Annotated in this window: 62 protein-coding genes (1 of these 62 running past the window's edge); 6 read left to right on the top strand and 56 right to left on the bottom strand. The window is 70.3% G+C overall.

What is annotated here, in order from left to right; all coding sequences use genetic code 11:
• From ACGF07_RS17910 to ACGF07_RS17900, 3 genes are all read right to left on the bottom strand, one after another.
• Nucleotides 1–392, bottom strand: partial view of an alpha/beta fold hydrolase gene (locus ACGF07_RS17910; RefSeq protein ID WP_392899716.1) — the start only. 895 nt of this gene lie to the left of the window's left edge; 392 of the gene's 1,287 nt are visible here — the first part of the coding sequence; it begins with the start codon at nucleotides 390–392; its stop codon lies off the left edge, out of view.
• Entirely contained in the window at nucleotides 389–1,588 is a 1,200-nt protein-coding gene (alr, locus tag ACGF07_RS17905) for an alanine racemase (protein ID WP_350735743.1), read from the bottom strand. Before alr ends, ACGF07_RS17910 begins: the two co-directional genes overlap by 4 nt.
• Nucleotides 1,589–1,741: 153 nt before the next feature.
• Nucleotides 1,742–3,217 carry an NAD(P)H-hydrate dehydratase gene (locus ACGF07_RS17900; RefSeq protein ID WP_392899713.1) on the bottom strand — a complete coding sequence of 492 codons (1,476 nt, stop codon included), beginning with the start codon at nucleotides 3,215–3,217 and terminating at the stop codon, nucleotides 1,742–1,744.
• A 171-nt stretch (nucleotides 3,218–3,388) separates the two neighbouring features.
• On the opposite strand from ACGF07_RS17900, the gene ACGF07_RS17895 reads away from it, so the two are divergent.
• On the top strand, nucleotides 3,389–3,946 hold the full coding sequence (locus tag ACGF07_RS17895; protein WP_392899711.1) for a Uma2 family endonuclease: 558 nt from the start codon (nucleotides 3,389–3,391) through the stop codon (nucleotides 3,944–3,946).
• Between the two features lie 39 nt (nucleotides 3,947–3,985).
• Here the strand turns inward: ACGF07_RS17895 and glmS are convergent, their stop codons facing one another.
• Nucleotides 3,986–5,842: a glutamine--fructose-6-phosphate transaminase (isomerizing) gene (glmS, locus tag ACGF07_RS17890; RefSeq protein WP_392899708.1), complete on the bottom strand. Its 1,857-nt coding sequence runs from the start codon at nucleotides 5,840–5,842 to the stop codon at nucleotides 3,986–3,988.
• A gap of 99 nt (nucleotides 5,843–5,941) precedes the next feature.
• On the opposite strand from glmS, the gene coaA reads away from it, so the two are divergent.
• Nucleotides 5,942–6,937 (top strand): type I pantothenate kinase, encoded by a 996-nt coding sequence (gene coaA / locus ACGF07_RS17885; RefSeq protein ID WP_350735731.1) that lies wholly within the window; start codon nucleotides 5,942–5,944, stop codon nucleotides 6,935–6,937.
• 105 nt (nucleotides 6,938–7,042) lie between these two features.
• Here the strand turns inward: coaA and glmM are convergent, their stop codons facing one another.
• The 49 genes from glmM to ACGF07_RS17640 all read right to left on the bottom strand — a co-directional run bounded on the left by glmM (nucleotide 7,043) and on the right by ACGF07_RS17640 (nucleotide 45,676).
• On the bottom strand, nucleotides 7,043–8,407 hold the full coding sequence (gene glmM / locus ACGF07_RS17880; protein ID WP_350735999.1) for a phosphoglucosamine mutase: 1,365 nt from the start codon (nucleotides 8,405–8,407) through the stop codon (nucleotides 7,043–7,045).
• 164 nt (nucleotides 8,408–8,571) lie between these two features.
• Nucleotides 8,572–9,093 (bottom strand): 30S ribosomal protein S9, encoded by a 522-nt coding sequence (gene rpsI / locus ACGF07_RS17875; RefSeq protein ID WP_392899910.1) that lies wholly within the window; start codon nucleotides 9,091–9,093, stop codon nucleotides 8,572–8,574.
• A gap of 33 nt (nucleotides 9,094–9,126) precedes the next feature.
• Nucleotides 9,127–9,570, bottom strand: a complete 444-nt coding sequence (gene rplM, locus ACGF07_RS17870) for a 50S ribosomal protein L13 (RefSeq protein WP_030055846.1) — start codon at nucleotides 9,568–9,570, stop codon at nucleotides 9,127–9,129.
• 246 nt (nucleotides 9,571–9,816) lie between these two features.
• Entirely contained in the window at nucleotides 9,817–11,475 is a 1,659-nt protein-coding gene (locus ACGF07_RS17865) for an ABC-F family ATP-binding cassette domain-containing protein (RefSeq protein ID WP_392899705.1), read from the bottom strand.
• 398 nt (nucleotides 11,476–11,873) lie between these two features.
• Nucleotides 11,874–12,791 carry a tRNA pseudouridine(38-40) synthase TruA gene (truA, locus tag ACGF07_RS17860; RefSeq protein WP_392899703.1) on the bottom strand — a complete coding sequence of 306 codons (918 nt, stop codon included), beginning with the start codon at nucleotides 12,789–12,791 and terminating at the stop codon, nucleotides 11,874–11,876.
• A gap of 91 nt (nucleotides 12,792–12,882) precedes the next feature.
• A complete protein-coding gene (gene rplQ / locus ACGF07_RS17855) occupies nucleotides 12,883–13,380 on the bottom strand; it encodes a 50S ribosomal protein L17 (protein ID WP_350735722.1) in 498 nt (165 codons plus the stop codon).
• Between the two features lie 127 nt (nucleotides 13,381–13,507).
• The gene (locus tag ACGF07_RS17850) at nucleotides 13,508–14,530 is read right to left on the bottom strand and encodes a DNA-directed RNA polymerase subunit alpha (protein ID WP_049649049.1); all 1,023 of its coding nucleotides are present in this window, start codon (nucleotides 14,528–14,530) and stop codon (nucleotides 13,508–13,510) included.
• 145 nt (nucleotides 14,531–14,675) lie between these two features.
• Complete coding sequence (gene rpsK / locus ACGF07_RS17845) at nucleotides 14,676–15,083, bottom strand: 30S ribosomal protein S11 (protein WP_014136257.1); 408 nt, start codon at nucleotides 15,081–15,083, stop codon at nucleotides 14,676–14,678.
• A gap of 72 nt (nucleotides 15,084–15,155) precedes the next feature.
• Nucleotides 15,156–15,536 carry a 30S ribosomal protein S13 gene (gene rpsM / locus ACGF07_RS17840; protein WP_097237495.1) on the bottom strand — a complete coding sequence of 127 codons (381 nt, stop codon included), beginning with the start codon at nucleotides 15,534–15,536 and terminating at the stop codon, nucleotides 15,156–15,158.
• A gap of 176 nt (nucleotides 15,537–15,712) precedes the next feature.
• Nucleotides 15,713–15,826 carry a 50S ribosomal protein L36 gene (gene rpmJ, locus ACGF07_RS17835; protein ID WP_003956441.1) on the bottom strand — a complete coding sequence of 38 codons (114 nt, stop codon included), beginning with the start codon at nucleotides 15,824–15,826 and terminating at the stop codon, nucleotides 15,713–15,715.
• A 32-nt stretch (nucleotides 15,827–15,858) separates the two neighbouring features.
• The gene (gene infA / locus ACGF07_RS17830; protein WP_003956442.1) at nucleotides 15,859–16,080 is read right to left on the bottom strand and encodes a translation initiation factor IF-1; all 222 of its coding nucleotides are present in this window, start codon (nucleotides 16,078–16,080) and stop codon (nucleotides 15,859–15,861) included.
• Between the two features lie 192 nt (nucleotides 16,081–16,272).
• Entirely contained in the window at nucleotides 16,273–16,698 is a 426-nt protein-coding gene (gene mscL, locus ACGF07_RS17825; RefSeq protein ID WP_350735717.1) for a large conductance mechanosensitive channel protein MscL, read from the bottom strand.
• Between the two features lie 131 nt (nucleotides 16,699–16,829).
• Nucleotides 16,830–17,669: a type I methionyl aminopeptidase gene (map, locus tag ACGF07_RS17820; RefSeq protein WP_350735714.1), complete on the bottom strand. Its 840-nt coding sequence runs from the start codon at nucleotides 17,667–17,669 to the stop codon at nucleotides 16,830–16,832.
• A gap of 114 nt (nucleotides 17,670–17,783) precedes the next feature.
• Nucleotides 17,784–18,437 (bottom strand): adenylate kinase, encoded by a 654-nt coding sequence (locus tag ACGF07_RS17815; RefSeq protein ID WP_392899698.1) that lies wholly within the window; start codon nucleotides 18,435–18,437, stop codon nucleotides 17,784–17,786.
• Entirely contained in the window at nucleotides 18,437–19,747 is a 1,311-nt protein-coding gene (secY, locus tag ACGF07_RS17810) for a preprotein translocase subunit SecY (RefSeq protein WP_350735708.1), read from the bottom strand. Before secY ends, ACGF07_RS17815 begins: the two co-directional genes overlap by 1 nt.
• A gap of 327 nt (nucleotides 19,748–20,074) precedes the next feature.
• A complete protein-coding gene (rplO, locus tag ACGF07_RS17805) occupies nucleotides 20,075–20,527 on the bottom strand; it encodes a 50S ribosomal protein L15 (RefSeq protein ID WP_392899695.1) in 453 nt (150 codons plus the stop codon).
• Between the two features lie 2 nt (nucleotides 20,528–20,529).
• Nucleotides 20,530–20,712: a 50S ribosomal protein L30 gene (rpmD, locus tag ACGF07_RS17800; protein ID WP_109451325.1), complete on the bottom strand. Its 183-nt coding sequence runs from the start codon at nucleotides 20,710–20,712 to the stop codon at nucleotides 20,530–20,532.
• Complete coding sequence (rpsE, locus tag ACGF07_RS17795; protein ID WP_207810342.1) at nucleotides 20,712–21,332, bottom strand: 30S ribosomal protein S5; 621 nt, start codon at nucleotides 21,330–21,332, stop codon at nucleotides 20,712–20,714. The genes rpmD and rpsE overlap by 1 nt, the downstream gene beginning before the upstream one ends.
• A gap of 48 nt (nucleotides 21,333–21,380) precedes the next feature.
• On the bottom strand, nucleotides 21,381–21,764 hold the full coding sequence (rplR, locus tag ACGF07_RS17790; RefSeq protein ID WP_031063032.1) for a 50S ribosomal protein L18: 384 nt from the start codon (nucleotides 21,762–21,764) through the stop codon (nucleotides 21,381–21,383).
• 3 nt (nucleotides 21,765–21,767) lie between these two features.
• Nucleotides 21,768–22,307, bottom strand: a complete 540-nt coding sequence (gene rplF, locus ACGF07_RS17785) for a 50S ribosomal protein L6 (protein WP_350743497.1) — start codon at nucleotides 22,305–22,307, stop codon at nucleotides 21,768–21,770.
• A gap of 22 nt (nucleotides 22,308–22,329) precedes the next feature.
• Nucleotides 22,330–22,737 carry a 30S ribosomal protein S8 gene (gene rpsH / locus ACGF07_RS17780; RefSeq protein ID WP_207810340.1) on the bottom strand — a complete coding sequence of 136 codons (408 nt, stop codon included), beginning with the start codon at nucleotides 22,735–22,737 and terminating at the stop codon, nucleotides 22,330–22,332.
• Between the two features lie 268 nt (nucleotides 22,738–23,005).
• Nucleotides 23,006–23,191: a type Z 30S ribosomal protein S14 gene (locus ACGF07_RS17775; RefSeq protein ID WP_030055830.1), complete on the bottom strand. Its 186-nt coding sequence runs from the start codon at nucleotides 23,189–23,191 to the stop codon at nucleotides 23,006–23,008.
• A gap of 4 nt (nucleotides 23,192–23,195) precedes the next feature.
• Nucleotides 23,196–23,765, bottom strand: coding sequence for a 50S ribosomal protein L5 (rplE, locus tag ACGF07_RS17770; RefSeq protein ID WP_030280779.1), 570 nt, complete (start codon nucleotides 23,763–23,765; stop codon nucleotides 23,196–23,198).
• The gene (gene rplX, locus ACGF07_RS17765) at nucleotides 23,765–24,076 is read right to left on the bottom strand and encodes a 50S ribosomal protein L24 (protein ID WP_350743501.1); all 312 of its coding nucleotides are present in this window, start codon (nucleotides 24,074–24,076) and stop codon (nucleotides 23,765–23,767) included. The genes rplE and rplX overlap by 1 nt, the downstream gene beginning before the upstream one ends.
• A gap of 15 nt (nucleotides 24,077–24,091) precedes the next feature.
• A complete protein-coding gene (gene rplN, locus ACGF07_RS17760; RefSeq protein WP_030232481.1) occupies nucleotides 24,092–24,463 on the bottom strand; it encodes a 50S ribosomal protein L14 in 372 nt (123 codons plus the stop codon).
• A 103-nt stretch (nucleotides 24,464–24,566) separates the two neighbouring features.
• Nucleotides 24,567–24,839: a 30S ribosomal protein S17 gene (gene rpsQ, locus ACGF07_RS17755; RefSeq protein WP_030280777.1), complete on the bottom strand. Its 273-nt coding sequence runs from the start codon at nucleotides 24,837–24,839 to the stop codon at nucleotides 24,567–24,569.
• Nucleotides 24,839–25,063, bottom strand: a complete 225-nt coding sequence (gene rpmC, locus ACGF07_RS17750; protein WP_030232478.1) for a 50S ribosomal protein L29 — start codon at nucleotides 25,061–25,063, stop codon at nucleotides 24,839–24,841. The genes rpsQ and rpmC overlap by 1 nt, the downstream gene beginning before the upstream one ends.
• A complete protein-coding gene (gene rplP / locus ACGF07_RS17745; RefSeq protein ID WP_030232476.1) occupies nucleotides 25,063–25,482 on the bottom strand; it encodes a 50S ribosomal protein L16 in 420 nt (139 codons plus the stop codon). The genes rpmC and rplP overlap by 1 nt, the downstream gene beginning before the upstream one ends.
• Nucleotides 25,483–25,487: 5 nt before the next feature.
• On the bottom strand, nucleotides 25,488–26,312 hold the full coding sequence (rpsC, locus tag ACGF07_RS17740) for a 30S ribosomal protein S3 (RefSeq protein WP_030055823.1): 825 nt from the start codon (nucleotides 26,310–26,312) through the stop codon (nucleotides 25,488–25,490).
• Nucleotides 26,312–26,659, bottom strand: a complete 348-nt coding sequence (rplV, locus tag ACGF07_RS17735) for a 50S ribosomal protein L22 (RefSeq protein WP_030280773.1) — start codon at nucleotides 26,657–26,659, stop codon at nucleotides 26,312–26,314. The genes rpsC and rplV overlap by 1 nt, the downstream gene beginning before the upstream one ends.
• Nucleotides 26,660–26,744: 85 nt before the next feature.
• Nucleotides 26,745–27,026, bottom strand: a complete 282-nt coding sequence (gene rpsS, locus ACGF07_RS17730) for a 30S ribosomal protein S19 (protein WP_030280772.1) — start codon at nucleotides 27,024–27,026, stop codon at nucleotides 26,745–26,747.
• An 11-nt stretch (nucleotides 27,027–27,037) separates the two neighbouring features.
• Nucleotides 27,038–27,874, bottom strand: coding sequence for a 50S ribosomal protein L2 (rplB, locus tag ACGF07_RS17725; protein ID WP_030232466.1), 837 nt, complete (start codon nucleotides 27,872–27,874; stop codon nucleotides 27,038–27,040).
• A 46-nt stretch (nucleotides 27,875–27,920) separates the two neighbouring features.
• A complete protein-coding gene (gene rplW, locus ACGF07_RS17720; protein WP_030280768.1) occupies nucleotides 27,921–28,238 on the bottom strand; it encodes a 50S ribosomal protein L23 in 318 nt (105 codons plus the stop codon).
• Entirely contained in the window at nucleotides 28,238–28,915 is a 678-nt protein-coding gene (gene rplD, locus ACGF07_RS17715) for a 50S ribosomal protein L4 (protein ID WP_350743493.1), read from the bottom strand. Before rplD ends, rplW begins: the two co-directional genes overlap by 1 nt.
• Before the next feature lie 4 nt (nucleotides 28,916–28,919).
• Complete coding sequence (gene rplC / locus ACGF07_RS17710; RefSeq protein ID WP_153460994.1) at nucleotides 28,920–29,567, bottom strand: 50S ribosomal protein L3; 648 nt, start codon at nucleotides 29,565–29,567, stop codon at nucleotides 28,920–28,922.
• A gap of 14 nt (nucleotides 29,568–29,581) precedes the next feature.
• Nucleotides 29,582–29,890, bottom strand: a complete 309-nt coding sequence (gene rpsJ / locus ACGF07_RS17705) for a 30S ribosomal protein S10 (RefSeq protein WP_012785157.1) — start codon at nucleotides 29,888–29,890, stop codon at nucleotides 29,582–29,584.
• Between the two features lie 419 nt (nucleotides 29,891–30,309).
• The gene (locus tag ACGF07_RS17700) at nucleotides 30,310–32,130 is read right to left on the bottom strand and encodes a hypothetical protein (RefSeq protein WP_392899682.1); all 1,821 of its coding nucleotides are present in this window, start codon (nucleotides 32,128–32,130) and stop codon (nucleotides 30,310–30,312) included.
• Nucleotides 32,131–32,275: 145 nt separating this feature from the next.
• Complete coding sequence (locus ACGF07_RS17695; RefSeq protein WP_350743488.1) at nucleotides 32,276–33,169, bottom strand: glycosyltransferase; 894 nt, start codon at nucleotides 33,167–33,169, stop codon at nucleotides 32,276–32,278.
• Between the two features lie 530 nt (nucleotides 33,170–33,699).
• Nucleotides 33,700–34,077: a DUF2304 domain-containing protein gene (locus ACGF07_RS17690; RefSeq protein ID WP_350743486.1), complete on the bottom strand. Its 378-nt coding sequence runs from the start codon at nucleotides 34,075–34,077 to the stop codon at nucleotides 33,700–33,702.
• Nucleotides 34,074–34,763, bottom strand: a complete 690-nt coding sequence (locus ACGF07_RS17685; protein ID WP_350743484.1) for a glycosyltransferase family 2 protein — start codon at nucleotides 34,761–34,763, stop codon at nucleotides 34,074–34,076. Before ACGF07_RS17685 ends, ACGF07_RS17690 begins: the two co-directional genes overlap by 4 nt.
• A 101-nt stretch (nucleotides 34,764–34,864) precedes the next feature.
• Nucleotides 34,865–36,187: a hypothetical protein gene (locus ACGF07_RS17680; protein ID WP_350743482.1), complete on the bottom strand. Its 1,323-nt coding sequence runs from the start codon at nucleotides 36,185–36,187 to the stop codon at nucleotides 34,865–34,867.
• A gap of 135 nt (nucleotides 36,188–36,322) precedes the next feature.
• A complete protein-coding gene (locus ACGF07_RS17675) occupies nucleotides 36,323–38,386 on the bottom strand; it encodes a hypothetical protein (RefSeq protein ID WP_392899678.1) in 2,064 nt (687 codons plus the stop codon).
• 194 nt (nucleotides 38,387–38,580) lie between these two features.
• A complete protein-coding gene (locus tag ACGF07_RS17670) occupies nucleotides 38,581–39,027 on the bottom strand; it encodes a GtrA family protein (RefSeq protein WP_350743478.1) in 447 nt (148 codons plus the stop codon).
• Nucleotides 39,024–39,983 carry a glycosyltransferase family 2 protein gene (locus ACGF07_RS17665; protein ID WP_350743476.1) on the bottom strand — a complete coding sequence of 320 codons (960 nt, stop codon included), beginning with the start codon at nucleotides 39,981–39,983 and terminating at the stop codon, nucleotides 39,024–39,026. Before ACGF07_RS17665 ends, ACGF07_RS17670 begins: the two co-directional genes overlap by 4 nt.
• Before the next feature lie 189 nt (nucleotides 39,984–40,172).
• Nucleotides 40,173–41,366 carry an elongation factor Tu gene (gene tuf / locus ACGF07_RS17660; RefSeq protein WP_350743474.1) on the bottom strand — a complete coding sequence of 398 codons (1,194 nt, stop codon included), beginning with the start codon at nucleotides 41,364–41,366 and terminating at the stop codon, nucleotides 40,173–40,175.
• Between the two features lie 220 nt (nucleotides 41,367–41,586).
• Nucleotides 41,587–43,692, bottom strand: a complete 2,106-nt coding sequence (gene fusA, locus ACGF07_RS17655; RefSeq protein WP_350743472.1) for an elongation factor G — start codon at nucleotides 43,690–43,692, stop codon at nucleotides 41,587–41,589.
• A 39-nt stretch (nucleotides 43,693–43,731) separates the two neighbouring features.
• Complete coding sequence (rpsG, locus tag ACGF07_RS17650) at nucleotides 43,732–44,202, bottom strand: 30S ribosomal protein S7 (protein WP_030055803.1); 471 nt, start codon at nucleotides 44,200–44,202, stop codon at nucleotides 43,732–43,734.
• Nucleotides 44,203–44,204: 2 nt separating this feature from the next.
• Nucleotides 44,205–44,576, bottom strand: coding sequence for a 30S ribosomal protein S12 (gene rpsL / locus ACGF07_RS17645; RefSeq protein WP_014144289.1), 372 nt, complete (start codon nucleotides 44,574–44,576; stop codon nucleotides 44,205–44,207).
• Nucleotides 44,577–45,127: 551 nt separating this feature from the next.
• Nucleotides 45,128–45,676, bottom strand: a complete 549-nt coding sequence (locus ACGF07_RS17640; RefSeq protein WP_392899673.1) for a DUF1707 and DUF4190 domain-containing protein — start codon at nucleotides 45,674–45,676, stop codon at nucleotides 45,128–45,130.
• A 254-nt stretch (nucleotides 45,677–45,930) separates the two neighbouring features.
• Between ACGF07_RS17640 and ACGF07_RS17635 the strand changes: the two genes are divergently transcribed.
• From ACGF07_RS17635 to ACGF07_RS17620, 4 genes are all read left to right on the top strand, one after another.
• On the top strand, nucleotides 45,931–46,857 hold the full coding sequence (locus tag ACGF07_RS17635; protein WP_392899671.1) for an ABC transporter ATP-binding protein: 927 nt from the start codon (nucleotides 45,931–45,933) through the stop codon (nucleotides 46,855–46,857).
• The gene (locus ACGF07_RS17630) at nucleotides 46,854–48,467 is read left to right on the top strand and encodes a transporter (protein ID WP_392899668.1); all 1,614 of its coding nucleotides are present in this window, start codon (nucleotides 46,854–46,856) and stop codon (nucleotides 48,465–48,467) included. The genes ACGF07_RS17635 and ACGF07_RS17630 overlap by 4 nt, the downstream gene beginning before the upstream one ends.
• Nucleotides 48,468–48,649: 182 nt before the next feature.
• Nucleotides 48,650–49,921, top strand: coding sequence for a DUF2786 domain-containing protein (locus ACGF07_RS17625; protein ID WP_350745629.1), 1,272 nt, complete (start codon nucleotides 48,650–48,652; stop codon nucleotides 49,919–49,921).
• A gap of 49 nt (nucleotides 49,922–49,970) precedes the next feature.
• Complete coding sequence (locus tag ACGF07_RS17620; protein WP_392899665.1) at nucleotides 49,971–51,116, top strand: ADP-ribosylglycohydrolase family protein; 1,146 nt, start codon at nucleotides 49,971–49,973, stop codon at nucleotides 51,114–51,116.
• An 18-nt stretch (nucleotides 51,117–51,134) separates the two neighbouring features.
• Here ACGF07_RS17620 and ACGF07_RS17615 read toward each other — a convergent pair whose 3' ends face one another.
• Genes ACGF07_RS17615 through ACGF07_RS17605 form a run of 3 tightly spaced genes read right to left on the bottom strand, consistent with a single transcriptional unit; the run spans nucleotide 51,135 to nucleotide 53,690 of the window.
• Nucleotides 51,135–52,433: a serpin family protein gene (locus ACGF07_RS17615; RefSeq protein WP_392899662.1), complete on the bottom strand. Its 1,299-nt coding sequence runs from the start codon at nucleotides 52,431–52,433 to the stop codon at nucleotides 51,135–51,137.
• Between the two features lie 41 nt (nucleotides 52,434–52,474).
• The gene (locus ACGF07_RS17610; RefSeq protein ID WP_392899660.1) at nucleotides 52,475–52,942 is read right to left on the bottom strand and encodes an NUDIX hydrolase; all 468 of its coding nucleotides are present in this window, start codon (nucleotides 52,940–52,942) and stop codon (nucleotides 52,475–52,477) included.
• Nucleotides 52,929–53,690 (bottom strand): helix-turn-helix domain-containing protein, encoded by a 762-nt coding sequence (locus ACGF07_RS17605; RefSeq protein WP_392899657.1) that lies wholly within the window; start codon nucleotides 53,688–53,690, stop codon nucleotides 52,929–52,931. The genes ACGF07_RS17610 and ACGF07_RS17605 overlap by 14 nt, the downstream gene beginning before the upstream one ends.
• Between the last annotated feature and the right edge of the window lie 414 nt (nucleotides 53,691–54,104).

Here is a 54,104-nt window from a genome sequence, read left to right as displayed (position 1 = left end):
GCCCGCTGGAAGTGCCAGCTGTCCTGGTTGAGGCAGTAGCCGTGGCTGAACACGACGGTCAGCGGCTCGGGGCGCTCGGGCCCCGCGCCGTCCGGCTCGTCCCAGCCGGTGCCGTCCAGCTCGACGTACAGTTCCGTGCCGTCCGGCGCGGCCACCGTCGTCGGGCGCCCGCGCAGCGAGCCGTACGGGGCGGCCGCGTCCAGCTCGGCCCGGGCGCGGCGGCGCATCGCCCGGCCGACCGTCAGCCGCTCGATCGCGACGCCCGCGGCCGCGCCGGCCGCGAGCACCCCGACGGAGATCCCGATCACACCGGCCCGGCTCACCCCGGTGGCCACACCGGCCGCCTTGGCCACCGCCGCGGCCGGATTGCCCTCGGCCGGTGCCCCGGTCATGCCGGCAGGCCCTCTCGGTGGCTGCCGCCGAGGTAGCGGCGGGGCACCCGGGCGCCGATCCGGGTGATGATCTCGTACGAGATGGTGCCGCTCGCGCGGGCCCAGTCCTCGGCGGTCGGTTCACCGCGCTCGCCGTTGCCGAACAGCAGCACCTCGTCGCCGGTCTCCGGGGTGTCACCGCCCAGGTCCACCACGAACTGGTCCATCGCCACCCGGCCGGCCACCGTGCGCCACTTGCCGCCGATCTGCACCGGGCCGGTGCCGCTGGCGTGGCGCGGGACGCCGTCGCCGTAGCCGACCGGGACGAGCCCGAGCGTGGTCGGGCCGGGCGTCACGTAGTGGTGGCCGTAGCTGACCCCGTGTCCGCCGGGCACGTGCTTGACCAGCGCCAGCCGGGCGGTCAGCGCCATCACCGGGCGCAGTCCGAAGTCGGCCGGCGAGCCCACCTCGGGCACCGGGGACAGCCCGTACGCGGCCAGGCCGGTGCGGACCAGGTCGAAGTGCGCCTCGGGCAGCAGCAGGGTGGCCGGCGAGTTCGCCAGGTGCCGGACCTGCGGGCGCAGCCCGGCGGCCTCGGCGTGCGCCAGCGCGGCGCGGTAGGAGTCCAGCTGGGCGCGGATGGACGGGTGGCCGGGCTCGTCCGCGGCGGCGAAGTGCGACCAGACGCCGACCACCTCGAGCAGGCCCTCGGCCTCGGCGCGCCGGGCGTTCGCCACCAGCTGCGGCCAGTCGTGCGGCTGGCAGCCGTTGCGGCCGAGGCCGGTGTCGGCCTTCAGGTGGACCCGCGCCCGGATGCCGGTCTCCCGGACGGCCGGCAGCAGTTCGTCCAGCGCCCACTGGCCGCTCACCGAGATGTCCAGGTCGGCGCGCAGCGCCTCGCGCCACGGCCCCCCGGGTGTCCACAGCCAGCACAGGATCCGGGCCTGCCCCGGGCGGATGCCCGCGGCCCGCAGCGCCAGCGCCTCCTCGGGCGTCGCGCAGCCGAGCCAGCCCACGCCGGCGGCGACCGCCTCCCGGGCGCACTCGACCGCGCCGTGGCCGTAGGCGTCGGCCTTGACCGCGAGCATCACGGCGGAGCCGCCGACGCGCTCGCGCAGCGCGGCGAGGTTGCCGCGCAGGGCGGCGAGATCGATGGTCGCCTCGGCCCGTACGCCGTCGGTGAGGGTGGCCGTGCCGGTCGTGTTCGCAGTTGTCATCAGGGTCAGTCTCCCAGACGTCCCGGAGTCCTCGCCGAACGGCCCGTCGGCGCGGCGGTCGGCACCGGGACGCCGGGCACCCCTCCGACCTGCGGCGGACGGCTGGTCCGCGTGGTCTGGGACGCCGGGAACGGACCGGCCGGTTCCGTTCGGCTACCCCGCGCGGACCGCCCGCCAGACCGCCGGGAGCGCCTGGGCGACGCCGATCGCGGTCACCGGCGCACCGGGGGCGCCCGCCGCCTCGCGCCCCGCCAGACCGTGCAGGTAGGCGGCCAACGAGGCGGCGTCCAGCGGTGCCAGGCCCGAGGCCAGCAGGGAGCCGGCCAGGCCGGCCAGCACGTCCCCGCTGCCCGCGGTGGCCAGCCAGGAGGTGCCGGTCGGGTTCACCCGGACGGCCCCGCCCGGGTCGGCCACCACCGTCGTGGAGCCCTTCAGCAGCACCGTCGCCCGGTAGGCGGCCGCCAGCCGCCGGGCGGTCGCCAGCCGGGTCGCGGCCAGCGCGTCGGCCGCGGGCGGCGCGGTGCCCTCCGCGCCCGCGAGCAGCCGGGCGGCCTCGCCGGTGTGCGGGGTGAGCAGGGTCGGCGCCGTCCGGCCGGCCAGTGCCCGCGGCCCGAGCCGGCCCAGCTCGGTCAGCCCGTCCGCGTCCACCAGCACCGGGACGTCGCCCGCCAGCGCCTCGGTCAGCGCCTGCCGCGCCCCCTCGCCGCCGCCCGGCCCGACCACCCAGGCCTGCACCCGCCCGGCCCCGGCCGGGCCGCCCTCGGTGACCAGCACCTCCGGGAAGCGCCGCACCACCTCCTCGGCCGCCGTGCCGACGTACCGGACGGCGCCCGCGCCGCCCCGCAGCGCCCCGGCCACCGCCAGCAGCGCCGCCCCCGGGTACGTCGCCGAGCCGGCCGCCACCCCGACCACGCCGCGCCGGTACTTGTCGCTCTCCGTGCCGGGCCTCGGCAGCAGCGCCGCCGCGTCCGCGTGCTGGAGGGCCGTCAACTCCGGGTCGGGCAGCTCCAGCCCGATGTCCACCAGTTGCACCGCACCCGCGTACTCGGCGCCCGGGTCGACCAGCAGCCCGGGCTTGTACGTGCCGAAGCACACCGTGACGTCCGCGCGCAGCGCCTCGCCGGGCACCTCGCCGCTGTCCGCGTCCACCCCGCTGGGCAGGTCCACCGCCACCACGACGCCGCGCCGTTCGGCCCGCGCGTACGGCACCGCCTCGGGGCGCAGCCCGCCCCGGCCGCCGATGCCGACGATCCCGTCCAGCACCAGGTCCGCGCGCGAGAAGTCGGCCAGGCCGACCTCCTGCTCCGCCGCCACCCGGCCGCCGGCCGCCCGCAGCGCGGCCAGCCCGCCCGGGTGCGCCTTCTCCGGCGTCAGCAGCACCGCCGTCACCCGCGCCCCGCGCCGGGCCAGCGCCGCCCCGGCGTACAGGGCGTCACCCCCGTTGTCCCCGCTGCCCGCCAGCACCGCCACCCGGCTGCCGTACACCCGCCCCCGACGCCGGATCAGCAGCCGCGCACAGGTCGCCGCCAGCCCGGCGGCCGCCCGCTGCATCAGCGTGCCCTCCGGCAGCAGCGCCATCAGCGCGGCCTCGGCGGCGCGGACGGTTTCCACAGGGTGTGCATGACGCATGGGGAGAACTCCTTCAGCGGTCGGCTACCGCCGACGCTAGCCCGCGCCACCGCCCCATGGGAGCCGGGCCTGCGGCACACTTTCGAGTGACACCCACGTCGATCCCCCTCCGGTGTCGGTCCGTATGCCTACCTTGTGGCTCGGCACGGACCCACAGGAGGGAGAAGGGCCATGGTCGCCATGCCAGCTGTCGAGCAGCCGCTGGGCCAGGACGGTCTTCTCCAGGCATTTCTGGAGCTGGACACGCCGCCCGGTTTCAAGGCCGAGCTCATCGAAGGGGAGATCGTTGTGACGCCACCGCCGGACGGGCCGCATGAGGGCGCGTTCTCGAAGGTCGCCAAGCAGTTCTTCCGGAACGCCTCGATCGAACTGGACATCGCGGGCAACAAGGGCCTCATCACCCCCGGAGGCCGTTTCATCCCCGACGGGACGGTGGTCCCGGAGGACCACTTCGACCACCTGGAGTCCTGGGCTCCGGCGGATGGAGTCCTGCTCGTGTTCGAGATCACCTCGACCAGTCCGTACAAGGACCGCGAGCCGAAGCGCAAGGGCTACGCCGCTGCGGGCATCCCCTGCTACCTGCTGATCGATCGCAGCGAAGGCACGGTCACCCTGTTCACCGAACCCCAGGACGGTGACTACAGGGCGCTCACCAAGGCCGACTTCGGCAAGCCGATCGACCTGCCCGCCCCCTTCTCGTTCGCGCTCGACACGGCGCCCCTGCGGTAGGACGCAGCCACCGCAGGGGCGCCGTGCACGGCTGCTCGACTACTCGACCGTGACCGACTTGGCCAGGTTGCGCGGCTGGTCGACCTCGTGGCCCTTGGCCGTGGCCAGCTCGCAGGCGAAGACCTGGAGCGGGACGGTGGAGACCAGCGGCTGGAGCAGGGTCGGGGTGACCGGGATGCGGATCAGGTGGTCCGCGTACGGCACGACCGCCTCGTCGCCCTCCTCCGCGATCACGATCGTGCGGGCGCCGCGGGCCCGGATCTCCTGGATGTTGGAGACGATCTTGTCGTGCAGGATCGACCGCCCGCGCGGCGAGGGCACGACCACCACGACCGGCAGCCCCTCCTCGATCAGCGCGATCGGGCCGTGCTTGAGCTCGCCCGCCGCGAAGCCCTCGGCGTGCATGTACGCCAGCTCCTTGAGCTTGAGCGCGCCCTCCAGGGCCACCGGGAAGCCGACGTGGCGGCCCAGGAACAGCACCGAGCGGGCGTCGGCCAGCGAGCGCGCCAGCTCGCGCACCGGCTCCATGGTCTCCAGGACCTGCTCGACCTGCTTCGGCGCGTCGCCGAGCTCCTTGATGACGGCGAAGATCTCGTCGCCCCACTTGGTGCCGCGCACCTGGCCCAGGTAGAGGGCGACCAGGTAGCAGGCGACCAGCTGGGTCAGGAACGCCTTGGTGGACGCGACCGCGACCTCCGGGCCGGCGTGGGTGTACAGCACCGCGTCCGACTCGCGCGGGATGGTGGAGCCGTTGGTGTTGCAGATCGCCAGCACCTTGGCGCCCTGCTCCCGGGCGTGCCGCAGGGCCATCAGGGTGTCCATGGTCTCGCCGGACTGCGAGATGGCGATGACCAGCGTGCCCGGGCCCATGATCGGGTCGCGGTAGCGGAACTCCGAGGCGACCTCGACCTCGCACGGGATGCGGGTCCAGTGCTCGATCGCGTACTTGGCGATCATGCCCGCGTGGAACGCGGTGCCGCAGGCGACGATGACGACCTTGTCGACGGAGCGCAGGTCCGCGTCGGAGATCCGCAGCTCGTCCAGCGTCAGCCGGCCGTCGGTGCCGATCCGGCCCAGCAGGGTGTCGCCGACGGCCTTCGGCTGCTCGGCGATCTCCTTGAGCATGAAGTAGTCGTAGCCGCCCTTCTCGGCGGCGGAGGCGTCCCAGTCGACGTGGTACTCGCGCACCTCGGCGGGGTTGCCGTCGAAGTCGGTCACCGTGACGGCGTCCGCGCGCAGCTCGACGACCTGGTCCTGGCCCAGCTCGATCGCCTCGCGGGTGTGGGCGATGAAGGCGGCGACGTCCGAGGCGAGGAAGTTCTCGCCCTCGCCGCGGCCGACCACCAGCGGCGAGTTGCGGCGGGCGCCGACCACCACGCCGGGCGCGTCGGCGTGCACGGCGACGAGGGTGAAGGCGCCGTCCAGGCGGCGGCAGACCACCCGCATGGCCTCGGCGAGGTCGCCCTGGTACGCCTCGCCCAGCAGGTGGGCGACGACCTCGGTGTCGGTCTCGGAACGGAGGGTGTGGCCGCGCTCGGCGATCTCGGCGCGCAGCTGGGCGAAGTTCTCGATGATGCCGTTGTGGACCACGGCCACCCGGTTGTCGTCGTCCAGGTGGGGGTGGGCGTTGGCGTCCGTCGGGCCGCCGTGGGTGGCCCAGCGGGTGTGGCCGATGCCGGTGGTGCCGCCGGGCAGGGGCGATTCGGCGAGGGACTTCTCCAGGTTGGCGAGCTTCCCCGCCCGCTTGTCGGTGACCAGACCCCACTGCCCCTGGGAGTCCTTCGCCTGCACCGCGACACCGGCCGAGTCGTAGCCCCGGTACTCCAGCCGCTGCAGGCCCGCGATTACTACGTCGAGGGCGGACTGCGCGCCCACGTATCCAACAATTCCGCACATGCGTGCCAGCATAAGGGCCGTTCTGTGGCCCTTTTCCCCTCTCGGGCCAACTCTGCGTGACCGACACCACAGCCACCGTGAACACCGCGACGGCTCACAATGGAGCATGTGCTGACCGAACTCTGTACGCGGGGCGCCCCCACGCCCGGCCCGTCGCCGTCCCCTTACGTGGACCTCAGCCGGGCCGAGTGGAGTGCGCTGCGCGAGCGTACGCCGCTGCCGCTGACCGCCGAGGAGGTGGAGCAGCTGCGCGGTCTCGGCACAGCCCTCGACCTGGACGAGGTGCGTGACGTCTACCTGCCGCTGTCCCGGCTGCTCAACCTGTACATCCACGCCACGCATGACCTGCGCGGCGCCCTGGGCACCTTCCTGGACACCCCGGACACCGAACGCACCCGCACCCCGTTCATCATCGGGGTGGCCGGCTCGGTCGCGGTCGGCAAGTCGACCACGGCCCGTCTGCTCCAGGCCCTGCTGGCCCGCTGGCCCGAGCACCCCCGGGTCGAGCTGGTCACCACCGACGGCTTCCTGCTGCCCAACGCCGAACTGCGCCGGCGCGGCCTGATGGCCCGCAAGGGCTTCCCCGAGTCGTACGACCGCCGGGCGCTGATGCGCTTCGTCGCGGACGTCAAGGCGGGCAAGGAGCGGGTCACCGCGCCGGTGTACTCGCACCTGGTGTACGACATCGTGCCGGACCGGCGGCTGACGGTGGAACGCCCGGACATCCTGATCGTCGAGGGCCTCAACGTGCTCCAGCCGGCCCTGCCCGGCACCGACGGCCGCACCCGCCTCGCGGTGGCCGACTACTTCGACTTCTCGATCTACGTCGACGCCCGCACGGACGACATCGAGCACTGGTACCTGGACCGCTTCCGCAAACTGCGGCAGACCGCCTTCCAGGACCCGAACTCCTACTTCCGCCGCTTCACCGAGGTGCCGGAGGAGGAGGCCATGGAGTACGGCCGGCAGGTCTGGCGCACCATCAACAAGCCCAACCTGCTGGAGAACGTGCTGCCCACCCGGGGCCGGGCCACCCTGATCCTGCAGAAGGGCGCGGACCACAAGGTCCGCCGGGCGCTGCTGCGCAAGCTCTGAGCCCACCGGACGTACGGGCAACGGCAAGCGGCCCCCACCGGAACCGGTGGGGGCCTTCGCCGTCCTGCGGCGCCGTACGGCCGGCGCCGCCGGCCTGACGGCGGTTCAGCCCAGGTGGGTGCGGACCGCCTCGGCCAGCCGCTGCGCGACCGTCTCGGCCTGCGCCGCGTCGGCGGCCTCGACCATGACCCGGACCAGCGGCTCGGTGCCGGAGGGGCGCAGCAGCACCCGGCCGGTGGCGCCCAGCTCGGCCTCGGCGGCGGCGACCGCCGCGGCCAGTCCGGTGCTCGTCCCCACCCGGCTCTTGTCGACGCCCTTGACGTTGACCAGCACCTGCGGCAGACGGGTCATCACCGCGGCCAGGTCGGCCAGCGGCTGCTTGGTGGCGGCCAGTCGGGCGCCCAGCATCAGGCCGGTCAGGGTGCCGTCACCGGTGGTGGCGTGGTCCAGCAGGATCACGTGGCCGGACTGCTCGCCGCCCAGCGCGAAGCCGTGCTCCTTCATCGCCTCCAGCACGTAGCGGTCGCCGACGGCGGTCTCCACCAGGTCGATGCCCTCGCGCTCCATCGCCAGCTTGAAGCCGAGGTTGGACATCACGGTGGCCACCGCGGTGTTGCGGCGCAGGGTGCCGGCCTCCCGCATGGCGACGGCGAGGATGGCGATGATCTGGTCGCCGTCCACCTCGTTGCCCTCGGCGTCGGCGGCCAGGCAGCGGTCGGCGTCGCCGTCCAGGGCGATGCCGAGGTCGGCCCGGTGCTCCTTCATCGCGGCGCGCAGCCGGTCCAGGTGGGTGGAGCCGACCCCGTCGTTGATGTTCAGACCGGTGGGCTCGGCCCCCAGGGTGTGGACGACCTCGGCGCCGGCCCGGGCGAAGGCCTCGGGGGCGACGTACGCGGCCGCGCCGTGGGCGCCGTCGATGACGACCTTGATGCCGTCCAGGCGGTTGGGCAGCACGCCGATCAGGTGGGCGACGTACTTGTCGAAGCCCTCGGTGTACTCGCGCACCCGGCCGACCGCCGCACCGGTGGGACGGTTCCAGTCCTCGCCGCCGACGGTGTGCTTGCGGTAGTGCGCCTCGATGGCGTCCTCGATCCGGTCGTCCAGCTTGTGGCCGCCGCGGGCGAGGAACTTGATGCCGTTGTCCGGCATGGCGTTGTGGCTGGCGGACAGCATCACGCCGAAGTCGGCGCCGAGCGCGCCGGTGAGGTAGGCCACGGCCGGGGTGGGCAGGACACCGACCCGCAGGACGTCGACGCCGGAGCTGGCCAGACCGGCGATGACCGCCGCCTCCAGGAACTCGCCCGAGGCACGCGGGTCCCGGCCGACCACCGCGACGGGCCGGTGCCCGTCGAAGGCGCCGGCCTCGCCGAGCACGTGGGCGGCCGCGACCGACAGGCCGAGCGCCAGCTCCGCCGTCAGGCCCTCGTTGGCCACCCCGCGCACGCCGTCCGTACCGAAGAGTCGTCCCACTGTCACGTCCTCCATCACCATGCTCGGAACCCACCGATGACCCCGGCCGCCGCACGATAGCCGGGGAACACGTCGCCCCGGAGTACGCGGGGTACTCCGGGGCGACGGTTTGCGCAACCAGGGGGTGTGCGCCGCCAGGGCGGAACGCACCCCCGGGGACGCGATTAGCGCTTGCTGTACTGCGGCGCCTTGCGGGCCTTCTTCAGACCGGCCTTCTTGCGCTCGACGGCGCGGGCGTCACGGGTCAGGAAGCCGGCCTTCTTGAGGGCGCCGCGGTTGTTGTCCACGTCGGCCTCGTTCAGGGCACGGGCCACGCCGAGGCGCAGCGCGTAGGCCTGGCCGGAGACGCCGCCACCGCTGATGCGGGCGACGACGTCGTAACGGCCGTCCAGCTCGAGGAGCTTGAAGGGCTCGTTCACGGTCTGCTGGTGCACCTTGTTGGGGAAGTAGCCCTCGAGGGTGCGACCGTTGATCTTCCACTGGCCGGTGCCGGGGACGATGCGCACGCGGGCGATCGCCTCCTTGCGACGGCCGAGGCCGGCGCCCGGGGTGGCCTCGCCGAAGCGGCCGGCCAGGGACTCGGAGGTGTAGCTCTCCTCGGAGGTGTACTCGCCCTCGACGGCCTCGGCGGCCTCGTCGAAGTCGACCTCAAGGGTTTCAGTGGTCTCGGCCACGGTGTTCCTCAGCTCTTTTCAGTGATGGGGGGCTTGGTGGCCGAATTACTGCGCGACCTGGGTGATCTCGAACGGCACCGGCTGCTGGGCAGCGTGCGGGTGCTGGTCGCCCGAGTAGACCTTCAGCTTCGAGAGCATCTGACGGCCCAGGCTGTTCTTGGGGATCATGCCCTTGATGGCCTTCTCGACGGCCTTCTCGGGGTTGTTCGCCAGCAGGTCGTCGTAGCGCACCGAACGGAGACCGCCCGGGAAGCCCGAGTGGCGGTAGGCCAGCTTCTGGGTCTTCTTGTTACCGGACAGGTGCACCTTGTCGGCGTTGATGATGATGACGAAGTCACCAGTGTCAACGTGCGGCGCGTAGATCGCCTTGTGCTTGCCCCGGAGGAGGTTGGCGGCCTGGGAGGCCAGGCGGCCGAGCACGACGTCGGTCGCGTCGATGACGTGCCACTGACGCTGGACGTCGCCGGGCTTGGGGCTGTACGTACGCACGGTCGTAGCCTTCGCTTTTCAGTGAGTGAGTCCTGACAGGAGCACCCGGACGGAAGAGCAGCCTGGCCAACCTTGGACGCAATTCAAGGGTGGCCGCTGGTCGTCGACCTGATGTCTCCGGCGTACCGACCTCTCACGTGAGATAGAGCGAGCCAATACGCACATCAAGCGTCCAGGTTACCGGCACGACCCGAAGGGGTCAAAAATCGCCTCGGCCGCCGGTCGACGGCCCCCCCGCCCGGCCGCTCAGCGTTCGCGCTCCACCCTGGTCACGTCCCAGACCGGCTCCGGCGACTCGTACACCCGGCCGTCCGCCCCGAACACCAGGAAGCGGTCGAAGGTCTTCGCGAACCAGCGGTCGTGGGTGACGCACAGCACGGTGCCGTCGAAGGCCTCCAGCCCGGCCTGCAGCGCCTCGGCGCTCTCCAGGTCCAGGTTGTCGGTCGGCTCGTCGAGCAACAGGGCCGTCACGCCGGAGAGTTCGAGCTTGAGGATCATCAGCCGGGCCTGCTGCCCACCGGACAGCGACTCGAACTTCTGCTCCTCCTGGCGGTCCAGCTCGTAGCGGCGCAGCGCGCCCATCGCGGCGCCGCGGCTGAGCGCGTGCTCCTCCTCGATGATCGAGCGGACGGTGCGGCCGAACAGCTCCGGGTGGGCGTGGGTCTGCCGGAAGTGGCCGGGCACCACCCGGGCGCCGAGCTTCCAGCTGCCGGTGTGGGCAACGCTGCTGTCCCCGGCCAGCAGCCGCAGCAGGTGCGACTTGCCGGCGCCGTTGGCACCCAGCACCGCGACCCGCTCCCCGTAGAAGACCTCCAGGTCGAAGGGGTCCATCAGGCCGGTGAGCTCCAGCTGCTCCAGGGTGAAGGCGCGCACGCCGGTGCGGCCGCCCTTGAGCCGCATGGTGATCGTCTGCTCGCGCGGCGGCGTCTCCGGCGGGCCGGCGTCCTCGAACTTCTTCAGCCGGGTCTGGGCGGCGGCGTAGCGGGAGGCCATCTCGTGGCTGACGGCGGCGGCCTGGCGCAGGGTGACGACCAGCTTCTTCAGCTTGGCGTGCTCCTCGTCCCAGCGGCGGCGCAGCTCCTCGAAGCGCTCGAACCGGGCCTTGCGCGCCTCGTGAAAGGTGTCGAAGCCGCCGCCGTGCACCCACACGCTGCTGCCGGCCGCGCCGGTCTCGACGCTGATGATCTTGTCGGCGGTGCGGGAGAGCAGCTCGCGGTCGTGCGAGATGAACAGCACGGTCTTCGAGGTGGCCTTGATGGCCTCCTCGAGCCAGCGCTTGGCGGGCACGTCGAGGTAGTTGTCCGGCTCGTCGAGCAGCAGCACCTCCTCCGGGCCGCGCAGCAGCGCCTCCAGCACCAGCCGCTTCTGCTCGCCGCCGGACAGGGTGTTCAGACCGCGCCACTGGGCCTTGTCGAAGGGGATGCCGAGGGCCGCCGTGGTGCAGACGTCCCAGTCGGTCTCGTAGTCGTAGCCGCCGACGTCCGCCCAGTCGGAGAGCGCCTGGGCGTAGGCCATCTGCGTCTTCTCGTCGTCCTGGGCGATCATCGCCAGCTCGGCGGCGTCCACCGCGCGGGCGGCCTTGGCGATCCGCTCGGGGGCGACGGAGACCAGCAGGTCGCGCACCGACGCGTCGGCCGGCAGGGCGCCGGGGCCGGCCGCCTGGTCCTCGCGGCCGGTGGTGCCGACGAACTGGCGCATCACGCCGAGCCCGCCGCTGATCGTCACCGAGCCGCCGTGCGGCTGGACGTCCCCCGCGATCATGCGCAGCAGGGTGGTCTTGCCGGCCCCGTTGGCGCCGACCAGGGCGACCGCGGCGCCCTCGCCGACCCGGAAGGACGCGTCGTCGAACAGCACCCGCCCGTCCGGCAGGTAGTACTCCAGGTGCGAAATCTCGACGTGTCCCATGAGGAGGATTGTCCCAAGCGGACGCGTCCGGCCAAAACCGATTTCGGCCCGGCCCGGCCGAGCCCGCCGGACAGGCCCCTAGGGCCCGTCTTCAAACCCCCGTCGTCCGCCCGAAGGGCTGGCGGGGCGGCGTTGGGGTGCGTGCATCGCAAGGCGGAGGATGGGGGCACCTCCCGGCCGAAGGCTGGGGTGGGGGCACCTCCCGGCCGAAGGCTGGGGTGGGGGCACCTCCCGGCCGGAGGCTGGGGTGGGGGCACCTCCCGGCCGGAGGCTGGGGGAGAGTCCATGCGGTGGGGGCACCTCCCGGCCGGAGGCTGGGGGCCATCGGCGACCGACGACAACGCGGCGAGGCGCGCGCCCTGGCGTCGGCCCGCAGGCGGGGGTTTGAAGACGGGCCCCTAGGCGCTGGGCGCGTCGCCCTGCCCGGGCAGGGTCCGCATCCGCCGGGCCTGGCGGTTGCGCTCGGCGAGCTGGTCGTCCGGCGGGTAGCCGACCTCTTCGAGGGTGAGCCCGTACGGCCGGATCACGTTGACGGCCGAGTTGCGCACCCCGCCCGCCAGCACCTCGCCGGGGAACTCCACCGGCCGGTGCCCGTCGCCGACCAGCAGCATCGCGCCGACCAGGGCCCGGACCATGTTGTGGCAGAAGGCGTCGGCGCGGACGGTGGCGACCGCCAGCGAGCCCTCCTGGGCGGCGTAGGAGTCCACCGGGACGCGGTCCCAGCGCAGCTCCAGCAGGGTGCGGATGGTGGTGGCGCCCTCGCGCTTCTTGCAGTACGCGGCGAAGTCGTGCTCGCCGAGCAGCAGCTTCGCGGCCGCGTTCATCCGGTCCAGGTCCAGCGGCCGGTCGTGCCACAGCACGTGCCCGCGCAGCAGCGGGTCGACGCCGCCGGGGTGGTCGGCGACCCGGTACGCGTAGCGGCGCCAGATCGCCGAGAACCGCGCGTCGAACCCGGCCGGCGCCTCGCCGACCCGGTAGATCCGGACGTCCCCGGGCAGCCGGCCGGCCAGCCGGCGCAGCAGCTTCTCGCGGTGCGCCTCCCACAGCTCGGCCGGCAGGTCGACGTGGGCGACCTGGCCGCGGGCGTGCACCCCGGCGTCGGTGCGGCCGGCCACGGTGAGCGGGAAGTGCTCCGGGCTGCGGGTGACGACCTGCAGCGCGGTCTCGATCTCCTCCTGGACGGTCCGCCGGCCGCCCTTCTGGCGGGCCCAGCCGGAGAACTCGGCACCGTGGTAGGCGAGGTCGAGCCGGACCCGGACGTGCCCGTCGGCCGGGCCGTCCTTCACCGGCGGCTGCTCGGCGCAATCGTTGACCACGTGTCTCTCTTCTCCCGGGACCTCGAAGAACAAGGGAACGGGCCCGCTCCCCCATCGCTGGGAGAACGGGCCCGCAACACACCCAGAGGTGTCAGGCCTGCTCGGCGGCCTCGGCCTCGTCGGCCTTGGTCTCGTCGGCCTTGGGGGCGGCGGCAGCGCTCTCGGCGGCAGCCTCCTTCGAGGCGCGCTTGGTGGCGGCCTCGGCCTCGCCGACGGCGGTCTGCGCGACGGTCAGCGCCTCGACCAGCTCGATCACGGCCATCGGGGCGTTGTCGCCACGACGGGGACCGATCTTGGTGATGCGGGTGTAGCCACCCGGGCGGTTCTCGTAGCGCGGCGCGATCTCGGTGAAGAGGGTGTGCAGCACCGAGACGTCGGTGATGGTCTTGCGCACCAGGCGACGGTTGTGCAGGTCGCCCTTCTTCGCCTTGGTGATCAGCTTCTCCGCCAGCGGGCGCAGGCGGCGGGCCTTGGCCTCGGTGGTGGTGATGCGGCCGTACTGGAACAGCTCACGGGCCAGACCGGCGAGCAGCAGCGGCTCGTGGTGCGGGCCACCGCCCAGACGGGCACCCTTGGTGGGACGCGGCATGGAATTACTCCTCGAATCTCCGACTGCGGCCGTACCAGGTACCGCAGCGGGCGTACGGGCACGGTGCCCGTACGGCTTTCATGACGACGGGGGCGGCTCCGTGGAACCGCCCCCGCGGCCAAATCTCTTAGTACTGCTCGGTCTCGGCGAAGTGCGAGTCGTCGAGGTCGTCGGCGCCGAAGGCGTCGGCGGCGGCGGTCGGGTCGAACCCGGGCGGGCTGTCCTTGAGGGCCAGGCCCATGCCGGCCAGCTTCGCCTTGACCTCGTCGATCGACTTCGCACCGAAGTTGCGGATGTCGAGCAGGTCGGCCTCGGAGCGGGCGACGAGCTCACCCACGGTGTGGATGCCCTCGCGCTTGAGGCAGTTGTAGGAGCGGACGGTGAGTTCCAGCTCCTCGATCGGCAGCGCCAGGTCGGCGGCCAGGGCGGCGTCCGTCGGGGACGGGCCCATGTCGATGCCCTCGGCGTCGATGTTCAGCTCGCGGGCGAGGCCGAACAGCTCCACCAGGGTCTTGCCGGCCGAGGCCATGGCGTCGCGCGGACGCATGGCGGGCTTGGTCTCGACGTCGACGATCAGCTTGTCGAAGTCGGTCCGCTGCTCGACACGGGTGGCCTCGACCTTGTAGGTGACCTTCAGCACGGGGCTGTAGATCGAGTCGACCGGGATGCGGCCGATCTCCTGGCCGGAGGCCTTGTTCTGGACGGCGGAGACGTAGCCGCGACCGCGCTCGACGGTCAGCTCCATCTCCAGCTTGCCCTTGCCGTTCAGGGTGGCGAGGACCAGCTCCGGGTTGTGCACCTCGACACCCGCCGGCGGGGCGATGTCGGCGGCGGTGACGACACCCGGGCCCTGCTTGCGCAGGTACATCACGACCGGCTCATCGTGCTCCGAGGAGACGACCAGCTGCTTGATGTTGAGGATGAGGTCGGTCACGTCCTCCTTGACGCCCGGCACGGTGGTGAACTCGTGCAGGACGCCGTCGATGCGGATGCTGGTGACAGCGGCACCCGGGATCGACGACAGGAGCGTGCGGCGCAGGGAGTTGCCGAGGGTGTAGCCGAAGCCCGGCTCCAGCGGCTCGATCACGAACCGCGAGCGGAACTCGTCGACGACCTCTTCGGTCAGCGACGGACGCTGAGCGATAAGCATGGGGGATGTTCCTCCAGTTGTCTTCGGCACCCACTATTTGATGCCGACAGGACCAAGCGTACGGGCTCCCGCGAGCAGCGACGAATCACTACGTGGGAGCCCGTACGAGGTGTGACGCGTTACCCGCACGCCCGAAGGCGCTGGGTCAGACGCGGCGGCGCTTCGGCGGACGGCAGCCGTTGTGCGGGGTGGGGGTGACGTCCTGGATCGAGCCGACCTCCAGGCCGGTGGCCTGGAGCGAGCGGATCGCGGTCTCGCGGCCGGAGCCCGGACCCTTCACGAAGACGTCGACCTTGCGCATGCCGTGCTCCTGCGCGCGACGGGCAGCGGCCTCGGCGGCCATCTGCGCGGCGAACGGGGTGGACTTGCGCGAGCCCTTGAAGCCGACGTGGCCGGCGGAGGCCCAGGAGATCACGTTGCCCGAGGGGTCGGTGATCGAAACGATGGTGTTGTTGAACGTGCTCTTGATGTGCGCGTGGCCGTGAGCGACGTTCTTCTTTTCCTTGCGGCGGATCTTCTTCGCGCCGGCAGCCTGACGACCCTTGGGGGGCATAAGTCTGTTCTCCTACTGAGGTGGTCGGTCCGCTGACCCGCGGGCCGGAGGGATGTCCGGTGACGGGACGGACTACTTCTTGCCCGGCTTCTTCTTACCGGCGATCGCGCGACGCGGGCCCTTGCGGGTACGCGCGTTGGTGTGGGTGCGCTGACCGCGGACCGGCAGGCCGCGGCGGTGACGCAGACCCTCGTAGCAGCCGATCTCGACCTTGCGGCGGATGTCGGCGGCCACCTCACGGCGGAGGTCACCCTCGACCGTGTAGTTGGCGTCGATGTACTGGCTCAGCTTGACGAGGTCTTCCTCGGAGATGTCGCGAACGCGGACATCCGGGTTGACACCGGTCTCGGCCAGGGTCTGCTGGGCGCGGGTACGGCCGATGCCGTACACGTAGGTGAGGGCGATCTCGATCCGCTTCTCACGGGGGAGATCAACGCCGGCGAGGCGTGCCATTCAAGGCTCCTGTGGTTCTTCAGAGGTCTTGCGCGCTACCTACTCCGACACCTCACGGTGAGGGAGCCCCGGCCTCTGACCGGGGGTGGCAGTCCGTTCGTCGCGGAACGGATCGGGTAGCCCGCTTATGACGTTTTCGCGTCGCGCGAAGTACTACGAGAAATGCTGGGGAGAGATCAGCCCTGGCGCTGCTTGTGGCGCAGGTTGTCGCAGATCACCATGACCCGGCCGTGGCGGCGGATCACCTTGCACTTGTCGCAGATCTTCTTGACGCTCGGCTTGACCTTCATGTTCAGGTTCTCCGGGTCTAGATCTGACGTTCTTACTTGTAGCGGTAGACGATCCGGCCGCGCGTGAGGTCGTAGGGGCTGAGCTCCACGACGACCCGGTCGTCCGGCAGGATGCGGATGTAGTGCATGCGCATCTTGCCACTGATGTGCGCGAGGACCTTGTGACCGTTCTGCAGCTCGACCTTGAACATCGCGTTCGGAAGAGACTCGATCACGGTGCCCTCGATCTCAATGGCGCCTTGCTTCTTAGCCATGAACTGCGAGATCCACCTTCCGGGACCGGCTACCGTATGCGGAACGCTCGTGCGAACCTGGGTTCACCCCAGCCCCGAGGGGAAGAGGGCGTGCTGAAGCACGCTACGAGTGAGCCGACGGTCCATCCTACGCCAGCGCGTCCGGTGCTCCAAAACCGGGGCCCGGGAGGCGGCGCCCGTCACACCGGCAGGTCAGGACGCGGTGGGCGCGGCCAGCGGCTCGACGTGGGCGGTGCACGCCGCGCAGCGGCGGGCGGCCACCGGTATCTCGGTGAGGCACTCGGGGCAGGGGCGCTTGGGGGCCTTGGGCTTCTTCGGCAGGTAGCGCTCGGTGGCCTTGGTGATCGGCAGCACGACGCAGAAGTACAGCACCGCGGCGGTCATCACGAAGGCGATCACCACGTTCAGGAACTGGCCGTACGGGAAGGTCACCCCGGCGACCGTCGCCCGGTACGAGCTGAAGTCGCCGGCCGCGCCGACCACCACGCCGACCAGCGGCGTGAGGAAGGCGGACACGAAGCCGGTCACCACGGCCGTGAACGCGGCACCGATCACCACGCCGACCGCCATGTCGACGACGTTGCCGCGCATCATGAAGTCGCGGAATCCCTTGAGCACGTGCTCTCTCCTGCTCGCTCGTAAGCCGTTCGCTGCCACTGCCAGCCGATAAAAATAGGACAAAGGCCCCGGAGGTCCAAACCTCCAGGGCCCTGATCCCTCGTCAGGCGCGCCGGTCGGCGCCGACGTGACTACGCCAGCGGGTCCGGAGCCGCGGTGACGCCCAGCTGGGCGAGCGCGGCCTTGCCGCCGTCGAAGGCGGTCAGCACCAGCGGGCCCTGCTCGGTCACGGCCACCGAGTGCTCCCAGTGCGAGGCCCAGGTGCCGTCGTTGGTGACGACCGTCCACTCGTCGTCCAGCACGGTGGTGTGCGGGGTGCCCAGCGAGACCATCGGCTCGATCGCCAGCACGGTGCCGGGGACCAGCTTCGGGCCCTTGCCGCGGCCGCGCTCGACGTAGTTGAGCACGTGCGGCTCCATGTGCATCGCGGTGCCGATGCCGTGGCCGCCGTAGCCCTCGGTGATGCCCCACTTGCCCTTGGGCGGCAGCGGCTGGCGGCGGATGTACCCCTCGATCGCCTTGGAGACGTCGACCAGGCGGTTGTTCTTCTTCATCTGGGCGATGCCGGCCCACATCGAGCCCTCGGTCACCCGGCTCAGCATCTCCACCTCGGGGCGGACCTCGCCGACCGGGACGGTGATCGCCGCGTCGCCGTGCCAGCCGTCCAGGATCGCGCCGCAGTCGATCGAGATGATGTCGCCCTCCTGCAGCACCCGGTCACCGGGGATGCCGTGCACGACCTCGTTGTTCACCGAGGCGCAGATCACGCCGGGGAACCACAGGCCGCCGTGGTGGGCGCGGAAGTTCGAGGTGGCACCGTGGTCGGTGATGACCTTGTCCGCGATGTCGTTGAGCTCCTGGGTGGTCACCCCGGGGGCGACCGCCTCGCGGCAGGCCTTGAGCGCCTCGGCGACGACCAGCCCGGCCGCTCGCATCTTCGCGATCTGCTCGGGGGTCTTGATCTCCACCATCAGGTCACGCCTTCCAAGTCCGGATTCCACTGCTACCACCGTACGACGCCGAAACGGCCGGGCCGCCCGCTCCACGGGCGACCCGGCCGTTCGACGCGTACTCCGCCGAGAGGCTCAGCGGTCCTGCTTGAGCGCCTCGATCGCGCGCTGGGTGACCTCGTCCACCTTGCCGAGCGCCGGGATGGTCACCAGGAGGCCCTGCTCCTTGTAGTAACCGATGATCGGCTCGGTCTTGGAGTGGTACTCCTCCAGCCGGACCCGCACGGCCTCCTCGGTGTCGTCCGAGCGCTGGTACAGCTCGCCGCCGCACTCGTCGCAGACGCCCTCGACCTTCGGCGGGTTGTAGGCGACGTGGAAGACGTGGGTGTCGTTCTTGCGGCACAGGCGACGGCCCGCGATCCGCTTGACGACCTCGTCCTCGGGGACCTCCAGGTCCAGCACCCCGTCCAGCTTGATGCCCTGCTCGGCGAGGAACTCGTCGAGCGCCTCGGCCTGGCCCAGGTTGCGCGGGAAGCCGTCCAGCAGGAAGCCGTTGGCGGCGTCCTCCTGGAGCATGCGGTCCTTGGCCATCCCGATCGTCACCTCGTCCGGCACCAGACGGCCGCTGTCGATGTACGACTTCGCCTCGAGCCCCAGCGGGGTGCCCTGGCTGATGTTCGTACGGAACAGGTTGCCGGTGGAGATGTGGGGGATGGACAGGGTCGCGGCGAGCAAGTGCGCCTGAGTACCCTTCCCGGCCCCGGGAGGACCAACGAGGACGATACGCATCAGCGGAGGAACCCTTCGTAATTGCGCTGCTGGAGCTGGCTCTCGATCTGCTTCACAGTTTCGAGTCCGACGCCGACGACGATGAGAACGCTGGTGCCGCCGAACGGGAAGTTGGTCTGCTGTCCGAAGGCGACCAGGGCGATCATCGGGATCAACGCGATCAGGCCCAGGTAGAGCGAACCCGGCCACGTGATTCGGGTCAGCACGTAGTTCAGGTACTCGGCCGTCGGCCGGCCGGCCCGGATGCCCGGGATGAAGCCACCATACTTCTTCATGTTGTCGGCAACTTCTTCGGGGTTGAAGGAGATGGCGACGTAGAAGAAGGCGAAGAAGACGATCAGCAGGAAGTACGTCGCCATGTAGATCGGGTGGTCGCCCTTGACGAAGTTCTGCTTGATCCACACCGCCCAGCCGGCCTGGCTGTTGGTGAGCTGGACCACGAGGGCCGGGATGTACAGCAGCGACGAGGCGAAGATGACCGGGATGACACCGGCCTGGTTCACCTTGAGCGGGATGTACGTCGAGGTGCCGCCGAACGCCCGGCGGCCGATCATGCGCTTCGCGTACTGGACCGGGATCCGGCGCTGGGCCTGCTCGACGAAGATGACCAGCATCACGACGATGATGCCGACCGCGATGACGGAGAGGAACTCGACCCAGCCGCCGCCGATGGTGCCGGACTGCTTGATGGCCCACATCGAGGTCGGGAACTGCGCGGCGATCGAGGTGAAGATCAGCAGCGACATGCCGTTGCCGATGCCGCGGTCGGTGATCAGCTCGCCCAGCCACATGATGACGGTGGTGCCGGCGGTCATCGTGATGACCATGACGGCGATCCGGAACACCGACGTGTCGGGCACGATCTGGTTCGCCAGCGGGCAACCCGAGAACAGCGCACCGCTGGAGGCCGTCGCCACGATGCCGGTGCCCTGGAGCACGGCGAGCGCGATGGTCAGGTAGCGGGTGTACTGGGTGATCTTCGCCGTACCGGCCTGCCCCTCCTTCTTCAGGGCCTCCAGTCGCGGGATCACGACGGTGAGGAGCTGGAGGATGATGCTCGCGGTGATGTACGGCATGATGCCGAGCGCGAAGATCGTCAGCTGGAGGAGCGCGCCACCGCTGAACAGGTTGACGAGCCCGAACAGGCCGTTGTTCCGGGTGTCCTTCACACACTCGTTGACGGCCGTGAAACTCACGCCCGGGATGGGAATGTGCGAGCCCAGCCGGAACAGCACCATGATGCCCAGCGTGAACAGCAGCTTCTTGCGCAGGTCGGGCGTCTGGAACGCCCGCGCGAACGCACTGAGCACGGTGCCTCCTGCGCCTCCCGCGCGTCGTCGGCGGGAGGGTCGGTCCTGAATGGGGAGTTTGCGGTTCGGGCTCCCGTACAGACGGCACAGGCGAGCCTACGCGCAGCCTACAAGGGAACTCCACGGACTCTAACAGTGCGCGGCCACTCGGAAGAAGCGCGCACGGGCCCTCCCCCACTCACGGGGTACGGGATGCCCGGGTTTGCCACACAAAAGAACGACGGCCCCGGCACGGCCCCGGCGGCGCCGGCCGGAACCGGCCCGGAAAAGCGCGAGCCCCGCACCTCCCGGAGGAGGTGCGGGGCTCGAAGCCGGGTGTCAGCGGGCTCAGACGAGCTCGGTGACGGTGCCGCCGGCGGCCTTGATCTTCTCGGCGGCGGAGCCGGAGACGGCGTCGACCGTCACCTGCAGCGCAACCGAGATCTCGCCGGTGCCGAGCACCTTGACGAGGGAGTTCTTGCGAACCGCGCCCTTGGCGACCAGGTCCTCGACGGTGACCTCGCCACCCTGCGGGTAGAGCTCGGCCAGCTTGTCGAGGTTGACGACCTGGAACGTGATCTTGAACGGGTTCTTGAAGCCCTTCAGCTTCGGCAGGCGCATGTGGAGCGGCATCTGGCCACCCTCGAAGCGCTGCGGAACCTGGTAGCGGGCCTTGGTGCCCTTGGTACCACGACCGGCGGTCTTACCCTTGGAGCCCTCACCACGACCCACGCGGATCTTGTCGGTCTTGGCACCCGGGGCGGGACGCAGGTTGTGGATCTTGATCGGGTTGTCGCCCATGATCAGTCCACCTCCTCAACCGTCACCAGGTGACGGACCGTGTGGGCCATCCCGCGGATCTCGGGACGGTCCTCCTTCACCACGACGTCGTGCAGACGCTTGAGACCAAGCGAGCGCAGGGTGTCACGGTGGTTCTGCTTGCTGCCGATGTACGACTTGGTCTGCGTGATCTTCAGGCGAGCCATCAGGCGCTCACCCCGGCAGCACGAGCCCGCAGCAGAGCGGCGGGAGCCACGTCCTCCAGCGGCAGGCCACGGCGGGCGGCGATCTCCTCGGGGCGCACGAGGCCCTTCAGAGCGGCCACGGTGGCGTGCACGATGTTGATCGCGTTGTCCGAGCCGAGCGACTTCGACAGGATGTCGTGGATGCCGGCGCACTCCAGGACGGCGCGCACCGGACCACCGGCGATAACACCGGTACCGGGGGCGGCGGGCTTCAGCAGCACGACGCCGGCGGCCTTCTCACCCTGAACCGGGTGGGGGATGGTGCCCTGGATGCGGGGGACGCGGAAGAAGTTCTTCTTGGCCTCCTCAACGCCCTTGGCGATGGCGGCCGGAACCTCCTTCGCCTTGCCGTAACCGACACCCACGGTGCCCTCGCCATCGCCCACCACGACGAGCGCGGTGAAGCTGAAGCGACGGCCACCCTTGACAACCTTGGCGACACGGTTGATCGCGACGACGCGCTCGACGTAAGCGGTCTTCTCGACGGCCTGGGCGTTGCCCTGACCGTCACGCTTACGGTCGCGCCGCTCGCCACCCGTGCCGCGACCGGCGCCGCCTTCGCGGCGCTGGGGTCCAGCCATTGGAATTACCTCTCTCGTTTACGTCCGTCGACAGAGTCGACGAGCGGCTTAGAAGTCGAGCCCGGCCTCACGGGCCGCGTCCGCCAGGGCGGCGATGCGGCCGGCGTACCGGTTGCCCGCGCGGTCGAAGACGACCGACTCGATGCCGGCGGCCTTGGCGCGCTCGGCGACCAGGCTCCCGACCTTCTTGGCCAGCTCGGTCTTGTCGCCCTCGGTGCCCTTGATGGACACGTCGAGGGTGGACGCCGACGCCAGGGTGTGACCCTTGGCGTCGTCGATGACCTGGGCGACCATGTGACGGTTCGAGCGCGTCACGACGAGACGCGGACGCACCTCGGTGCCGACGACGCGCTTGCGAACGCGGATCGCGCGGCGCTTGCGAGCGGCGCTCTTGTAGGCGTTGCCCTTGCCGATCTTGACAGAGACGCTCATCGCTTACTTACCACTCTTTCCGACCTTGCGGCGGATGACCTCGCCCGCGTACTTGACGCCCTTGGCCTTGTACGGGTCGGGCTTGCGCAGCTTGCGGATGTTCGCGGCGATCTCGCCGACCTTCTGCTTGTCGATGCCGTCCACGTGGAACTTGGTGGGCGACTCGACGACGAAGGAGATGCCCTCCGGCGCGGTGACCAGGATCGGGTGGCTGTAGCCGAGCGAGAACTCCATGTCGGAGCCCTTCGCGTTCACGCGGTAGCCGACACCGCTGATCTCCAGCGACTTGCGGTAGCCCTGGGTCACGCCGGTGATCATGTTCGCCACCAGCGTGCGGGTCAGGCCGTGCAGGGCCTTCGAGCGACGCTCGTCGTTCGGGCGGGTGACGAGCACGGTGCCGTCCTCGCCCTTGCCGATCTCGATCGGCTCAGCGACGACGTGGGTGAGGGAACCCTTGGGGCCCTTCACCGAGACCGTCTGGCCATCGATGGTGACGTCCACGCCAGCGGGGACCTGGATGGGCAGCCGTCCAATACGCGACATTGCTGTACCTCCGTTTCCCGAATTACCAGACGTAGGCGAGAACTTCTCCGCCTACGCCCTTCTTGGCGGCCTGCTTGTCGGTCAGGAGGCCGGACGACGTGGAGATGATCGCCACGCCCAGGCCGCCGAGCACCTTCGGCAGGTTGGTGGACTTTGCGTAAACACGCAGACCCGGCTTGCTGATGCGCTTGATGCCGGCGATGGAGCGCTCACGGTTGGGGCCGAACTTGAGCTCGATGGTCAGCTTCTTGCCGACCTCGCCCTCAGCGGGCTCCTCAACCTTGTAGGAGGAGATGTAACCCTCCTGCTGCAGGATCTCGGCGACGTGCGCCTTGATCTTGCTCGACGGCATCGCGACAGAGTCGTGGTACGCCGAGTTCGCGTTGCGCAGACGCGTGAGCATGTCTGCGATGGGGTCGGTCATGGTCATGATGGCCTCAGGCCTCTCTCGCCGTGGTTTCTCCGCGCCAGGTCCCCCTGCCGCACTCTTCGAGTGCGCCAGGGGCACAAGCGCAGGGGACCTACGACGTAGTAAGACTGGGTGCGAGCCCTCCCAGAAGAGGGCCACGGACATCCATGGGGAAGCCGTGGCAGGGGGCCCGACCCCACCACCTTACGGGACTCCGTACGGCAGGCCCAAAACGGGCCGCTGTGGGATCGGGCACCTCTGCTTCGCTAGCGGTGCCTAGAGCGCTGGATTACCAGGAGCTCTTGGTCACGCCCGGCAGCTCGCCGCGGTGCGCCATCTCACGGAGGCAGACACGGCACAGGCCGAACTTGCGGTACACCGAGTGCGGACGGCCGCAGCGCTGGCACCGGGTGTAGGCCCGGACGCCGAACTTCGGCTTGCGCTCGGACTTCGCGATGAGGGACTTCTTCGCCATTGGCTCACGCCTCCTTGAACGGGAAGCCCAGAGCGCGCAGCAGCGCCCGGCCCTCGTCGTCGGTCTGAGCGGTGGTCACGACGGTGATGTCCATACCGCGCTGACGGTCGACCTTGTCCTGGTCGATCTCGTGGAACATAACCTGCTCGGTCAGACCGAACGTGTAGTTGCCACGGCCGTCGAACTGCTTCGGGGAGAGACCACGGAAGTCACGGATGCGCGGCAGGGCCAGCGACACCAGACGGTCCAGGAACTCCCACATGCGGTCACCACGGAGGGTGACGTGGGTGCCGATCGGCTGGCCCTCGCGCAGCTTGAACTGCGCGATGGACTTGCGAGCCTTGGTCACGGCCGGCTTCTGACCGGTGATCGCGGTCAGGTCGCGGATCGCGCCCTCGATCAGCTTGCTGTCACGGGCGGCCTCGCCGACACCCATGTTGACCACGACCTTGACCAGGCCGGGGATCAGCATGACGTTCTCGTACGAGAACTGCTCCTGCAGCTGGCCCTTGATCTCGGAGTTGTAACGCTCCTTGAGGCGGGGGGCCACCTTCTCAACAGTCGTCTCAGACATCAGATGTCCTCACCGGTCCGCTTGGCAACGCGGATCTTGTTGCCCTGGTCGTCGAAGCGGTAACCGACGCGGGTGACGACCTTCTTGCCGTCCTTCTCCACGACCAGCTGGACGTTGGAGACGTGCACCGGGGCCTCGACGGTCACGATGCCACCCTGGGTACCGGGACCCGGCTTGGTGTGCTTCTTGACCCGGTTGACACCCTCGACCAGGACCTTGTTCTCAGCCGGCATGGCCTTGATGACCTTGCCCTGCTTGCCCTTGTCCTTGCCGGTGATGACCTGGACCAGGTCACCCTTCTTGATCTTCATGCTGTTCGCCATGGGTCAGAGCACCTCCGGCGCCAGCGAGATGATCTTCATGAACTTCTTGTCGCGCAGCTCGCGGCCCACCGGGCCGAAGATGCGGGTACCGCGGGGGTCACCCTCGGTGTTCTTCAGCACGACAGCAGCGTTCTCGTCGAAGCGGATGTACGAGCCATCCGGACGACGGCGCTCCTTGACGGTGCGGACGACGACGCACTTGACGACGTCACCCTTCTTCACCGAGCCACCGGGGATCGCGTCCTTGACGGTCGCGACGATGACGTCCCCGATTCCGGCGTAGCGGCGACCGGAGCCACCGAGAACACGGATGCAAAGGATCTCCTTGGCACCAGTGTTGTCGGCAACACGCAGTCGCGACTCCTGCTGGATCACAGCTTTCTCCTGATCGTCAACGAGAGTCGACGGGCCGGCCGCTGCTCACATCGGCGTCCCCGGGGGGACCCGTTGCACATACGGCCGTACCTCATCGGCTTCGTTACTTGGCCTTCTCGAGGATCTCGACGACGCGCCAGCGCTTCGTCGCGGACAGCGGGCGGGTCTCCGCGAGGAGGACCCGGTCGCCCACGCCGCACGCGTTCTGCTCGTCGTGCGCCTTCAGCTTGTTCGTACGGCGGATGACCTTGCCGTACAGAGCGTGCTTGACGCGGTCCTCGACGGCGACGACGACGGTCTTGTCCATCTTGTCGCTGACGACGAGACCCTCACGGGTCTTGCGGAAACCGCGCGTCTCGTTGGTGTTCTCAGTCATCAGGCGTTCTCCACCGTCTCGATGCCCAGCTCGCGCTCGCGCATCAGGGTGTAGATCCGCGCGATGTCCTTGCGGACGAGCTTGAGCCGTCCGTGGTTGTCGAGCTGCCCGGTCGCCGCCTGGAAGCGGAGGTTGAACAGCTCCTCCTTGGCCTCGCGCAGCTTGGCAACGAGACCCTCGTTGTCCAGCGAGCGAAGCTCAGCAGCCTTGGTAGCGGCCGACATCAGCTCTCACCGTCCTCGCGCCGGACGATCCGGCACTTCATCGGCAGCTTGTGCGCGGCACGGGTGAGCGCCTCGCGAGCAACCTTCTCGTTCGGGTACGACAGCTCGAACATGACCCGACCCGGGTGCACGTTCGCGATCCACCACTCCGGCGAACCCTTACCGGAACCCATGCGGGTCTCGGCCGGCTTCTTGGTGAGCGGGCGGTCCGGGTAGATGTTGATCCAGACCTTGCCGCCACGACGGATGTGACGGGTGATCGCGATACGAGCGGACTCGATCTGACGGTTCGTCACGTAGGCCGGGGTCACGGCCTGGATGCCGAACTGGCCGAACGCCAGCTCGGTGCCACCCTTGGCAGCGCCACGGCGCTTCGGGTGGTGCTGCTTGCGGTGCTTGACCCGACGGGGGATCAGCATTGGGGTCAGGCCTCCGTTCCGGTGTTCTCAGCAGCCGGAGCCTCGGCGACCGGGGCCGCGGGGGCCTCGGCAGCGGCGGGACGACGGCCACGGCCACCGCGCTCGCCACCACGGCGCTCGCCACCGCGGGCGGGACGACCACCCTCGGGACGGGCCGGGCGGTTGCCCGAGCGGGCAGCGGCGTTCTCAGCGCGGACCTCGGCGATGTTCTTGACGTCGCCCTTGTAGATCCAGACCTTCACGCCGATGCGGCCGAAGGTGGTCTTGGCCTCGAAGAAGCCGTAGTCGACGTTCGCGCGGAGGGTGTGCAGCGGCACACGGCCCTCGCGGTAGAACTCCGAACGGCTCATCTCGGCGCCGCCGAGACGACCGGAGCACTGGACCTTGATGCCCTTGGCGCCGGACTTCATGGTGCCCTGCATCGACTTGCGCATGGCACGGCGGAAGGAGACGCGGGAGGACAGCTGCTCCGCGACGCCCTGAGCCACGAGCTGGGCGTCCAGCTCGGGGTTCTTGACCTCGAGGATGTTCAGCTGGACCTGCTTGCCGGTCAGCTTCTCGAGGTCGCCGCGGATGCGGTCGGCCTCGGTGCCACGACGCCCGATGACGATGCCGGGACGGGCGGTGTGGATGTCGACGCGGACGCGGTCGCGGGTGCGCTCGATCTCGACCTTGGAGATGCCGGCGCGCTCCATGCCCTTCGTCATCATGCGACGAATGGCGACGTCTTCCTTGACGTAGTCCTTGTACAGCTTGTCGGCGTACCAGCGGGACTTGAAGTCCGTGCTGATGCCGAGGCGGAACCCGTGCGGGTTAACCTTCTGGCCCATTACCGGGTCCCTTCCTTGCTGCTGACGACCACGGTGATGTGGCTGGTCCGCTTGCGGATCCGGTAGGCGCGGCCCTGGGCACGCGGACGGAACCGCTTCAGGGTCGGGCCCTCGTCAACGTACGCCTCGGAGATGTAGAGGTCGTCCACGTTGGAGTGGTTGTAGTTGTGCGCGGCGTTGGCAATGGCGCTGTCGAGCACCTTGCCGACCGGCACGGTGGCGGCCTGCGGAGCGAAACGCAGGACGGCCTGGGCCTCCGTGGCATTCATGCCACGGATGAGGTCCACCACGCGGCGGGCCTTCATGGGCGTCACGCGGATGTACCGCGCCTGTGCCCTGGCTTCCATGGTTGTCCCCTTAATGGAGTAAGTCATTGAGTCGTTCTGGCGCTGAAAGCTCAGGCCCCGTGGCCGGAGGCCACTGAAGGGGCTCTTAGCGGCGCTTCGACTTCCGGTCTTCCTTCACGTGGCCACGGAAGGTGCGGGTCGGAGCGAACTCGCCGAGCTTGTGGCCGACCATCGACTCGGTGACGAACACCGGGACGTGCTTGCGGCCATCGTGGACCGCGATCGTGTGACCGAGCATGCTCGGGGAGATCACGGAACGACGGGACCAGGTCTTGATGACGTTCTGAGTACCCGCCTCGTTCTGAGCGTCCACCTTCTTGATGAGGTGGCCGTCGATGAAGGGGCCCTTCTTGAGACTGCGCGGCATCTGACCTGCTCCTAGCGCTTCTTGTTGGTCTTGCGGCGGCGCACGATGAGCTTGTCCGACGCCTTGTTCGGGCGACGGGTACGGCCCTCGGGCTTACCCCACGGCGAGACCGGGTGGCGACCACCGGAGGTCTTACCCTCACCACCACCGTGCGGGTGGTCGATCGGGTTCATGGCGACACCACGCACGGTCGGGCGGACGCCCTTCCAGCGCATGCGGCCGGCCTTGCCCCAGTTGATGTTCGACTGCTCGGCGTTGCCGACCTCGCCGACGGTGGCGCGGCAGCGCGCGTCGACCAGGCGGATCTCACCGGAGGGCATGCGCAGGTGCGCCATCTTGCCCTCACGCGCCAGCAGCTGGATGCCGGAGCCGGCCGAGCGGGCCAGCTTGGCACCGCCGCCGGGACGCAGCTCCACCGCGTGGATGGTGGTACCGACCGGGATGTTGCGCAGCGGCAGGTTGTTGCCCGGCTTGATGTCGGCGCCAGCGCCGTTCTCGATCCGGTCACCCTGCGCGATGCCGCGCGGCGCGATGATGTAGCGCTTCTCGCCGTCCGCGTAGTGCAGGAGCGCGATGCGCGCGGTGCGGTTCGGGTCGTACTCGATGTGCGCGACCTTGGCCGGCACGCCGTCCTTGTCGTGACGACGGAAGTCGATCACGCGGTAGGCGCGCTTGTGACCGCCACCCTGGTGGCGAGCGGTGACACGACCGGCGTTGTTACGGCCGCCCTTGCTGTGCAGGGGGCGAACCAGCGACTTCTCCGGCGTGGACCGCGTGATTTCTACGAAGTCGGCCACGCTGGAGCCACGACGGCCCGGCGTAGTCGGCTTGTACTTGCGGATGCCCATTTGGCTCTCTCGTCCTCGTCCTAATCGACGATCACGATCTCCTGGTTCAGGAGACCGGACCACCGAAGATGTCGATGCGGTTGCCCTCGGCCAGCGTCACGATGGCGCGCTTGGTGTCCTTGCGCTTGCCAAAGCCCGTCTTGGACCGCTTGCGCTTGCCCTGACGGTTGATCGTGTTGACAGCCTCGACCTTGACCGAGAAGACCGCCTCGACGGCCTGCTTGATCTGGGTCTTGTTGGCGCCCGGCGACACGATGAACGTGTACTTGTTCTCGTCGAGAAGGCTGTAGCTCTTCTCGGAGATGACCGGCTTCACCAGGACGTCACGGGGGTCCGTGAACGTCTTGCTCGTAACGTCGCTCATCAGGCGGCGCTCCCTTCGAGCTCGCCCTCAGCGGCAACGGCCTTGGCGGACGCGGCCGGACCGGCCACGAAACGCTCGAAGGCGGCCTGGGTGAAGACCACATCGTCGGAGACGAGCACGTCGTAGGTGTTCAGCTGACCCGCGTCCAGGATGTGCACGTTCGGCAGGTTGCGAGCGGACTTGACGCCCAGCTCGTCCGAGCGCTCGACGACCAGGAGGACGTTCTTGCGGTCGGTGATCTTGCCGAACAGGCCCTTGGCGGCCTTGGTCGACGGCGCCTCGGTCGCGGTCACGCCGGTGACGACGTGAATGCGGTTGTGGCGGGCCCGGTCGGTGAGCGCACCGCGCAGGGCGGCGGCGATCATCTTCTTCGGGGTCCGCTGCGAGTAGTCGCGCGGCACGGGACCGTGCACGACGCCACCGCCGGCGAACTGCGGCGCACGGGTCGAGCCCTGACGGGCGCGGCCGGTGCCCTTCTGGCGGTACGGCTTCTTGCCGCCACCGCGGACCTCGCCGCGAGTCTTGGTCTTGTGGGTGCCCTGACGGGCCGCAGCGAGCTGCGCCACGACGACCTGGTGCATCAGCGGAACGCTGACCTTCGCGTCGAAGATCTCGGCCGGCAGCTCGATGCTGCCGGTCTTGTCGCCAGCCGGCGACAGGATGTCAATGGTGCTCATTTCCTCACAGCCCCTTCGCCGCGGTGCGGACGAGGACGAGGCCGCCGTTCGGGCCCGGGACGGCGCCCTTGATGAGCAGCAGACCCTTCTCCGCGTCGACCGCGTGCACGGTCAGGTTCTGGGTGGTCACACGCTCGTGGCCCATCCGACCAGCCATGCGCAGGCCCTTGAACACACGGCCCGGGGTGGCGCAGCCACCGATGGAACCGGGCGAACGGTGCTTGCGCTGGGTGCCGTGACCGGCGCCGAGACCACGGAAGTTGTGGCGCTTCATGACACCGGCGAAGCCCTTGCCCTTGGAGGTGCCGGTCACGTCGACCTTGACACCCGCCTCGAACAGCTCGGCGGTGATCTCCTGGCCCAGGGTGTACTCGGACGCGTCCGAGGTACGGAGCTCGACCAGGTGGCGGCGCGGGGTGACACCGGCCTTGGCGAAGTGGCCCGCGAGGGGCTTGTTCACCTTGCGGGGGTCGATCTCGCCGAAGCCGATCTGGACGGCGTCGTAGCCGGCCGGGCTGTCGGCGGTGTGGACCTGGGTCACGACATTCGGCCCGGCCTTGACGACGGTCACCGGGACGACCCGGTTGTTCTCGTCCCAGACCTGGGTCATGCCGAGCTTCTCGCCCAGGATGCCCTTAATCTGCTTAGCCATCTTCGGTGCGCCTCTCAGAGCTTGATCTCGATGTCGACGCCGGCCGGCAGGTCGAGACGCATCAGCGAGTCAACCGTCTTCGGCGTGGGGTCGAGGATGTCGATCAGACGCTTGTGAGTACGCATCTCGAAGTGCTCGCGCGAGTCCTTGTACTTGTGCGGCGAGCGGATGACGCAGTACACGTTCTTCTCAGTGGGCAGCGGCACCGGGCCCGCGACCTGCGCACCAGTACGGATCACCGTCTCGACGATCTTCTTCGCCGAGGAGTCGATGACCTCGTGGTCGTAGGCCTTGAGCCGGATGCGGATCTTCTGTCCCGCCATGGCTACTCAGTAGTCCTTCTGTCGTTAGTCACTGCACGAATCCCCTCCGACCCCCGCGCTCGGGCGTGTCGCACTCGCGCTTGCAAAAAACCGGCGAAGAACTCGTCGGTTTCGAACTTTCCGGGGTGGGGGGAGCCGGGTCGAGACCCCGCACACGCTTCCCGGAAGATTCCCGTACGTCCGCCCCGCAGCTGCCGTGGCGTAGAACTCACGCTTGACGGCCATCACGGGAACGACGAGTACATGGGACTCGCTTCCGGTCCTCCCGGCGGGAGGCGCGCAGCATCGGCACTCAACCGAGCAACTTGGACATACTGCCACATGGAGCAGCCCGGATGCCAATCGGGGCCGGTGAGGCGCACCTCACCGGCCCCGAGAGGGTGACCGTCGTCAGCCGCGGCCGCGGCCGCGGACCCGCGTCACCACGGACGCTTCGAGCCGCAGACCAGCGACCACTCCTCGCCGGTCACGTTGGCGCACCACAGCCGGCCCTTGTCGGGCTCGTTGTTGTACTCGTGGAGGCCCTTGTTGACCGGGGCGCAGTCGGTGGGACCGGCCGGGTCGTACTTGGGGCACTTGCCGTTGCGGTTCACCAGGATGTGCGCGCGCCAGGCGTCCGCGCCCATGTCGATGCCCTTGGCGTCGGCGGTGGGGACGTACTCCGGTTTGGTGGTCGGCATGTAGCGGTCCACCGACCAGGAGGCCGACATGGCGGCGAACAGCGCCATGGCGCAGACCGCGCCCGCGACCAGGCGCCCGGTGACGGTCGGCCGCAGCGTCACCGGCGCGGGCCCGCCGTCGGCGCCGACGCGCTGCACCGTCCGCAGCCAGGCGGTGCCCCGCTGGACGGCGAACATCAGGCCGAGCACCGCGAGGATCATCAGCGCGTACAGGATGATCCAGGTGGTGCGCGGGTACAGCATGACGGCCTTGTCCTTCGCCAGGTGCGAGGCGAAGTAGAAGCGCAGCAGCCAGGCGCTGATCAGCGTCGCCGCGGTGGTGCGGACCAGGACGCTGCGCAGACCGAGGCCGAGCGCCAGCGCGGCGCCGGCCAGCAGCAGCAGGGTGTAGGCGCTCTGCCCGGCGAGCTCACCGCGCCACGGGAAGTCGTGGTAGTTCAGGTCGCCGTTGCGGTCCGAGGCCCAGCCCATGATGTACGCCGGGTCGATGTACACCGAGAGGTAGGCGTACCGGTCCTTGGCCTGGGCGCCCTGCTTCACCAGCTCGTACAGCAGCGGCGAGCCGACCACGCCGGCGCTCACCAGCGTCGCGGCCAGGAACAGCAGCACCCGCTTGACCCGGGCGGCGCCGCGGCGCCACGGCACCAGGAACAGCGTCAGCACCAGCACGCCGGGCGCGGCCCAGACGAACCAGCCCGAGTACCAGAGGAACATCACGCCGAACGAGACGCCGAAGCCGACGCCGCGCAGCACGGTGGAGCGCGTGGTCAGCTCGTGCGCCCGGCGCAGCTCGCGCAGGGCCCCGGCCAGCATCGGCACCATGACCAGCATCGTCACGTGGCTGTACGGGCGGATCGGGTCCAGGAAGAGGATCGCGGCCGGGACGGCGACCAGCAGCGCCCAGAACGGGCGCAGCAGCAGTCGCCAGGACAGGTACGCCATCGGGCCGACCAGCGCGCTGCAGATCAGCTGGACGTCCTTCATCGCGTAGCCGACGCCGCCGATACCGCCGTAGAACAGCTTCGACCAGACCGCCAGCACGGCCGGGAAGCCGGGCGGGTAGACGCCGGGCAGGCCCTTGCCGCGCAGCATGTCGTTGGCCATCCCGATGAGGTTGCCCGGGTCGCCCTCCTGGCCGCCGAGGCCCCAGTCGGTGCCGTTCAGCGCCACCGCGATGCCGCCGGCGACCGCGCCGGTGGCCAGGCCGGCGACGGCCGCGCAGACCAGCCGCTGGGTGAGCTGGTAGCGGGCCAGGCTGCCCCGGTAGGCCGTGTAGAGCAGCACCGCCAGGACGGGCAGCCCGACCACGGCGGCGTACTTCTGCACCATGGCCAGACCGCTGACCTGGCCGACGCGGTTGAGCGGGTTGACGTTGATGCGCATGCAGAGCAGCGTGAAGACGAACGCCGCCACGACCGAGACCAGGGCCTCGGCCGAACGGACCGCCCAGGGCCGCGCCAGCAGGCCGTCCATCCGCCCGGGGCGGGCAGCGGAGGCGCCCTCCGGTTGTCGCGGCTCCGCCTCGGAGCCGCCGACCGGGCTGGTGGCCAGATCAGTCATGTCTGTCACTTCCGTGCGTGGCCACGTCCGGTGAGTGGCATGGAGTGGCGGGGTGGGTCGGCGATCGGGATCAGCCGACATGATAGAACCGCCGCCCGGAGCGGCTGCTCCGGGCGAAGGGCCTGCTGGAGGGGATCCGCGCCGGTCAGCTGCTGCGGACGGCGCGGCCGACCATGGCGCCGGCGTGGGCGAAGTCACCCGCGCCGAGGCGTCCGGCGGCCACCATCAGGGCGTGCAGACGGGACGAGAGGTGCAGGTCGGCCGAGCGGGCCGCCGCGTTCCAGCCCTTGGCGCGCAGTTCCTTGGCGATCAGCCCGTAGTAGCGCAGTTCCTCGTCGAAGCGCTTGCCGTCCTTGACCCGGGTCGAGGAGTCGCTGGCCTGGTGACGGCGGTAGCGGAAGACCTCGCGCTCGTCGACCAGCAGGTTGCCGCCCTCCATCAGCATGTCGACCATGAACGCCAGGTCGTGGACGGCGTCGATGTCGGGGCGGTACGGGATCTTGGAGAGCGCCGACTGCCGGTAGAGGAGCGACGGGGTGTACAGCCAGTTGCCGGACAGCAGGCTCTTGACCGCGTCCTCGCCGCTGATCACGCCGGCCTTGCGGGCGGGGGCGGCGATCCGGCGCTTGACCTTGTCGCCGATGCCGAGCGAGGGCACCAGGTTCCCGTCGCTGTCCATCACCTTCACGCCCGGCTGGACCGCGATCGCGTTCGGGTCGGCCTTCATCCGCTCCAGGACGACGTCCAGGTAGTCCGGCTCCAGCAGGTCGTCGGCGCCCATCATGGAGACGAACTCGCGCTCGGCCAGGGTCGACGCCTTGTACGTGTTGCCGTTGGGGCCCAGCCGCTCCTCGTTGCGGACGTACCGGATCCGGTCGTCGCCCAGGCCCTCGATGTACTCCAGCGCCCGGTTGCCCGGGTACTGGTCGTCCACCACGGTCAGTCGCCAGTCCTGCTGGTTCTGGGCCCGGATGCTGTCGATGGTGGCGAACAGGTACTCCGGGTCGCCGTAGTACGGGATGACGAAATCGACGCTCATGACGGCGCCGCACCTCCTGGTCCTGGGTCACGCTCGGGTGCCGCCCGGCCGCGGCCGCCGGGCGAGCCAAGTCAACCAGCTTCCGGCCGGTGATCGGGGAGCGGTGCCGCTCCGGGCACCGCGCCCGGCCCCGCGGCCGGCGGGCCCGGCTCTTCGGACGAACGGTTCGGGAGGGTCCCCCGGTTCGGCGGTTCACCGGAATGACGGTTTCTCACGACGCGGCGGGAACCGCCGGCCCGCGCGACGGGGGCCCGCCGTCCCGCCTGGTTCACGGTGATCCGTGTGCGAGCGCTGGGAGTTCCAGCCTACGGGTCGGGCTTCTCCGCGGGCACTCCGGCCCCCACCGGGCTCGAGGACTCTCCGACGCCCCGTCAGCGCACGCGCCGGCGGTGGCGGCCGCGCCCCGCACGCGCCGGCCGCGCCCGGTTCCGGCCCCGGTGCCCCGGCCCGGCCGACGGCACGGAGAAGGCCCCGCACCCTCGGGTACGGGGCCCTCCTCGTGCGCGTCGCCCGCCCCGCGGGAGAGGGCGTCAGCGGTCGGAGCCGACCGGGGCGTCCAGGCGGTCGTTGTTGTGGCGGACGCCCTCGTTGATGGCCACCGTGCGGGCCAGGTCGGTGAGCTTCTTCTCGAGCGAGCGGAAGCGCAGGTAGGTGTTGAGGGTGAGGAAGCCCATGGCGATCACCATCAGGTAGAGCACCAGGTCCGTGCCGCGGCCGACGCCCAGCGCGGTGGCCAGCTTGGTCACGCCGGTCGGCCACAGGATGGCGACGATGTTGGCGATCACGAACAGGGCGAAGGCGATGCGCTTCCACGCCCGGGTGTTCGCGGCGTCCCAGCGCCGGACGAACAGGAGGGCCATGGCCACCGCGGCCAGGACCAGGATCAGCTGGATCCAGAGGTGATTCATCGGCGGTTACGCTCCCGCAGCGAGATGTCGAAGAGGATGTTCACGCCGTTGATCAGGGACTGGCCCTTGGCGCGCGAGTAGTCGGTGTACAGGATGTCCACCGGAACCTCGGCGACCCTCAGGTCCGAGCCGGCGAGGAAGGAAACGATCTCCGAAGCGTGGGCCATGCCGTTCATGGTGATCTTGATCCGGCTGGCGGCCTCACGGTTCATCACGCGCAGACCGTTGTGCGCGTCGGTGAGCTTCAGCTTTCGGGCGGTCGGGCTGACGGCGGCGGCGGTGCGGAGCACGACCCGCTTGATCCACGGCACCTGGCCGGTCTGCTCGATGAAGCGGGAGCCGAGGACGATGTCGGCCTCGCCCTGGCGCAGCAGCGCCACCATCTTCTCGACGTCGGCGGTCTGGTGCTGGCCGTCCGCGTCGAAGGTCGCGAAGTACTCGGCGCCCTCCTGCCCGAGCGCGTACTTCAGACCGGTCTGGAGCGCGGCGCCCTGCCCCAGGTTGACCGGGTGCCGCACGAGGTGCGCGCCGGTCGACATGACGTGCTGGGCCGTGTCGTCGGTGCAGCCGTCGTCGACCACCACGATGTTCGGGAAGGTCTTGCGCGCACCCTCCACGACGTCGGCGATCACCTGGCCTTCGTTGTACGCCGGGATCACCAGCCAGACGTTGTCATACTCGGACACAGGTGCTCCATGCTTGGCGAACGGCACGGCGGCCCGTGCCTCGGGTCTGTCTATCGATGATGGTCATGGGCGTCGGCCGATCACAGTCCGGTCCCCCGCCCTCAACGGGTCCGCAGCGGCTCTGCCGCGGTCCGGTCGGCCGGGTCGGCGGCGGGGCGGGAGGGGAATGCGCGGTACAGCGACCACAGCATCAGGACGGCACTGACCAGCGACCCCGCCAGGTAGGCGAGCTCCGCGCGGAGACCGACGCCGCCCGGCGTGAGCGCGACAGCCACCAATGCTACGGAACCGGCCGTCCAGCCCACCAGTTGGCGGCGGTGCTGCGAGCTCGACATCAGCGCCTGGCCGAAGACCGTCGCGAGGACGTAGCAGAGCGTCCCGAACACCAGCCAGAGGAAGTCCAGCGGTCCGAGCACGTCCTTGGCGTTGAACAGCAGCGGGTTGAGCCTGGAGCCGAGCACGATCACCGGCAGCCCACCGCCGATGCACATCGCGGCGACGATCGCGGTGGTACGGGTCAGCACCTTGCGGAACTCGCCGTGGTCGCCGGCCGCGGCGGCGCCGGAGAGCGCGGAGACCATCGAGGCCTGCAGGGCGCTGTAGGCGAACAGCGGCGCCCGGGCCATCACCACCGCCTGGCCGATCGCGAAGACCAGGGCGTCGGAGGCCTCGGAGTGCTTCGGCGCGAGCAGGCGCACGCAGACCACGGTCGCGTTGACGACCAGCTGGCTGAGCATGACCGAGGCGATCAGCAGGCCGAGCCCGCTGGTGAGCTGCTTCCAGGACACCTCCGGCCCCGGAGTGCGGTCCGCGAGGGTGTCGCGCAGGCCGATCAGCGAGGCGGCCACCGGCGAGACGAAGAGGATCAGGCCGAAGGCGAGCGCCGAGTGCAGCCCGGCCAGGGCCGCCACGCCGGCCAGGCCGATGCGCAGCCCCCCGTCGACCGCCAGCTGGGTGCCGTACGGCCCGAACAGCCCGAGTCCGGCCAGCGCGCCGCGGGCGACCGAACTCACCGCGAGACCGGCCAGGCCGCCGGCCAGGGCGACCACCAGGGTGCGGTCGCCGCTGAACAGCTGGTCGGCGATCGGGCCGGCGGCGGCCGCCAGCAGCGCGCAGACCGCGGCCAGGATCGCCATGGCCAGCAGCAGCATCCGCCGTACCGCGGGAAGCGCCCCGTGTCCGGCCACCTTGCGGGCGGCGACCAACCGGGTCAGCTCCAGCTCGACCGGCTGGAAGAGGCCCCATCCGACGGACATCACGATGGTCCAGAGCATCGTCACCCTGGCCGCGCCGACGGTGCTCAGGCTGTAGCCCACGAGCGCCATGTACACGTACGCCGAGGCTCCGAGCACGACCGTGCCACCGACCACGAGCCGCGCCCCCGGGGGAAGCACCCCAAGCAGCTTGGCGATCGGGTTCTTCATCACATGACCACCGAATTCACCGGCCGGCCGAGCCACACGTCTCCGCACGAGGCCGGCCAGGCCGTGCGATTGCTGTGAATAGTAGCGGGTGGCCGTGAACCCTCGGTGCGCGCCGACCGCGTATCCGATGACATCTCAGCCGCCGGGGAAGGTGCGGCCCCACGGCTGGGTCCAGAGGATGCCCGGATCGCTCACCACGGTGACCGTCGTGCCCTGCTTGGCCAGGTCCCGCTTGATCCGCTCGCCCACGGAACGGTCGGCGGTGAGGATCTTCGGCGCGGTGCGCGCCGCGGGCAGCTGCTGGACGGCGCCCTTGAGCTTGGCGAACGAGCGCTGGTAGTCCTCCTCCTTCACCTGGGGGCCGCCGATGTCCACCCAGTGGACGTCGTACAGCGCCTTCATGTCGCCGCCGCGCCGGTTCAGCAGCGAGGCGAGCCAGGTCGCCTTGAGGTTCTTGTAGTCGTCGTTGGAGACCAGCGCGACCACCGGTCCGTCACTGCGCAGGGCGGTCAGCGCCGCCGCGCCCTCGGGGCCCATGTCGCTCTCGAACTCGCCGCGGCCCCAGACCACCAGCGGGTTGCCGGACCAGGCGGACGGGGCGTCGTCGGTGGTCAGGAAGCCCCACTGCACGTTGGCGAAGAGGCTGAGCGCGGCGGCGACGGTCAGGCCGGAGAGCGCCAGCTCCCCCAGCCGCCGGGTGAGCGTCCGGCCGGTCCCCCGGGACGACGTCTGCAGGACGGCCCCGACCGCGCCGACCGAGATCAGGGCGACCACGACGCCCACGGCCGTCATCTTGTGGAAGTAGTACGAGTACCTGCCGATGGTGTGCAGCTGGTAGGCGGCGAAGGCGGTCAGCAGCGCGCCCGTGCCGAGCAGCACCGCCAGGTGCGCCTGGCCGGTGGCCGTGCGGCGGTTGCGCGGCATGGCGGCCGCCAGCAGGCCGAGAAGACCGCCGCCGATCAGGATCGAGCGGTCCGCGCTGACGCTCGGGCCGCTCATGTTCGAGGCGCTGGCCACGTCGAGGTCGCCCAGCACGGAGAGGGCGCTCGGCAGGGCCGCCACCGCCAGGGCGCAGGCCAGTGCGCCGAGCGTCCACCACCAGCGCCCGGCGAACCTGCGCCGGTGCACGACCAGGGCGCCCAGCAGCGCCACGCCGACGAACGCGCCGTAGATGTTGTAGGTGAAGGTGACGGTGATCAGACCGGCGGAGGCGACCAGCAGGAACTCGGTGAAGCCCATCGCCGGCCGGATCAGCACCGCCAGGGCGAGCGCGATCAGCAGCAGGCCGATGAACGTGGAGTCGAAGCCGTGGGTCAGCAGGTCCAGGTAGTTGCTGGCGAGCATGATCGAGCCGACGGTCGCGCAGACCGCCGCGGCCCGCCAGCCGCGCAGCCGCGGTCCGCCGATCCACCGGGCCGCCCAGACCAGCGCCGTGCAGAACAGCGCGTACGCCACCAGCAGGTACAGGAAGTACCGGTTCATGGTCTGGAGCATGTCGCCCGGGTCGGCGGCGGAGTGGACCAGCGTGTCCGTCCAGGCCAGCAGGAAGTGCGAGCCCTGCGGATAGGTCACCTCGGACGGCGGGATCAGGTAGGCCCTGGCCGCTTCCTGGTGGAGGAAGTTGAAGCCGCCGACGCCCTGGATGCCGGAGAAGAAGGAGAAGTGCGCGAGCCGGTCCTCCGACGTCGCGAAGTAGGCGACCCGCTCGGCCGCCGAAGCCCCGGCCACGGGGTGGAACAGGTAGTGCCAGAAACCGGCGAAGGTGCCCAGCACCAGCAGGTCGGACCAGCGGAAGCGCAGCGGCAGCCCGGGGGCGCGCCGGCCGGCCCAGGCCGCCGTGGTGAGCACGGTGAACATCGTGCCCGTGGTGGCGACCGGCGACAGGCCCCAGGGCCAGAGCGAGAAGACCAGGCCGAAGCTCAGCACGGCCCCGGCCACGATCAGGCCGGCGACGAAGAGCCGGTCGAGCAGCACACCGCCGACCCGGATCACGGCGGCGACGGCGAGCAGCAGCAGCGGCAGCAGCACCACGCCCAGGTGGAGGGCGATCAGCCCGGCCGGCAGCAGCCAGGACAGGGCGAGCCCGCCGACCAGGACGAGCGGGTTGCGCCGCCGCCGTCCGGCACCGGAGGGGCGTGGCCCGGGCGGTGCGGTCGGTCGATGGATCCCGCTGTCGGGCGAGCTGTGTACGGTCGACACGGTGCCGTGCCCCTCCGGTCAAGTCCCTGCCGCCCGTCTCCCCCCGATCGGGTCCGGACTTCCTCTACCGTCTGCGGGCAGGCTACAGGCGCCAGCATACCGAGGGATGGTGTCGGCACTGACCGTTCGGGCCCGCGGGCGGGCCGTCCGCGAACCGTCGGCCGGCTCCGCGCCGCCCGTCGGACACCGGCGGTTCAGGACCCGGACGCGCGGGACTCCCCGCCCCGGAACACCCAGACCTTCAGCAGCACGAACCGGGCCACCGTGGCCAGTCCGTTGGCGACGACCAGCCCGGCCACCTCGACCGGCCGGGAGGCGTCCGGCGCCACCTCGGCCAGCAGGGCGAGGACCCCGGAGCTCAGGCCGAGGCCGATCAGGAACGCCACCGCGCCCTGCACCTGGTGGCGGAGCATGCCCCGGGAGCCGACCACCCCGAAGGTGAAGCGGCGGTTGGCCGCCGTGTTGGCCACCGCGCTGACCGCCAGGGCGATCAGGTTCGCCGCCTGCGGATCCGTGAACCACCGCGCGGCGACGAACAGCCCCAGGTAGAAGAGGGTGCTGAGGACGCCGATGACCAGGAAGGACGGCAGCTGCCGCCGGGTCCTCGGAGCGGGGCCGGCGGGCTCCCCGGACGGGGTCACCGGCGGGGCCCCTGCTCGTCGTCCTCGGCCGAGTCGTACCCGACGAAGTAGGTCGGCCGGGCCTGCACCGCCGAGTAGATCCGGCCGACGTACTCCCCCAGCAGCCCGACGCAGATCAGCTGGACGCCGCCGAGGAACAGCATCCCTATGTACAGCGAGGACCAGCCGGGCACCGTCGACCCGAGCGCGTAGGCGACGGTGGCGTGGATCGCGAGCGCGATGCAGACCACGAAGCTGACCAGGCCCAGGTAGGTGGCCAGCCGCAGCGGGGCGGCGGAGAAGTTGGTGATGCTGTCCAGCGCCAGCCGCACCATCTTGGAGACCGGGTAGTGGGTGCCGCCGGCCACCCGCTCCTCGCGGACGTACACCACCTCGCCGCTGGGGAAGCCCAGCCACGGCACCAGCAGCCGGTAGACGGGCTGGTGCTCGGGCAGTTGCTTGAGGGCGTCCACGGCGGCCCGGCTGAGCAGCCGGAAGTCGCCCGCCTGGTTGGGCATCCGCTTGCCGACGAGCTTGCGCATCAGCCAGTAGTAGGCGCCCGCCGTGCGGCGCTTGAAGACGGTGTCGGTGCCGCGGTCCCCGCGCACGCCGTAGACCACGTCGAGGCTCTGCTCGCGGGCCAGGCCGAGCATCTCCGGGATCTTCTCCGGCGGGTCCTGGAGGTCGGCGTCGATGCTGACCACGTAGTCGCCGAGCGCCCGGTGGATGCCCGCGGTGAGCGCGGCCTGGTGCCCCGAGTTGCGGGCGAAGCGGACGATGCGGAACTCCGGCCAGTCCTGCCGGATCTTCTGCATCAGGACGGGCGTGGCGTCGCGGCTGCCGTCGTCGACGCCCACGACCTCGTAGGAGACCCCCAGCCCGTCCAGGATCGGACGCAGCCGCTCGACGGTGAGCGGAAGCGCCTCCTGCTCGTTGTAGATCGGCATCACGACCGAGAGCAGCGGTGCCGTAGACATGACGTGGGTCCCACTTTCCGCGATGGCGGGGCTGGATGGTGAGCCGACCATAACAGTCGGCCATGAGCTCACCGTGAGAGCAAGGGGCAGGCGGGTGAGCGCCCGGTGAGACGCCGAAGGGCCCCACGCACTCGCGGTGCGTGGGGCCCTTCGGACTGGCCTGACGAGCAGGACAGGTCAGAGCATCAATTACTTGATGATCTTGGTGACCTGGCCGGCGCCGACGGTGCGGCCACCCTCACGGATGGCGAACTTGAGGCCTTCCTCCATGGCGACCGGCTGGATCAGCGCGACGGTCATGGCGGTGTTGTCGCCCGGCATGACCATCTCGGTGCCCTCGGGGAGGGTCACGACGCCGGTCACGTCCGTGGTACGGAAGTAGAACTGCGGGCGGTAGTTGTTGAAGAACGGGGTGTGGCGGCCACCCTCGTCCTTCGACAGGATGTAGGCCTGGGCCTCGAAGTCGGTGTGCGGGGTGACCGAACCCGGCTTGATGATGACCTGGCCGCGCTCGACGTCCTCGCGCTTGATGCCACGGAGCAGCAGACCGACGTTCTCACCGGCCTGGCCCTCGTCGAGCAGCTTGCGGAACATCTCGATGCCGGTGACCGTGGTGGTGGTCTTCTCGGTCTTGATGCCGATGATGTCGACGGTCTCGTTGACCTTGAGGATGCCGCGCTCGATGCGACCGGTGACGACGGTGCCACGACCGGTGATCGTGAAGACGTCCTCGATCGGCATCAGGAACGGCTGGTCCACGGCGCGGGCCGGGGTGGGGATGTTCTCGTCGACCGCGTGCATGAGGCCGAGGAGCTTCTCGCCCCACTCCTTGTCGCCCTCGAGGGCCTTCAGGGCGGAGACGCGCACGACCGGCAGGTCGTCGCCCGGGAACTCGTACTCGGAGAGGAGCTCACGGACCTCGAGCTCGACGAGCTCCAGGATCTCCTCGTCGTCCACCATGTCGGCCTTGTTCAGGGCGACGACGATGTAGGGGACGCCGACCTGGCGGGCCAGGAGGACGTGCTCCTTGGTCTGCGGCATCGGGCCGTCGGTGGCGGCGACGACGAGGATCGCACCGTCCATCTGGGCCGCACCGGTGATCATGTTCTTGATGTAGTCCGCGTGACCCGGGCAGTCGACGTGGGCGTAGTGACGCGCCTCGGTCTGGTACTCGACGTGCGCGATCGAGATGGTGATACCGCGCTGCCGCTCCTCCGGCGCCTTGTCGATCTGGTCGAACGGCGTGAAGGGGTTGATCTCCGGGTACGCGTCGTGCAGCACCTTGGTGATGGCCGCGGTAAGGGTCGTCTTACCGTGGTCGATGTGACCGATGGTGCCGATGTTGACGTGGGGCTTCGTCCGCTCGAACTTCGCCTTCGCCACTGCAGTCCTCCTGAGGACAGTTCCTGTACGCCGTGCTGACGTCAGTTGGTCTTGATCGGGCTTGGTCCGTGGTGCCGCAAGCACCTCGTACCGTCCCGCGGGTGGGGGCCGGAGGCCCCGGGAGGATCCGTCCGGATCCTCCCGGGTCGCCTCCTAATAGCCTAAGGGGTCGGAATCATCCCGAATGTCGGACTGATTCTGAAGCCGGCAGTGCCGGACCTCACTCGCCCTTGGACTTGGCGATGATCTCCTCAGCCACGGCCTTGGGGACCTCGGCGTACGAGTCGAACTGCATCGAGTAGCTGGCGCGACCAGAGGTCTTGCTGCGCAGGTCACCGACGTAGCCGAACATCTCGGAGAGGGGCACCAGCGCCGAGACGACGCGGGCACCGTGACGCTCGTCCATGGACCGGATCTGGCCACGGCGAGAGTTGATGTCACCGATCACGTCGCCCATGTAGTCCTCGGGCGTGGTGACCTCGACGGCCATCATCGGCTCAAGAAGGACCGGCTTGGCCTTCTTGGCGCCTTCCTTGAAGGCCATCGAACCGGCGATCTTGAACGCGAGCTCGGAGGAGTCGACGTCGTGCGACTGGCCGTCGAGCAGGCTGACGCGAACGCCCTGGAGCGGGTACCCGGCGAGGACACCGAACTCCATGGCCTCCTGGCAACCGGCGTCGACCGAGGGGATGTACTCCTTCGGCACGCGGCCACCGGTGACCTTGTTGACGAACTCGTAGCCCTCGGCCTGCTCGAGCGGCTCGATCGCGATCTGCACCTTGGCGAACTGACCGGAACCACCGGTCTGCTTCTTGTGGGTGTAGTCGATGCGCTCGACGGCCTGACGGATCGTCTCGCGGTACGCGACCTGCGGCTTGCCGACGTTGGCCTCGACCTTGAACTCACGCTTCATACGGTCGACCAGCACCTCGAGGTGCAGCTCGCCCATACCCGCGATGATGGTCTGGCCGGTCTCCTCGTCCGTGTTGACCTGGAAGGACGGGTCCTCCTCGGCGAGACGCTGGATGGCGACACCCAGCTTCTCCTGGTCACCCTTGGACTTGGGCTCGATGGCGACGCGGATGACCGGGGCCGGGAAGTCCATGGACTCCAGGATGACCGGGTTCTTCTCGTCGGCCAGCGTCTCACCGGTGGTGGTCTGCTTGAGGCCCATGACGGCGACGATGTCGCCGGCGCCCACCGACTCGATCTCCTCACGCTTGTTGGCGTGCATGCGGTAGATCTTGCCGATGCGCTCCTTCTTGCCCTTCACGGCGTTCAGCACGGAGGTGCCGGACTCCAGGCGGCCGGAGTAGATCCGGACGAAGGTGAGCTTGCCCAGGTGCGGGTCGGACATGATCTTGAACGCCAGCGCGGCCAGCGGCTCGTCGTCCGAAGCCTTGCGGGAGATCTTGGTCTCCGGGTCGTTCGGCTTGGTGCCCTCGATGGACTCGATGTCCAGCGGCGACGGCAGGTACTTGACGACGGCGTCGAGCAGGGGCTGAACGCCCTTGTTCTTGAACGCGGTGCCGCAGAAGATCGGGGTGAAGTCCGAGTTCAGCGTGCCCTTGCGGATCGCGTCCTGCAGCAGCTCGACCGGGATCTCCTCGCCCTCGAGGGCGAGCTCCATGATCTCGTCGCTGACGTTCGAGACGGTGTCGATCAGCTGCTCGCGGTACTCCTCGGCCTGCTCCACCAGGTCGGCCGGGATGTCGACGACGTCGTACATCTCGCCCTTGGCGGCCTCGGCCGACCAGACCAGCGCCTTCATGCGGACAAGGTCGACAACGCCCTTGAAGTCCGCCTCGGCACCGATCGGGAGCTGCATGACCAGCGGGGTCGCGCCGAGGCGGTCCACGATGGTCTTCACGCAGAAGAAGAAGTTCGCGCCCGTGCGGTCCAGCTTGTTGATGAAGCAGATGCGCGGAACGCCGTAGCGGTCAGCCTGCCGCCACACGGTCTCGGACTGGGGCTCGACACCGGCGACACCGTCGAACACCGTCACGGCACCGTCGAGGACGCGCAGCGAACGCTCCACCTCGACGGTGAAGTCGACGTGACCCGGGGTGTCGATGATGTTGATGGTGTTGTCGACGCCGTCGACCGTCCAGTGACAGGTCGTCGCGGCCGACGTGATCGTGATGCCGCGCTCCTGCTCCTGCTCCATCCAGTCCATGGTGGCAGCGCCATCGTGGACCTCACCGATCTTGTACGAGACACCGGTGTAGAACAGGATCCGCTCGGTGGTGGTGGTCTTGCCCGCGTCGATGTGCGCCATGATCCCGATGTTGCGGACCCTGGCGAGGTCAAGGGAGGTTGCAGCCATGGTGGCTCGTTCTCTCTCTGTCTAGTGACGGGGTACGGACTACCAGCGGTAGTGCGCGAAGGCCTTGTTGGACTCGGCCATCTTGTGGGTGTCCTCGCGACGCTTCACGGAAGCGCCCAGGCCGTTGCTGGCGTCGAGGATCTCGTTCATCAGGCGCTCGGTCATGGTCTTCTCGCGACGGGCGCGCGAGTAGCCCACCATCCAGCGCAGCGCCAGGGTGCTGGCGCGGCCCGGACGGACCTCGACCGGAACCTGGTAGGTCGCGCCACCGACACGGCGGGACTTGACCTCGAGGGCCGGCTTGACGTTCTCCAGCGCGCGCTTCAGCGTGACGACCGGGTCCGAGCCGGTCTTCTCGCGGACGCCCTCGAGGGCGCCGTACACGATCCGCTCGGCGGTGGAGCGCTTGCCGTGCAGCAGGATCTTGTTGACGAGCTGGGTGACGACCGGGGAGCCGTAGACCGGGTCGATGATGACCGGACGCTTCGGGGCGGGGCCCTTACGAGGCATTCTTACTTCTCCTTCTTGGCGCCGTAGCGGCTGCGGGCCTGCTTGCGGTTCTTGACACCCTGGGTGTCGAGCGAACCGCGGATGATCTTGTAGCGGACACCAGGAAGGTCCTTCACACGACCACCGCGCACCAGCACGATGGAGTGCTCCTGCAGGTTGTGGCCCTCGCCCGGGATGTAAGCGGTGACCTCGATCCCGCTGGTGAGGCGCACACGGGCGACCTTGCGGAGAGCCGAGTTCGGCTTCTTCGGGGTGGTCGTGTACACACGCGTGCAGACCCCACGGCGCTGCGGGGAGCCCTTCAGCGCGGGAGTCTTGTTCTTCTCGACCTTGTCCTGCCGGCCCTTTCGGACCAGCTGCTGGATCGTAGGCACCGTTTCTCCGTTTTCTGTGTGCCAAGGCTTGGTGGAACTAACCTGCGGTGTCTTCCCTCGCACACGGCCCCGTGGTCGACCCACGCGGTCGGGTGTGTTGGGCTATTCCGACACGGAATCCCATGAGCTGATGTACAGCGACGGCGCTCTACGCGCGGCGCGCTGGGAGGCGCTCCGGCTCGGCGCGGCGACCGGTGTGCATGCACGCACAAGGACCCGGGGACACCCCAGGCACAAGGTCAGAGCGTACCTAGCGCATGGGGCGCGGTCAAAACAAATGCAACGCCGCAGGTCGCGGCCTTCGGCCGGGTGTCGCCCCGGTGTCCCGTACGCGACCGGCCGGTGTCGGGCCGCCTTCACCCGCTCTACCACAGTCGGCGGCCGCCCGCCAGCGGGACGGGCGGCGGGGGCCGGGCGCCGGGCCTGCCGGTCGGCGGGCGGGGCGCCGGCAGGGGTAGCCGAGGCGGCGGGCGGGGCGGCGGCGCAGCCGAGGCGCGGGCGGGGCGGCGGCGGCGCAGCCGAGGCGGCGGGCGGGTCGGCCGGCGGGTGGACTAGGAGCCGATCGCCAGGATCAGCAGCGTCCAGAACGCACAGCCCAGGTAGCCGAGGACCAGGCCGACGACGGCCGCCGCGTCCCCGTTCATGTTGCGCTCGCGGATCTGGGCCCGGGCGATGTGGCCGGTGACCACCGCGGGCAGCGACAGGAAGCTCACGCTGCAGACCAGGGACACCACGGCCAGCGCGCTGGTGGGGCGGACCGGCGGCACCGGAGGCGGCGGCAGGAAGGTCGCCGGGACGGGCTGCGCGGCCTGGAACGGCGGCGCCACCATCGGGCCGGCCGGCAGGTCGACCACCAGCGCGGCCAGTTCGCCGTAGGTGCGCGCCCGGGACGCGGCCTCGTGGCGCTCCTCGTACTCCTCGGCGGACAGCCGCCCCTCGGCGAAGCCGGCCTTCAGCACGTCCACGGTCCGGTCCCGGTCCGTGTGGCTCGCCCGCATCGCCGCCTGCGGAGCGGGCACGGGCGACTGCCAGCCGGGCACCAACGGCGGGTGGCCGTGCCGGTGCCCGGGACGGGACTCGCCCCACGGTTGAACGGACATCCGCCACCTCCCGCACCGCGGCGCTCCGGCGCGCGCTCACTGTTCCTCATAGTGCAGGACGACGGCGGGTGCTGAGTAGTTGCCGGATCTGTCCACCGACCGTCGCGACCCTGGCCGGGGCCGGGTGCTCACCCGTTCGGCGGTCACGCTCAGGGGATCCTCAAAGGGGGCGACAGCCCGTTCGAGCGGTGACAGGCTGGCTCCCGGACGACCGTCCGACCAGCCGCTCACGAGCAGAGACAGAGAAGGCCGCCATGCAGGCGTCAGTACCGCCGCCCTCCGGACACCCCGGGCCGGGCACCCCGTCCGCCGTCAGCATCCAGGGACTGTGGAAGCACTTCGGCACCCAGGCCGCCGTGGCCGGTCTCAGCCTCGAACTGCCCGCCGGGGCGTTCGTCGGCCTGGTCGGGCCGAACGGCGCGGGCAAGACGACGACGCTGTCCATGGTCACCGGCCTGCTCCGGCCCGACCAGGGCACCGTGCTGGTGCACGGCACCGACGTGTGGGCCGACCCCGTCACGGTCAAGGCCCGGATCGGCATCCTGCCGGAGGGCCTGCGGATGTTCGAGCGGCTCAGCGGGCGCGAACTGCTGCAGTACACCGGCCGCCTGCGGGGCCTGCCCGGTGCCGAGGTGGACCGCCGCGCCGAGGAGCTGCTGACCGTCCTGGACCTCGGCCGGGACGCCGACAAGCTGGTCGCCGACTACTCCACCGGCATGCGCAAGAAGATCGGACTGGCCGCCGCGCTGCTGCACAACCCCGACGTGCTGTTCCTGGACGAGCCCTTCGAGGGCGTCGACCCGGTCTCCGCCCAGACCATCCGGGGCGTGCTCAAGCGGTACGCGGCGGCGGGGTCCACCGTCGTCTTCTCCAGCCACGTGATGGAGCTGGTCGAGCAGCTCTGCGACTGGGTCGCGGTGGTCAACGCCGGCCGGGTCATCGCCCAGGGCCCGTTGGACGCCGTCCGGGACGGGCGCAGCCTGCACGAGGCCTTCCTGGACCTGATCGGCGTCCGCGAGGACGACGGCCTGGCGCTCGGCTGGCTCGGCGGCGGGCCGGCCGGGCAGGCTGGGCAGGCCGCGCCGACCACGCAGGCCGGGCAGCCGGGCGGCGGTACGGCCGTGGGCGGCCGGCCCGTGGACGGCCGGCCCGCGGACGGTCGGCTCGGGGGCGCGCAGTGACCGCGGCCGCGGTGCCGGACGGGCGGACGGTGGTCCGCGCCCTGGTGGCACTCAAGCTGCGGGTGCTGCGCAACGGGCTGCGCCGCAGCCCCGGCCGTACCGCCGTCTACGTGATCGGCGGCGTGGTCGGACTGGCCTTCGCCGGCGGGGTCGCCTTCGCGATGGCGATGCTCAACGGGCGCTACGCCGGCTCCGCGGACGCCGGGGTGATGCTGCTCGGCGTGCTCACCCTCGGCTGGGCCGCACTGCCGCTGTTCCTGTTCTCCAGCGACGAGAGCTCGGACCCGACCCGGCTCACCATGCTGCCGCTGCGGCCCGGACCGCTGCTGCGCGGCTCCCTGCTGGCTGCCCTGATCGGGCCAGGTCCGCTGATCAGCCTGGTGCTGGTGACCGGCGCCGCCCTGTCCGGCGCCCAGGGAGGCGCCTCGGCCGCGGCTGCGGTGGTCGGGGTGCCGCTCGCGGTGCTCTGCCTGGTCACGCTCTCCCGGGCGGTCGCGGCCGGCAACGCCCGGATGCTCTCCAGCCGCCGCGGCAAGGACTTCGCGATCTTCGGCGGACTGGCCTTCGCGCTGCTGGTCCAGGTCGCCAACGTCGGCTCGCAGAGCATCCTCGGCCGCCACGGCGAGCCGCTGAACCTCGGCCCGCTCGAGCCGATCGCCTCGGTGCTGCGCTGGATCCCGCCGATCAGCGCGGCCGACGCCACCCGCACCGCGGGCGAGGGCCGCTACGCCCTGGCGCTGGCGCAACTCGCCGCGGCGGGCGTGCTGCTGGGCCTGCTGCTGCGCTGGTGGCGGGGCAGCCTGCAGGAGCTGATGGTCACCGCCGACTCCTCCACCCTGGAGGTGGCCCGCGGGGTGCAGGCGTCCCGCGGCCCGCGCTTCCTGCCCGCCGGCCGCACCGGCGCGGTGATGCAGCGGCACCTGAGGTATGCCTGGCGCGAGCCGCGGGCCAAGGCGGCGCTGTTCACCAGCATCGGGATGACGCTGGTGATCTGCGTGCTGTCGATGGTCCAGGGCTGGTCGAGCGTCTACCTGCTGGCGATGACCGGGACCTTCCTCGGACTGCAGATGCTCAACCTGTTCGGCATGGACGGCTCGGCCTTCTGGATGGTCGCCGCCACCCTGTGCACCCCGGCCGACGCGCGGGACGAGCTGCGCGGCCGGGCGTACGCGGTGCTGTCGTACGCCGTGCCGGTCACGGTGGTGCTCGGGCTGGTGCTGGCCGCCGCCACCGGCGACTGGGCCGGGCTGCCCTCCGCGCTCGGCCTCGCACTGGCAATGCTCGGCTGCGGCGTCGCGCTCGGCGCGGTGTTCAGCGTGCTCGCGCCGTACACCATGCCGGCCGACAGCAACCCGATGCGCAACGCCGCCCCGGGGCAGGGCGGGCTGATCCTGCTCAACCAGTTCGGCTCGATGATCGGCGTCGCGCTGCTCACCCTGCCGGTCGGCGGCTACCTGCTGTGGGCGCTGGCCTCGGACGGGCCGACCTGGCCGGTGCTGCTGCTCGGCCCGCTCTACGGGGGCCTGGTCGGCGCCCTGGGCCTCCGGCTGGCGGCCACCCGGCTGCTGGAACGCACCCCCGAGATCCTCGCCAAGGCGATCGAGCGGTAGCGGCTGCCCCCGGCCGGCCAACGCACCGGCCCACACCCCGGCCGCCGCACCGGTCTTCGCCCTCCACCGCCGACGGCCTCGCCGGTCACCCCGGCCGCTCCGGCATCATGGGCCGGAGTGGTCGGGCCGCACGGGTCGGGCCGCAGTGTCGGTCGGGCCGTCGAGGAGAGCAGGGACACACCGTGGGCAAGCGCGCGCAGCAGGGCGGGAACGCCGGGCCGCTGCTGGAGCAGGCGGTGCGGTCGGTGCTCACCGCCCCGGACGAGGGGCTGGACCTCGCGCTGGACACCGGGGCCTCGCTGCTGGCCGCCTCGGCCGCGCAGTGGCCGGCGGTCAGCCGGGCACTGCTCGGGTACGCGGACACCGCCGTGGGCCGGTGCTGGTCGGCGGGCTGGCGCCCGGCCGACCTGGTGCGGGTCGTGCGGCGGCAGCTGAAGCCCGTCCACCTGGCGCTCGCGGTCGACCTGATCGCCGCCGAGGGCCGCCGCCACCCCGCCGGCGCCCTGGACCGCCGCTGGCAGGAGCAGCTGCGCGAGCTGGAGACCGAGGTGTGGTGGCCGGGCGACGAGCAGTACCTCGGCGCCTTCGCCCACCGGCACCGGTTGGACCGCTTCGCGCTCGCCACCGCCGTCCTGGAGCTGCTGCGCAGCTGGGGCCGGCTGCCCCCGATCGCGCCGGTCGGCCCCGCGCCCGGCCGGTCCGCCGGGGCGCAGCGGCCCGCCGGGCCGGTCACCGGGGAGCCGCGGATGCTGGCGCGGATCCGGGCGCTGCTGGCCAAGGCCGAGTCCACCGAGTACCCGGAGGAGGCCGAGGCGCTGACCGCCAAGGCCCAGCAGCTGATGGCCCAGCACAGCATCGACGAGGCGCTGCTGGCCGCGGCCGGGGCCGACCGGAACACCCCGGCGGCGCTGCGGATCGGCGTGGACAACCCGTACGAGGGCCCGAAGACGATGCTGCTGGACGCCGTCGCGACGGCGAACCGGTGCCGGGTGGTGTGGGCGAAGGAGTTCGGCTTCTGCACGGTGATCGGCTTCGACGGCGACCTGGACGGCGTCGAGCTGCTCTACACCTCACTGCTGGTGCAGGCCACCCACGCGCTCAACAAGGCCGGCTCCGGCAAGGACTCGCGCAGCAAGGCGTTCCGGCAGTCCTTCCTGGTCGCGTACGCGGCGCGGATCCGCGAGCGGCTGACCGCCGCCACCGAGCGGACCACCAGCGCCGCCGCGGCCGGCCGCCACCTGCGGGAGGACGGCACCGAGGAGCAGTTGCTGCCGGACGAGCGGCTGCTGCCCGCGCTGGCAGCCCGTTCGGCGGCGGTGGACGAGGAGGTGGGCCGGCTGTTCCCGAAGCTGGTCTCGCAGCGGGTCCGGGTCAGCGACGGCGAGGGCTGGGCGGCGGGACGGGCGGCCGCCGATCGGGCCGCGCTGCACGGGCGGGGCGAGATCCGCAGCTGACGCCCTGGCTGATAGAACGTACCCCGCCACGAACGAAGGGGGATCCGCCGTGTCGGAGTCGGCTGCCGAGTCGGGAGTCACGGAGCCGGGATTCGCGGAGTCGGGATACCGGGACCGGGTGCGCGGGGCGCTGCTCGGCGGTGCGATCGGCGACGCGTTGGGCTGGCCGGTGGAGTTCCAGCAGCTCCACCAGATCCAGGAGCGGTTCGGCCCGCAGGGCGTGACGGCGCTGCCGGCCGCGGACGGCGGGCCGGTGGAGGTCACCGACGACACCCAGATGACGCTGTTCACCGCCGAGGGGCTGATCCGCGGTTTCGTCCGCGGGTGGTCGGGCGGCGGTGGATCCGTACCGGAGGCGGTGCACGGCGCGTACCGGCGGTGGCTGCGGACGCAGTACCAGGGCGCTCCGGACACCGAACCGCCGCCCCGCCCCTACGACGGCTGGCTGCTGGGGCGGCCGTTCCTGTACGCGCGGCGGGCGCCGGGCAACGCGTGCCTGAGCGGGGTGTCCGAGCACCCGGAGTTCGAGGCGCCCTCCGCGATCGGGCGTCCGGGGCCGATCAACCCGGGGTCCAAGGGCTGCGGCACGGTGATGCGCTCGGCGCCGTTCGGGCTGGCCAGGCTGGGCGTCGAGCAGTCCTTCGGGCTGGCCGTGCAGTGCGCCCAGCTGACCCACGGGCACCCGACCGGCTACCTGGCGGCGGGCGCCTTCGCGGCGCTGGTCGAGCGGCTGGCCGCCGGGGAGGAGCCGTGGGCGGCGGTCGGTGGGACGGTGGAGCAGATCCGCGAGCTTCCGCAGTCCAAGGAGACCGTCCAGGCGCTGGCCCGGGCGGTGCGGCTGGCCCAGGAGGCGGAGCCCTCGGCGGAGACGGTGGAGCGGGTGGGCCTGGGCTGGATCGCCGAGGAGTGCCTGGCCATCGCGGTGTACGCGCTGCTGGCGGCCACCCTGGACCCCGACCCGGTGCGCACCGCGCTGCTGCTGTCGGTCAACCACTCCGGGGACAGCGACTCCGCCGGAGCGGTCTGCGGCAACCTGGTCGGGGCCGCGTACGGGGCTTCGGCGCTGCCCGGCGAGTGGGTCCGGGCGATCGAGGGCCGGGCCGAACTGCTGACGGTCGCGGACGACCTGCTGGTGCTGTTCGGCAGCCGCGACCCGGCCCACCCGGCGCTCGGCGGGCGCTACCCGGCCTGGTGAACAGCCTGGTGAGCGGCCCTACTTCGCCTGCGGGTCGGTGACCTGGCCGAGGAACAGCGGCCGGCCGGTGGAGGTGTCCCGGACCAGGAACAGGAACGGCCGGTCGATGTGCAGCTGGGCGGGATCGCGCGGCGCGGGCGCCGCCCCGGCGACGATCCCGACGCCGCTGCCGGCCGCCGCGACCGTCCCCTCCTCGTCGACCTGCACGGTGGCCTTCTGGATGACCGTGCTGACGGCGAGCGGCTCCTTGGCGATGCCGCTGAGGTCGGCGTGGTCGAAGACCGAGTGGACGCCGAGCGAACGCAGCGCGGGGGTGAGCTCGTTGGATGTGTCGAAGTGGAAGCGCGGCAGCTGGAGGTCGACGGGCCGCTCGGCGAGGGCGCCGAGGATCCGGTCGAGCTGGGGCTGGTCCAGTCCCTTGGTGAAGGCCGCGAAGCCGCCCTGCGCGGGGACGATCAGGTCCATCGCCAGGTTGCCGTCCGCGTACGGGAGTTCGACTGCCTGCCAGGGCTGGCCGACGATCCCGCCGGAGCCGTCGGCGTACTTGAACCCGCCGGTCCGGCTCATCGTGGAGACGTTCGGGGTGGTGCCGTCCAGCTTGTGGAACGGGCGGTCCTCGGTGTGCCCCGGCTTGAACTCGGAGGCCCACTTGGCCTTGAGGTAGAGCGCGTCGGTGAGCACCAGCCGGGTGTCCCGGTTGATCGTCTTCGGGGCGAAGAGGTCCTTGATCCGCCCCTCGGTGGCCTTCTCCACGGCCGCGTTGACCGCCTTGCGGCTGCCTTCGGGATCCTTCTTGAAGTCGGTGGTGTGCACCCCGGCGTCGAAGGCGGCCGCGAGCGTCGCCAGGTAGTCCGGCTCCACGGGGAGGCCCTGCTGCGTCCAGACCGCGTCGGCCTGGCGCAGGTCGGTGGTGCCGGTCCGCTGGTCGAGCGCCCCGACCGCGAGCGCGTACTGCTTCGGGTCGAGGTCGGTGTGCAGGGCCTTGGCGAGTTCGTCGGCGGTCGCGCCCCGGGCGCCGGGGAGCATCATGGCGAGCACGGTGGACAGGCCGGAGGGCGAGAGCACGAGGTTGTGCCCGGCGGCGTCCGGCGTCGCGGTCAGGGTGTGCAGGAGATCCAGCCCGAAGGCGTCGGTGCCCTGAGCGGTGGCGGCCACCTGGGCAGGGTCCACCGCGGGCCGGCTCGCCGGTGCGGAGGCCCGCAGCTCCGTGCCGGTGGCGGCCCCGGTGCTGCCGCAGCCGCTGAGCAGCGGCGCGGCAAGCACTGCGGCGAGGAGCACGGCGGCGCGACGACGGTTTCCGGTGCGGCTGTTCGTCATGGCCCTTCGACGCGGCACCCCCCGATCGGGTTCCGCCTCGACTACCGAACCACAGGAATCTGACCGCTTCGCCAGTCATCGAGCCGCTTACGGATGCTGGGGACCATGGGTAGGGTGTCCACCTCGTCCGGGTGGAACCAGGCGACTTCGGAGGACTCGTCCGAGGTCCGGAGGGCGCCACCGACAACCCGTCCCAGAAGGCAGATGGAGAACTCCTGGCGGACCTCTCCGTCGTCGTACGCGAAGACATGGCCCGGGTTCGTGTAGGTGCCGACGATGCCAGTGATCTCGATCTCGATCCCCGTCTCCTCATGGGTCTCGCGGATCCCGCATCCGGCTAGGGATTCGCCCAGCTCCATCTTTCCGCCCGGCAGTGCCCACATACCGTTGTCCGTGCGCCGCTGCAGCAGGACTCGGCCCGACTCATCCACTACGACCACAGAAGCAGCCGGAACCAGGCTGTTGGCCTCGGGGGCGTTCGGATCGTCCTCGTAGTCACGCCTGGCCATGTTCGGTTGCCTCCCAGATGTTCCGCCCCCGTCCCCAGAGCTCCTCGACGTGATCGGCGAAGCGGTCGAACATTCCGTCAGTTTGGTTTCGTCTCAGATGAAGCATCGGCGAGTCGTGGCCGACCCGGCGGGCAAGGATCGGTGTCACGATCATCTCATCGTCGAACCGGAAGACGGACAGGTTGACGTGGCCGGTCTCGAACCGGCCCTCGATGTTCCCGACCAGGCGAAGGCGCTCCAACTCGCTTATCGTCACGGCGATGCGGGTGGACAGGGTGAGCGGTACGCCCTCCTCTGCCTCGCGAGCCACGGTCACGGGGCTGTCCCGGTCGCCGATCAGAAACCGGATCCGGCAACCCGCCTGTGCCTTTCGCCGGAGCGCGCCGGCAAGGTTGGCCTGCTCCAACCACAGGAAGTAGTTGGTGTAACCGGCGAAGGTCAGTTCCTTCTGCGCCTTGGTGATCAGTGAGCGCCAGAGGGAGGACGGCGCAGCCGATCGATACGGGAAGACCTGGACGATCTCACGGTCCGGTCCTGTTTTGAGCGCCGAGCTGACGGCAGTGGGCCACAAGGCGGTTTCCTCCTCACCTAACGCCTCGCAGGCCGCCCATCGATGCCGGGCGTGAGGGATGCGGGTTGGGTTGGCGATCCAGCGACTGATCGTCTTGACGTCGACGCCGCAAGCTTCTGCGAGCTGTGTTTCCGTCATCTTGGCATTCGCCAACGCCCGCCGGAGAGCGTGGTTCATAGTGCGCTTCCTCTGCCCATGGGGGGACGGGACGAACCATAACAACGAGGTGTCCCAAACGTCCCACAAACGCAGTAGGAACGCCCTAACGTGCGATGCAACATCGGAGTGTGATCGAGCGCTGCCGCTCCGCGCCCGGTGAATTCCACTCCGGCTTCCCGGGAGCGTTCTCGATCGCCACCAACGGCCTGTCCAGAGGGGACTCCGACGTGCCTGCAACGCTTGAACCACCCCCGGCACACACGCGCTGGCTTCCGCGTCATCGGAAGTCTGTTGGTCTGGCCCGGGACGCCCTCCGGAAGTACCTGACACCTCACAGGGCGAGTTCAACCGGTCGTTGCAACACCGGGCTGTTGTAGTGAGCGTAGCTGCTCCTCGAAGACCTCGGCCGGGGTCTTCCAGCCAAGGATCTTG

Origin of the sequence: Kitasatospora sp. NPDC048194 (assembly GCF_043202455.1) — a bacterium.
GTDB lineage: Bacteria > Actinomycetota > Actinomycetes > Streptomycetales > Streptomycetaceae > Kitasatospora.
Note: the sequence above shows the minus strand (reverse complement) of the source record. Positions and strands in the feature narration are given on the sequence as shown.

Bases quoted from the DNA above. Each gene is read 5' to 3' on its own strand.
- rplX (WP_350743501.1), bottom strand. From the start codon at position 24,076: ATGAAGATCAAGAAGGGTGACCTGGTCCAGGTCATCACCGGCAAGGAC.
- rpsG (WP_030055803.1), bottom strand. From the start codon at position 44,202: ATGCCTCGTAAGGGCCCCGCCCCGAAGCGTCCGGTCATCATCGACCCG.
- rpmD (WP_109451325.1), bottom strand. From the start codon at position 20,712: ATGGCTCGCCTGAAGATCACGCAGACCAAGTCGTACATCGGCAGCAAG.
- rpsK (WP_014136257.1), bottom strand. From the start codon at position 15,083: ATGCCCCCCAAGGGTCGTCAGGCTGCCGGCGCGAAGAAGATCCGCCGC.
- ACGF07_RS17695 (WP_350743488.1), bottom strand. From the start codon at position 33,169: ATGAGCGTCGATTTCGTCATCCCGTACTACGGCGACCCGGAGTACCTG.
- ACGF07_RS17690 (WP_350743486.1), bottom strand. From the start codon at position 34,077: ATGAATCACCTCTGGATCCAGCTGATCCTGGTCCTGGCCGCGGTGGCC.
- infA (WP_003956442.1), bottom strand. From the start codon at position 16,080: ATGGCTAAGAAGCAAGGCGCCATTGAGATCGAGGGCACCGTGATCGAG.
- rplV (WP_030280773.1), bottom strand. From the start codon at position 26,659: ATGGAAGCCAGGGCACAGGCGCGGTACATCCGCGTGACGCCCATGAAG.
- rplD (WP_350743493.1), bottom strand. From the start codon at position 28,915: ATGAGCACCATTGACATCCTGTCGCCGGCTGGCGACAAGACCGGCAGC.
- ACGF07_RS17610 (WP_392899660.1), bottom strand. From the start codon at position 52,942: ATGGCCAGGCGTGACTACGAGGACGATCCGAACGCCCCCGAGGCCAAC.
- ACGF07_RS17700 (WP_392899682.1), bottom strand. From the start codon at position 32,130: ATGACTGATCTGGCCACCAGCCCGGTCGGCGGCTCCGAGGCGGAGCCG.
- rplC (WP_153460994.1), bottom strand. From the start codon at position 29,567: ATGGCTAAGCAGATTAAGGGCATCCTGGGCGAGAAGCTCGGCATGACC.
- rplQ (WP_350735722.1), bottom strand. From the start codon at position 13,380: ATGCCGCGTCCCACCAAGGGTGCCCGTCTGGGCGGTGGCCCGCACCAC.
- rpsS (WP_030280772.1), bottom strand. From the start codon at position 27,026: ATGCCGCGCAGTCTCAAGAAGGGCCCCTTCATCGACGGCCACCTCATC.
- ACGF07_RS17640 (WP_392899673.1), bottom strand. From the start codon at position 45,676: ATGTCCGTTCAACCGTGGGGCGAGTCCCGTCCCGGGCACCGGCACGGC.
- coaA (WP_350735731.1), top strand. From the start codon at position 5,942: ATGGAGCATGTGCTGACCGAACTCTGTACGCGGGGCGCCCCCACGCCC.
- rpmJ (WP_003956441.1), bottom strand. From the start codon at position 15,826: ATGAAGGTCAAGCCGAGCGTCAAGAAGATCTGCGACAAGTGCAAGGTG.
- glmS (WP_392899708.1), bottom strand. From the start codon at position 5,842: ATGTGCGGAATTGTTGGATACGTGGGCGCGCAGTCCGCCCTCGACGTA.
- fusA (WP_350743472.1), bottom strand. From the start codon at position 43,692: ATGGCTGCAACCTCCCTTGACCTCGCCAGGGTCCGCAACATCGGGATC.
- ACGF07_RS17775 (WP_030055830.1), bottom strand. From the start codon at position 23,191: ATGGCGAAGAAGTCCCTCATCGCGAAGTCCGAGCGCAAGCCGAAGTTC.
- rpsE (WP_207810342.1), bottom strand. From the start codon at position 21,332: ATGGCTGGACCCCAGCGCCGCGAAGGCGGCGCCGGTCGCGGCACGGGT.
- rpsC (WP_030055823.1), bottom strand. From the start codon at position 26,312: ATGGGCCAGAAGGTTAACCCGCACGGGTTCCGCCTCGGCATCAGCACG.
- rplW (WP_030280768.1), bottom strand. From the start codon at position 28,238: ATGAGCGACGTTACGAGCAAGACGTTCACGGACCCCCGTGACGTCCTG.
- rplF (WP_350743497.1), bottom strand. From the start codon at position 22,307: ATGTCGCGTATTGGACGGCTGCCCATCCAGGTCCCCGCTGGCGTGGAC.
- rplO (WP_392899695.1), bottom strand. From the start codon at position 20,527: ATGGGCGACAACCCGATCAAGATCCACAACCTGCGTCCCGCCCCGGGT.
- rpsM (WP_097237495.1), bottom strand. From the start codon at position 15,536: ATGGCACGCCTCGCCGGCGTTGATCTCCCCCGTGAGAAGCGGATCGAG.
- ACGF07_RS17605 (WP_392899657.1), bottom strand. From the start codon at position 53,690: ATGAACCACGCTCTCCGGCGGGCGTTGGCGAATGCCAAGATGACGGAA.
- ACGF07_RS17665 (WP_350743476.1), bottom strand. From the start codon at position 39,983: ATGTCTACGGCACCGCTGCTCTCGGTCGTGATGCCGATCTACAACGAG.
- rplE (WP_030280779.1), bottom strand. From the start codon at position 23,765: ATGTCTGAGACGACTGTTGAGAAGGTGGCCCCCCGCCTCAAGGAGCGT.
- rpsH (WP_207810340.1), bottom strand. From the start codon at position 22,737: ATGACCATGACCGACCCCATCGCAGACATGCTCACGCGTCTGCGCAAC.
- ACGF07_RS17900 (WP_392899713.1), bottom strand. From the start codon at position 3,217: ATGCGTCATGCACACCCTGTGGAAACCGTCCGCGCCGCCGAGGCCGCG.
- rplP (WP_030232476.1), bottom strand. From the start codon at position 25,482: ATGCTGATCCCCCGTCGGGTCAAGCACCGCAAGCAGCACCACCCGAAG.
- ACGF07_RS17865 (WP_392899705.1), bottom strand. From the start codon at position 11,475: ATGGGACACGTCGAGATTTCGCACCTGGAGTACTACCTGCCGGACGGG.
- rpsJ (WP_012785157.1), bottom strand. From the start codon at position 29,890: ATGGCGGGACAGAAGATCCGCATCCGGCTCAAGGCCTACGACCACGAG.
- ACGF07_RS17615 (WP_392899662.1), bottom strand. From the start codon at position 52,433: ATGACGAACAGCCGCACCGGAAACCGTCGTCGCGCCGCCGTGCTCCTC.
- ACGF07_RS17680 (WP_350743482.1), bottom strand. From the start codon at position 36,187: ATGAAGAACCCGATCGCCAAGCTGCTTGGGGTGCTTCCCCCGGGGGCG.
- ACGF07_RS17815 (WP_392899698.1), bottom strand. From the start codon at position 18,437: ATGCGTATCGTCCTCGTTGGTCCTCCCGGGGCCGGGAAGGGTACTCAG.
- rpmC (WP_030232478.1), bottom strand. From the start codon at position 25,063: ATGTCGGCCGCTACCAAGGCTGCTGAGCTTCGCTCGCTGGACAACGAG.
- map (WP_350735714.1), bottom strand. From the start codon at position 17,669: ATGGTGGAGATCAAGACCCCCGAGCAGATCGCGAAGATGCGAGCGGCC.
- alr (WP_350735743.1), bottom strand. From the start codon at position 1,588: ATGACAACTGCGAACACGACCGGCACGGCCACCCTCACCGACGGCGTA.
- rplR (WP_031063032.1), bottom strand. From the start codon at position 21,764: ATGAGCGTCTCTGTCAAGATCGGCAAGGGCAACGCCTACAAGAGCGCC.
- ACGF07_RS17635 (WP_392899671.1), top strand. From the start codon at position 45,931: ATGCAGGCGTCAGTACCGCCGCCCTCCGGACACCCCGGGCCGGGCACC.
- rplB (WP_030232466.1), bottom strand. From the start codon at position 27,874: ATGGGCATCCGCAAGTACAAGCCGACTACGCCGGGCCGTCGTGGCTCC.
- rpsQ (WP_030280777.1), bottom strand. From the start codon at position 24,839: ATGACTGAGAACACCAACGAGACGCGCGGTTTCCGCAAGACCCGTGAG.
- ACGF07_RS17850 (WP_049649049.1), bottom strand. From the start codon at position 14,530: ATGCTTATCGCTCAGCGTCCGTCGCTGACCGAAGAGGTCGTCGACGAG.
- ACGF07_RS17895 (WP_392899711.1), top strand. From the start codon at position 3,389: ATGGTCGCCATGCCAGCTGTCGAGCAGCCGCTGGGCCAGGACGGTCTT.